This window comes from Bacteroidales bacterium (genome assembly GCA_031275285.1).
Classification (GTDB): Bacteria; Bacteroidota; Bacteroidia; order Bacteroidales; family UBA4181; genus JAIRLS01.
Window position 1 is genome coordinate 1 of sequence record JAISOY010000093.1, and the last position, 43932, is coordinate 43932.

Sequence of the window (43932 nt, forward strand, 5' to 3'; positions counted from 1 at the left end):
CAGCGTATTCGGCAAGTTCCTTTCAAACCTTTGATCATAGTCATCGATCAGGTCACCGTTCGAATCGACATGGCGCTTTCCGTTTTCATCGGCCCGGAAGCGGCTTCCAATGATCAGTCCGGGATGCATTGCCCTGAGTTCTTTTCCTAATTCATCCACCCATGCAGCTTCTTTCATCCATGCCCCATCCCATGAGCCATCAAACCAGAGTCCTTTGGCTTTAGGATAATCGGTCAGCAATTCGATCAACTGATTACGGGTAAATTCTTTGAATGTTTCATAACGGGCCTTTTGTTCATCGGTTTTCAATGCCACATAGCCGGCCCAGTTCAATCTGTCGTCGCTTGTAATGGAAGCCCCTGCCTGATACCCGGGATGATTCCAGTCAATAATGGAAAAATACAGGTAAACATCTATTCCTTCTGCATCATAAGCATCTACCAGTTCTTTTACGATATCGTTCTTGTAAGGAGTGTTGGCAATCGTATAATCAGTGTATTTACTCGGCCACATACAAAAGCCATCATGATGTTTTGTGGTGAATATCATGTATTTTGCACCCATCTGTTTTGCCTGCTTTGCCCATTTTTTCGCATCAAAGGCAACCGGATTGAATTGTTTGTACAAATTATCATATTCTTCCCTGCTGATGAGCCCGGATGAACGAAACCACTCCGCGGCATAGGTAGATATTTTTCCGTTCCATTGCCCTCCCGGAATGGCATATACACCCCAATGAATAAACTGTCCCAGACCATACTCACGCCAGCGTTGCATTTCCGGATCGGTACGTTTTCCTGTATGATGGGCACCATGTTTCAACGGAATGCGCCTGGGCGGATTATTTTGTGCCATAGCCTGAAAGGCGAATACCATGCAAATAAAAATAATAAATACACTTTTTTTCATGATTGATCTATTCTTTAGTATTTAATCGTTTTAAGTTCCTCTATTTTCACAATCCGGCATGTTCTTTCAAACGGACTTCAGGGGCGTTATTGTCCAAATCCTTATCTGCTTCGGAATAATTCCATACTATTTCATATTTATAAGAATTTCCGTCTCTTGTTACTTTTGCTTCAATCATGTTCTCCCCTTCTTTCAGGGTAACATCATCAAATATATAATGAACATACGTATATCCTTTTCTTCCTGACTTTATCTCCTCGCCATTAATGAATAACCGTGGAGTTCCCACATTCGAAAAGATGGTAACCGGTGTTACCTGATTACCTCTGTTCACCACCCTCCGCTGTGTAATATACAAAACAGGCTCTTTGCTCCAGTTGGCCTTGTACCAGTAGAACGGATCCTTTTTCGTCTTCCTGTCAAAGGTAACCAATCCTTTCATATTTCTCGATTCTACTTTTCCCTGAGATGACATTGGCGTTGCAAAATCATCAGATTTATAAAGGGATTACTCATTCATGTATCCGGAAAACTGATAACTGATTTTACTTACCTTATTTTTAATTCTTGATATATCTTATTCATATCGTCATAAAGAAAAATAATAGCCGTTCCGCAGCAACTGTTCGTATTTTTCTTTGTTAAACCTGTAATAAAACGCACCTCTTTTCGAACCCGATTTATCCTTGTCTTCCTGCTTTTCCAGAATATCCATTTCCAGAATTTTTTTCCTGAAATTCCGTTTATCCAGCGTTCGCTGGTAAATGGCCTCATAAAGTGATTGCAATTGCGGTAAGGTAAATTTTTCAGGCAAAAGATTGAAACCGATAGGTTTTGTCGCTGCCTTTTTCCTCAGAATTTCGATGGTATCGTTCAACATCTGATTGTGGTCGAAAATAAGTTTCCCTACTTTTCCAAGTGGTTCCCAACGGGCGTTATGTTTTTTACACAGGTTATCATCGAACAATTTCAGGTTGATCAACGCATAATAAGCAACTGATACAACACGTTCCCCGACATCACGTCCGAGTTCGCCATAAGTGCCGACCTGTTCCATAAAAACATCGCTGATGCCGGTATATTCGTACAGTACACGTGTCACGGTTTCCGAAAGACTTTCATCCGAACGTAAAAAACCTCCCATTAAAGTATCTTCTCCTTTCAATGGCTCAAATTTCCGTTTAGAAACGAGGAGATATAACCTGTCATCCTTGAATCCTAAAATAATACAATCTACTGCTACGAAAAACTTTTCCTGTTCCTGATAAAATGGACACATTAAATTACAAGTTTATGGAAGTGCTTACTTGTTAATCAATATTTTTTAAAGATCACAAAACAAATCACTTAACATCCGGTAAATTATTTTAAAATGATTTTGTAGATCCCAAACGACTGAGGTTCTGCTTTCACCGTTAAAATACTGTTATCCAGACTTGCCGTTGTTTCTTGCAGAACAATCCGGTTCGGATTTTCCAGCGAATTGATGGCTTTTAATTCGTTGTCCTGCATTTTAACACACTCACCAAGCATCAGCACTGTATTTTTCTTTATTCCCGAAAGGGTGATTTTAACCTCTTGCGCACCGGTACCTGTGTTTACTATTTTAACGATGTAACAGTTCGCATCTTTGTCTAATACTGCCGAAGCATACATACCGTTTTCACCTGTGACCGTGTTCCCGTTTTGCAATAATGATGCTGTATTGGTTCCTTTTTCTCTGGCATAAACCTGTTGCACATAATAGTTGGGTGTTTTTACGACCGAGAGGTTGTTGAACCAGATTAAATCCGGGTTCCACTGCCACGCGTCGTAATGGGCGAACAACGGTGCATAGGTGCACATGTGTACAATATCGGCATTACGTTCCAGCCCTGTCATGAAAGCGGCTTCATAAAGCGCCGAAAGGAAATTGTTCTGTTTTCCTGATGGATGGTCGTGGCACGCATATTCGCCCGCAAAAACGGCAGGACCTTTGCGGTCGTACTTGTCGTAACGGGCGGCACTGTTCAGAAACCACTGCGGGTCTTTGTAATAATGCTCGTCAACCAGATCGACTTTCAGGCGTTTCATCTCGGGCCACAGGTAGTCGAATTCTTTTCCGTCGGCCGAAGGTCCGGAACTTCCGATGATCTTGATACCGGGATATCTGGCACGGATGGCTTTGATGAACGGTTCCAGACGTTCGACATATTCATTGCCCCACTGTTCATTACCGATACCGATGTATTTCAGGTTGAAGGGCGCGGGATGTCCCATTTCAGCGCGTAGTTTTCCCCAGACAGTAGAAACATCGCCATTGGCAAATTCAATCAAATCCAAAGCATCCTGAATGTACCGGTCTAACTCGCCTACGGGTACGTGGGCTTCGCAACAACCGTTCTGGTACTGACAGGCCAGTCCGACATTGACAACGGGCAGCGGTTCGGCGCCGATGTCTTCCGACAAAAGGAAATATTCGAAAAAGCCCAATCCATAGCTTTGGAAATAATCGGGAAAGAAACGGTGCATAAACGTATAGTGCCAGCGGTTTTCGTTCAGAGGACGATTTTCGACGGGGCCTACGCTTTTTTTCCAGTCGTAGCGGGTTTCCAGATCGGTTCCTTCGACAATGCAGCCACCGGGGAAACGGAAAACTCCAGGGGTTAAATCTTCCAACGCCTGTGCCAGGTCTTTGCGCAATCCGTTTTCGCGTCCTTTATAGGTGTCGACGGGAAAAAGCGAAACATGTTCCAACGCAACGGAACCTTTTGATGTGAGGAAAATACGCAGCCGTCCTTTTTCTTCGGTCGAAGACGGAGTAAGGACAATCTGGTATTTTTCCCAATCATCGGATCTGATGATCAGATCTTTTCGGGCAATGATATTATTTTGCGCGTTTATCAGTTCGACGCGGATTTTTTGCTCACCGGGCGAGTTGACTTTTTTTGCCCAGACTGAAAAGCGGTAACCGGCATCTTTCCTGAATCCCATTCCACGGAAGCCTTCGTTTTCGATTCCCGTATGCTTATGTTCATGCCCGGGATATGAAAGCACTACGTAGTGGGGATTGCGTTCGAAGGGTGGATCGTCTTTTCTTAATGCTACTTTCCCGAAAGTATTCCATCCCATCAGATTTTGCGGAAATTCGAAAGAGCGGTTCTTGACCAGTTCGGCATACAAACCACCATCGGCAGCAAAATTAATGTCCTCAAAAAACAGTCCGTACATGGTAGGTTGGATCGGAGCGCTTTTCTTTCTGGTATCGAGGGTGAGATCGATGGTTTGGGCTTTTACCATAAAGGTAAAAGTCAGTAATACGATACCTGCTGATATTTTCAATATTTTTTTCCTGTTCATAACATCCTGGCTATTAAGTTAAGTTCATTTTACTTTATTAAATGTAACTTTATATTTTTTCATATAACGATTTCTTAATCATTTTTCACTTTCATCCGCAACACCGTGAATGAATATGCGGACAGTTCCATCTCTCCCGAAAAGGTTACCTGTGCGCTTACGGGCTCTGCGCGCCTGTCATCGGGTTTCCCTGTCAAAACTGTTTTAACGGCGGTATTTTCCACATTCAGATCATCAATGTTCAACATTGCTTTTGCCTCAACAGGCAGCAGGTTGAGCAGTTTTATAATGATATCGCCTGTTTTGCTGTCGCGGACAACCGAACAGGCAATCCGTTTACAGACACCGCTGTTCCCGTCGGAAACTTTAACAAGGCTTGTAAGGTATTCGTCGCCCGGATTTTGCCCGTACAACTTCTGCACATGGTAGCCGACGGTAGGCTTTACTTCAGTGTTGTTGAAATAAATGAGGTCGGGACTCCACTGTGTATGTTTTTCTTTTGCCAGAAGCGGCGCATAAGAGGTAAGGGCTACGATGTCGCCGTTCCGTTCAATATTTGCCAGATGCAGGGCCTCGGTCAATGCTGTTTCAATGTTGTTATGGCGTCCCGGAACATGCGCCGCATATTCGCCCAGATAAACCCTGGGCTTCGAGCGGTCGTAGCGGTCGTAATAATCCTGATTGTGGATGAACCATCCGGGCGGGACATAATAATGTTCGTCGATCATCTGAATGCCCGTTTCAGTGGCTACACGCCATCCTTCGGTGTAGTCGCTTCCTTCGTAAAATGGCCCCGCGGTTCCGACAATCATCATTTCAGGATATTTTTCCTTAATGGCACGGCATATCATCACGAAACGTTCTTCAAAAACATCGGAAATAAGGTCTTCGTTGCCTATTCCTATATATTTCAATCCGAAAGGTTCCGGATGCCCTGCATCGGCACGCATTTTCGCCCATTTGTTTTTCTTCGGGTCGCCATTGGCCCATTCAATCAGATCGAAGATCTCCTGAATGTAATCCTGCATTTCATCCAACGGGATACCACACTGCTGTCCGTGTCCGCCTGTTCCTGAGTTCTGACAGGGCACACCGGCAGCGAGGACAGGGAGCGGTTCGGCACCGATATCTTCGCAGAACAGGAAATATTCGTAATACCCCAATCCCATTGTCTGGTGATACCCCCACAGGTTGCGGTCGGGTTTGCGCGATTCAAGCGGTCCGATGGTATTTTTCCAACGATATATATTATCCATGCCATCGCCGTGTGCCACACAGCCGCCCGGAAAACGGACAAAACGGGGATGCATATCGGCGAGCGTTTGAGCAAGGTCGGCACGGAGACCATTCTTACGTCCCCTGAACGTTTTCTGCGGGAAAAGAGAAACCATGTCAAGGGCAATCTTCCCTTCTGCCTGCGGAATTATTTCGAGACGGGCATCGTTCACTGTTTCGTTTGCAGTAATCACTGCAAAATGTTTTTTCCATGACTGTGATATGTTTTTGATGGTGGATACACCATAAACTTCACCGTTTTTTCCGGTCAACCTTACGAGCAGGCTCTGCCCCCTGCCTTCAAGGCCACGTATAAAAACTGAAAAATCATATTTATCTCCCTTTTTCAGCGGGATGCCGTCGAAACCCTCGTTGATAAGTCCTGTTCCCGGTTTTCTGATATCGAGTACGGCGTAATGTTTGTTATTTTCATGAACAGGACCGGATGTTTCGATATGGAAACCTATATGTTCACCGTTCAGCGTCCACGCTGAACGGGCATTCCATTCACGGTGGTCGGCACCGGAAAATTCAAAATCCCGGTTACGGATCAATTCGGCATAAAGTCCGCCGTCGGCAGCATAATTGATGTCTTCGAAAAAAATACCGATGAGCATATTACTGATGGGTTTGCTCTTCGACGGATCGACCGTTACGGTTACTTCCACAGGTTTCAGCCCGGCAAAACGGACGGGGTCGTCCCGCATCAGTTCGTTGTGCAAGCCATTGCGGTATTCGGCAATCTGCCATGTCTTTATCAGATGGTCGATTTCCGTCCAGGCAATCTGATGGGTGGTTCCCGTCTGGCTTTCCCCATTGAGGATCATCACATCACGCTGGTTGATCCGTGCCGCTTCAGGAATTTTCCGTGCAGGTTCGAAATGTTTGAAATCTTTGGTAAATGTTCCGAACAGTTCTTTATCCTGTCCTTTGGTATTCACCCACGAAATAAAGTAACCGTCTTTGTCCGGATCGTAACCGATTTCGATCATCCGGCAATTACCTTGTCCTTCGAACAGATAGGGATAGGATTGCGGTTTCCAGTAGGTGAGGTTTCCGGAAGTGGTGTGGGCGATCACTCCCACATCATCATTCAGTGTCCACAGGCAATGCCAGAGTCCGTTGCCGGCACGGTACAATACGGGATCGTACATGCGCTTCTGGCTTCCCCAGCGTCCGAAATCACTTTTTACAAAAGGGTGACCGTTACCTATCGGATGCCAGTTCTCTTTATCAATACTCCATGCAAAGCGCAGGCCGTTTTCGCCATAAGCAAATATATACGCCGAATCGGGTTCATCGGCGTATATGTTGATATGTACGGTAAATAAAAAAAGTACGGACAAAAGATGTATGTATCTAAAAGGATGTAAAGGCATGTTTTATCTTCTATATAGTTTAAGAATTACGAATCAAAAACTCTGAACTTTTGATAAGGTATTTTATCTTTACTATTCTTTAGCTTGACAAACTCAAAGTTTGTTTCCTCAGTATAATACCCGGCCTTTGAGTACAACAAACTAATGCACTTTATTCTTTACAGGGTTCATGAGAAAGGTGAATTCATAATCTCCGTACGGCAAGCGGTATTGTTCCAGCGGCAATGCACCCCAACTGTTTATGCAACCCAGCCCCATCTGGATTTTATCGATACACAGGTTGGTATAGTCCACAGGTGTTACTTCAGATGAGTGTCCCTGTTTTTTACGTGTGCCTTCGTCCAACGATTCGATGCTGTAATTCAGTGCGGAAACTGAAAAGGGAGCATCAGCGGTGAATTGCAGTCCGTAACCTCCGGCATTGAGTTGATTCCACCAACGGATATCAGTTTTTGTTCCGGTTTCCTGCGGACGGATGTAAGGATAGAACTGTCCGGCTACGGTCTGGAGATAACGTCCCAGATCGGTCGAATGATGCCTGTCGGAATAATTTTCAATAGGTCCGCGGCCATAATAGTCGATCCGGTCAAATCCCTGTGGCATCTGCACTTGCATGCCGAAACGGAACATATCGGATACTTTTGCGGATTTATCTGCGGTCATTTTCTGGGTAACCATCACAGCGCCTTTATTGTTGACGATATACGTCAAAGCAAGTTTCGCGGAAATACCTGGCATATCGTATTCCGCGTCTATGATCACCATATCGTTCGTGATCTTATGTTTCAATGAAGTGAGTTTCATTTCAGGGTTCAGCCATACGCGGTACTTGTTCTGAAGGTCGGCACCGAAATCATTATCGGTCGGAGCACGCCAGAAATTGGGTTTCAATTGTCCACCGCCATTGATCAGTTCGCGACCTTCTACCTGGTATTTACACAAAAAGCCATCCCATTTACTGAAATTCAGAACAAATTCTTCTCCTTCGACAATCAGGAAATTATGGTCTTTATCTTTTACAGCCGGCACCACAACGGCAATATGACTATCTGTTATATTCTTCAGTTCCGGTCCAGACAATTTGTACGGACGAATAACCATCTGGTTTTTGGCGACGGAAAATCCTGCAGGAAGCAAGGTTTCTCCTTTTTTCAATTTATAGATCACATTCAGAAGCAATTCCTTGTCTTTGCAAATATTTTCGGTCTGAATGTCCAGTTTTATCCTGACTGTTTGTTGGGGATCGACTTTCAGCTCGTTTACGATACCGGTCTGCACTGCTTCACCGTTTGCCAGCAGCTGCCATTCCATATAATAGTCGGAAAGATCACGGAAGAAATTTTCATTATAGACATTGATTTCTCCATTTTGCAGATCGGCTGGTGTTGTCCAGATAGATTGATAGAAATAACCGACTTCGTACATGTGGGGGTTAGGCACACGGTCGGGACTGATCAGCCCGTTGTCACAGAAATTCAGGTCACTGGCATCGTAAGGGTTGAAATCGCCACCGTAACCATATATTTCAATGCCGTCCTTATTTTTCCAACGAATCGACTGATCGACAAAGTCCCAAATGAATCCTCCCTGATATTTCGGATATTTACGGACGAGGTCCCAGTATTCCTTAAATCCTCCCTGTGAATTACCCATAGCATGAGCGTATTCACACTGGATCAACGGTTTGGTAGCTTCACCTGACACATATTTCTCGCTTCTCTGGTAATCGAGATACATCGGGCAATACACATCGGTAAATTCATTCCCATGGGCTTGTTCGTATTGAACCGGCCGGGTCTTGTCTTCGTTTTTAACCCATTTGTAACAAGCCTCGAAACTGGGACCGAAGCCCGCCTCATTACCTAATGACCAGAAAATAACGGAGGGATGGTTATAGCTGCGTTGAACATTCCGCTGGTTACGCTCCATATGGGCTTTGGCATAGGAAGGATTTTTAGCGAGGGTGTGTTCACCGTACCCCATCCCATGGGACTCTACATTTGCTTCGGCCACGACATAAAGGCCATATTCATCACACAGGTCATACCAGAGATTATTATCAGGATAGTGGCAGGTGCGAACAGCATTGATGTTGAATTCTTTCATGATCTTGATATCCTGTATCATCCGTTCACGTGAAATCACGTACCCCTGGTCGGGATCCATCTCATGACGGTTGGCTCCTTTGAAAAGTACCGGCTGCCCATTAACCAGTATCTGGGCATTTTTCATTTCGACCTTGCGGAAGCCTACCTTGAGCGGAATAACTTCCAATACTTTATCACCGTTTTTTAATACTGCGGTCAGTGAGTAAAGATGGGGCGTTTCAGCAGTCCATCTGGCAGGATTACTTACTTTCATGTCTGCCGACAGTTTTCCGGAACCATTCATCCGGGCAGTGGCAACGCTGTTGCCTTTCGCATCTTTCAACTCAAGATCAACGGTTCCGCTGCCCTTCATCTGAACGGTGATATTCAGGGAACCATCACGGTATTGTGCATCCAAATCGGGTGTTATACGTATATCCTGAATATACTGTTTGTTACGGGTATAGAGATAACAATCGCGTCCTACACCCGATAGCCGGAAAAAGTCCTGGTCTTCCAGATAGGTTCCGTCACACCAGCGAAATACCTGAAAGGCGATGAGGTTTTTTCCGGGTTTCAGGTATTTTGTCAAGTCAAATTCAGCCTCCAGCTTGCTGTCTTCGCTGTATCCTACATATTTACCGTTCACCCACAGGTACATATTCGAAGTTACCGACCCGAAGTGTACAAAAATTTCCTTGTCGTTCCAGTCGGCAGGGATGATGATTTCTTTGCGGTAAGAACCTACATGGTTGTTTTCCACAGGTATTTCGGGAGGATTGTTCTTAAACTGGTTTCTCCATGCGTAACCGATATTTACATAAAGCGGATCGCCGTAACCGTTTAATTCCCAAATAGCGGGAACTTTCATATCATCCCAGCCTTTGTCGTTAAACTCTGTCCGGAAGAAATCCAGGGGGCGCTGGTCGGCGTTACGTACCCAGTTAAATTTCCAGATGCCATTCAGAGACATAAAATTTTTTGACGATGTTTTTTCTCCTTTATCAGCACTTTCAACTGATTCATAAGCAAAATAATTGGTATGCATTGGAGCGCGGTTCACTGCATTGATTTCCGGATCCTGCCATTCGTTTTTTTGTGCTGTTACCGTAAAGGCTAACATGACAAAGCAAACAATAGTAAGAAGGTGTTTTTTCATTGTTTTAATGGTTTAAAGATTATTTTTCAGTTGATTTATTCCAATATTTCTCCAATCGACCGGTTTCGTCTGCCGTGACCTGAATAACGGCTCCATGCTCGGACAAGTTAAAGTTAGTGGTTTTCATTACCCCTTCGTTAAATCGTCCCGGATTTCCAAAATAAATAAAGCCGGATGTTTCGCTGAAACCGAAATATGGCGGCTGATTGGCTGTGTATCTTGTTCGGGATACATGTTGACTTTTACTTTCTGTGAATGGGTCGTGAACGGTAAAAATGTGGCAATAAGGACCGGGCTCTTCATAATAAGTTATTAAGTGTCGATTTTACATTTATTTTAAAAATGCAATAATACAATTAATTGTTGGATCTTCAAGATTATATGCAAACCTATTTTCAAGATTATTTTATATTATTCTTTTTTTTTCTTTGTCCTGATGCAAAGAAGTAACTTAGTGAACTTAGGCGAAGCCGCTCTCACGAGCAAACGCGAGTAACAAAGCAGCCTCACGAACACCAAACCAATACTTATGGCGAGTAAATCAGGGCTGGCTTCCGGAAGCGGGAACCAAACGTATGATTCACTCTGCGATAGAGATATTCCGTTTCCCTTAATCTAAAGGCTTGGAATTGTTCTTTTGATACCCCCGTCTTCATTAAACTCTAATTTATCCATACATACTTCCCTGTATATTCCGGGATAAGGCATTCTTATTCCGTCCGGGCGCGAAATGCGGTGGTAAACAATGTACCACTCGTCCTTTCCGGGAACCTGCAATACCGAGTTATGCCCGGTTCCGTAAATTCCTCTCATTTCGTCTTTCATGATAACGATATTGTCCTGTGGAATATTTAATGGACCGAGCGGAGATTTTGCCGTTGCATAACGGACTTTGTAGTCCGGACTTCCGGTGTCGTCTTCCGACCAAAGGAAATAATACAGGCCTTTCCGGAAAAAAACATATATAGCTTCGCGGAAAGTTTTATCAGGTGTCATTACCCTGACCGTATTTTTTTTGATCGATACCATGTCTTTGTTCAATTCTGCTCCTGCCATGTAACCATTGCCCCAATAGATGTAATTCTTTTTGCTTACCGGATCATAGAACACGTCGGGATCGATTTGCTGACCACCTTTTACACCTTCGGGACGGAAATCAATGAGCGGTTGACCAGAATCGACAAACGGTCCGGCCGGATCATCAGCTACAGCGACACCTATCTTTTTAGGCTCCCGGTCTTTTCCCCCGCTGAAATAGTAGTAATATGCATATTTGTTTTTTCCTACTCTCTTTTCAATGACACATGGAGCCCAGGCATTTCCGTCGGCCCAGGAAACACCGGTTTTCAGGTCGAGAATTACCCCTTCGTCCGTCCAGTTTTCCAAATCAGATGAAGAGAAAGTTTTAAAATAGCTCCCACCCCAACCTTCAAACCCGTCGCTTGTCGGATAGATATAGTATTTTCCGGTTTTCTCAGAATAAAGAATTTCAGGATCAGCAAAATAACCGCTCAACACGGGATTTTTCTCTTCGGGAAGGACAGGAAATTCTTCGGGTATACCCCATTGGTCTGTCATGGTCTTCAGTTCTTTTCGTGTAACAGGGATCACAGTTCCATGACGCGGGTGAAAATCCATGTTTATCTGGTGGTCAATCACCTTGAAATTATCCAGGTCTACACTTTCGCAAAATTGGTATTTCCCCTTTCCATACACATCATACAATAAAATATATTTATTTTCATTGATCAGTTTAAAAACACACGAACCTTCCACCGCATCGCGGGTCTGTTGCTTATAATCAGGCTGTTCAAGCCAGCAGCCGGAAGTCAGGTTATCGGTCATGGCTTTTTTGATACCGTTCCCATGTCCTTCGGTTTTGTAAAACATATGGAAAATACCGTTCTTATAGATGATATCACCGTCAATACATGATTTACCGTTTTTGGAAAAAAACAGTTGCTTCGGCTCACCCTCCAGACCGGTAAAGTCTTTATTCGCATAAGCATAATAAATAATATCAGGATTTCCTTTTCCATGTTGCATCGACCAGTATACCATATATTTTCCGGCATGCGGGTCATAGATAGTTTGAGGCGCCCATACCCGAAGCAGGTTTTCCTGTCCGGGATAATTCTTCTGTATATTAATTTTAGAAAAAGCCCAATGAACAAGGTCACTGGATTTCATCAACACTATTCCCCGGTTCGAATCCCAACCTTTGGATGAAGTCATGTCGGTGGCAACCATATAAAATGTGTTACCATCTTCAGCACGCAAAATATGCGGATCGCGCACACCACCTGTTTCACTTATTTCTTTTGAATCGATCACCGGTTTATTTCCATTTAATGCAAAATAGCTGTATCCATCCAGGCTGATTGCAAAACATATTTGCTCCTGCTCTACTTTGTTACCCTGAAAATAAGCAAAGAGATAAGCAGTATAATCTTTTTCCACGACGTTTGAAGCGATCTTACCCTGTGCCTGCAACTGAATAGATAGACATGATATGAACGATAGAATAAATATTGTCAATTTTCTCATTTTTAAATAATCTTATTTTGTTTTATATGATTTGTTGATATCACATTATTCTACAAATAATATTAAGTGTTGTTTTTACATTTATTTTCAAATTGCAATACTACAACATAATTGCTATATATGCAATAATATTTATGATTATGCAGAAATGGAGAACAATTTAATGGCAGACTACCGGTAGATTACCGGAATATTCCATGTTATCTTCTTTTGTCTCTTTGAAATATAGAATTAAACCGTTTTGTAAAGGTGATTCTCCCACTTCCCGATAAAATACCGATTGCCTTATTTTCCGAAAATGAAGGAAACAGGATATTGGCCAGGTAAGAAAGATCCAATGACCATGAATGTTTGGCATATCCTGTTGATATACGCGGAAAAACAGTTGGGGATATTTCCGGTTTTTGTTTACCGAACCGGTTCAGCTTTTCACTTCCGAAGTGTATCCCAACGGTCGTCGACAAATTAATAAACCAATTAGTCCTGATTACCCATGTGTAGGCATATCCGGCACTGACCCCGAATTGAAAACTACGCACAAAATTCTTTTCCTGAACAATAAAGGAACTATCAGACTCAATGCTGGTAAAATAAATTCCTGCGCCAACCAGAAGTGATCCGGCCGATCTCAGTTGTTTTTCGCTCCGGTCAAAAGCCGCTTTGTAAGAAAACTTTTTATGGTTGAACACATATTGTGAAAAAAGCCCGTAATTATACATCTTTACGTCAGGACACACCCTGATCGTTTTATCATCCTCCTCCACGTAAAAGCCTTTATAATTCTGGATAAAGATGTCAAATGCGAACATTCTCCCATAATTATGAAATTGAAAATCAACGGATTTTGTCCGGCCTAATTTTTTGTCTCGCAGAAAATCAAATCCATAACCATAACTAAGGCTAAATGCTGCATTTTTCCATGAAAAACCCAGCCCGATGCTTGCCGGGGTATTAGGAATATAGGCAATATCACGATCCGGCTCGAATTCCTGAACCAGAAATGCAAAATCTTTCACAATATATGTGCTTATGGCCATTTTCCGGTCAAAACGGCCAACATACGAAGTATCCCTTTGTGCGTTGGATACAAACGACAAAAACAATAAAGGCAGGAAAAACAGGAATATGCGCACCTAAAATTGAACAAAATGTTTCGGCCGGCAAAAGTAATCTTTATTTCCGAATAAGGCTTATATCATTAACTTCCCGGATAATCAGCCGTAATAATGCAAACAAAACAGATCATCCTCTTTTCATCATCAATGCACTGTAAAAAGAATGTGCATACAATGCATCTCCCAATTGCCGGTGGTTCATACGTTGATTGATATATTTCATTTTTTCCACATCAATGTACGAAGGGAAAAGACCATCTTTTCCCGCATTACCCAATAGATGATCTATCCGGTCACTGTCCCTGGCAACACGTAATGAAACGGTTGGTATTGTATTACCCATTTTGGAAGTCCGCCAACGGATATCTTCGGGAACAACTCCTGCAATGGCCATCCGAAAAGGATACCTATGGTAACCGTTCTTTACCCTCAGGTGGATAGGTAGCGCCAATACATATTCCAGTAATCTTTTGTCAGCCAAAGGATTCCTATATTCTATATGGTAATAGGCAGCATGTGCCGCACATTGTTCGAGGCGATGGCACACAAAAGCTTCGGTAATACGGGCACGTTCAAGTTCCCTGACACCCCAGGAAACAGGATAAGTAGTCCTGTTGAACAATCTGTCCCGTAGATGCATCCTGTCCGCATACTCATTGGTAGCTACATGGCAATTAAAGCTGTTTTCCCTCCAGTTGACTGATTTACCCGGAACACCCTTGATCATACGATAAAATCCCGGTGCATAATGGGATATCATCTTCAAAGTAAAAGCATATCCTGTTTTGAATATGTCCCGATGTACTTTCCCATAGATAAGGCTCCATAAATAACGGTATTGATGATGGCGCAAAAAATCATTTTCTAATCTTCCTCCCAAGCTGGTAACCAGTTCGTCTCCCGGAAATCCGGAAAGCAATACACGAACACCTTCCTGATGTGCCTTTTCATACAATGCATCACAAAATACAGGAAAAGGATAACCGGTAGGATAATCAAACCGTTGGTTGCATAATTGAAATTCATCCAGAATACCTTTATCCTCTGCTGTAATAAAATGTTGCTGATCAATGTTGGCATATAATCCCAATGATTCAATAAAGATCCGTTCATCATCAAAAGGATAGGTTTTTCCCTTTGCCCATTCTGGAAGGACATGAGAATAAGTGCTGAGTGATTTGTTTTGCTGTCTCAACGCCTGGTTAGCGAATGCTGCTATCCCGGAAGAATCCAGCCCACCGCTCAATTCCGCCCCGACCGGAAAAGCAGAACGGACACAGGAACTTATACTCTCTTCAAACAATGCCCTCAATTCATCATAATAATCCTGTTCCCTCTTGTAATGAATTTCCCGGGAAATATCCAGTTCCCAGTATTGTTCCAGTGTTAGTTTATCAGGAGTCACTTTCAGATAATGAGCCGGAGGTAATTTCATCACTTGTGCGAAAGGCGATGCGTTTTTTTCCGGAGTTACACCAATCAAAATATCTGCGATCCAGTCATCACTGAGCACATGTGGAATGTCCCCGGAAGCAATGATTCCTTTCGGTTCGGTCGCAAAAATAAATTTTCCGGTATTAAAATAATAGAAAAAACCGCGGGCGCCAATATGATCCCTGGCACAAAACAACTCCCGTTCAGCACAATTCCAGATAGCAAAAGCATAATCGCCTGACAAATACCTGCAACAATCACTACCCCATTTCTGGTATGCTTTCAATATGTAAATACTATCCGCATTACTGGCATCATTCTTTAAGTCCAGTATGGGTGACAACTCCGGACGGTTATCGATCCGGGCATCTGCAGTAATGATCAATTTCGATTCCTGATCCTGATAAGGAAGTATCTCGGATAAAGATTCTTTCGTAGTATGCATCAACAAGCATCCCAGAAACCCGTCAGGATTTATATGAACGGAAGACTTGTCCGGTGACCATGATGATAAGGATTGCATCATATCATCGGACAAACCGTCGCGAAGTGGTTGGTTTTTAAGAGAGATATATCCGAAAATATGGGACATAACAACTGTTTATGATGCAACCATAATTCCTATTCTGGTTCCGGATAGGACCAGACGTAATAAAAGACTCCCTGTTAATAAGCAAACAGCGGATAATCCTTCATGGTTTTGTTGACCTTATCCTTTACCTTGTTCAGGACTGCATCGTTGTCTACATTAGAAAGCACAGTGTCGATCATTTCAACAATTTCTGTCATCAGACCTTCTTTCGCACCTCTGGTGGTGATGGCAGGAGTACCTAAACGTATTCCTGACGTGAGGAAAGGAGAACGCGAATCGAAAGGAACCATATTTTTATTGGTCGTGATGTCCGCTTTTACCAAAGCATTTTCAGCTATTTTCCCGGTCAGGTCAGAGAATTTTGACCGTAAATCGATCAGCATACTATGGTTATCTGTTCCGTTTGAAATCACTTTATAGCCTTTATCCATCATTGCCTGAGCCATGGCAGATGCGTTTTTCATCACCTGTATGACATATTCCTGATAACTGTTGGTAAGTGCCTCTCCAAAAGCTACTGCCTTGGATGCGATTACATGTTCCAGCGGTCCGCCCTGTATCCCCGGAAAGACAGCTGAGTCCAGCAATTGTGACATCATCTTGATTTCTCCTTTGGGCGTGGTCAGTCCCCATGGATTTTCAAAATCTTTTCCGATCATGATCATACCTCCGCGGGGTCCCCGTAAGGTTTTATGTGTGGTAGTAGTAACAATATGACAATGAGGAAACGGGTGATTTAATTGTCCTTTCGCAATCAATCCTGCAGGATGGGCAATATCCGCCATCAGTAAAGCACCGATTTTATCGGCAATAGCCCGCATACGGGCATAATCCCAGTCACGTGAATAAGCCGATGCACCGGCAATGATCATTTTTGGCTTTTCTTTCAACGCCGTAGCTTCCATCTGGTCATAATCGATCCTTCCGGTCTCTTCCGTTACTTTGTAAGCGACAGGACGGTACAATATACCGGATGAATTAACCGGGGAACCATGGGAAAGATGTCCACCATGGGAAAGATCGAATCCCATAAAAGTATCACCGGGTTTCAGACAGGCCAACATCACGGCCGCATTGGCCTGTGCGCCCGAATGAGGTTGTACATTGGCCCATTCCGCACCAAAAAGTTCCTTGGCCCGGTCGATAGCTGTCTGTTCTATCTGGTCGATAATCTGGCATCCTCCGTAATAACGTTTTCCAGGGTAACCTTCTGCATATTTATTGGTCAGACAGGTGCCCATGGCTTGCATTACCTGGTCACTGACAAAATTTTCGGAAGCAATCAGTTCAATACCTGATAACTGACGTTCGCGTTCCTGGTCAATCAAGTTAAAAATGTGTGTATCCCTGTTCATTACGATAAGATTATAGATTTTCGATGTTATTTTAAAGCCATCAAAGATACCAATAAAATAGTATTCTCCTTTCAGTCGACGGGATAAATTTGATCTGAAAAAGCGGCTCCTAACTCTGGAAAGTAGTCGAATTAACCCATTCAGGGGCTATAAGTTCCATTCCTTTATATCTAAGTAATAACTGGGCAACAGCCAGTACATCTTTTTCACAATAGCGCACAATCCGTAATAAATCATTCTCCCGCCAGTACACTCCGGCTACCTGGCTTCCATCGATATCATCCTTGGGAGAAGGAATACCAAAAATATGGGTCAATGTCTTCAAAGAAGTGTAACTTTTGTAATCCCCAAAACGCCATAGCTCCATGGTATCTAAAAAAGAAACTTCCCATGGTTTTTTTCCGGCAATATCCAGGATAGAAGGCAGCCGGATAGTGTTCACCAGCATGCGCCTGGCAATATACGGAAAATCAAATTCTTTCCCGTTATGGGCACATAATTGTACTTTATGCTGTGATGAGAAACGGGACACCAGATCCGAAAACTCTTTCAACAGGGTTGATTCATCGTCATTATAACAGGATTTTATCCGGAAGGCCAGTCCCCCATCGGTATGTTTATGGATGAATCCGGCCGAGATACAGATGATTTTTCCAAATTCTGCATATATACCGGCTCTTTCGTACACATCACCGGCAGTTTGCCCTTCTTTGCAAAATGATGCCGATTTCAGCTCCCAGAGATACTGTGAAGTTTCATCCAGTCCTGAATAATCAGGAGATTGGGGAACCGTTTCAATATCCAGAAAAAGAATATCTTCAAGATAAATATGATCCAGCATTTGATGTTTTTAAAGTTAGTCGTATAAAAGTTGTTGGCCCGAATTCATTTCGGGCCAACAGGATTGTCTTGAATATTAGTGGCAACTTCCGTCACAGGAGCCACAATCATCAGGAGAACAACCTCCACCGTGAATATGACCATGTGCCAGTTCTTCGGCAGTAGCGTCACGGACATCCACTACTGTTCCGGTGAAGTATAGGTCATCTCCGGCCAAAGGGTGGTTGAAATCCATGACTACAGTATCTTGTTTTACTTCGGCAACAATGCCGTTCAGGTGATTTCCCTGCGAGTCAGTCATAGGAATAGCATTTCCTTCGAACAACAAGTCTTGGTCAATTTCCCCATCTACCATAAAAGCTGTTTTGGGTATTTCCACCAATGCTTCTTCCACTGCCGGACCATATGCATTTTCACTGGTCAACAGAAAAGCAAAATCATCACCTGTTTTCAGGTTTTCGATATTACGTTCGAATTCAGGCAAAAGGTTACCTGTTCCGTATATAAATACCAAAGGGCGGTCAGCATTTACAGTTTCTATGATTTCACCGTCCTTTTTTTCGAGACGAAGCTCGTAGGACAATGACACTACTTTGTTTTTCGAAATGTTCATTAGATTGATTGGTTAAATATGATATGAAACGACAAAGTAATCCGAATATCTTGAACTTTCAAAATTTTTTAAGGACGGATCGATACTTTGTTTTGATGTTTTTGTATTTTTTTCTCTAAATTTTCTTTTTCCCTGAGTCGCGGAATTTCCTTAGAAAGAGCCATTTTCCAATAAGAGACAGCCTGATCCGGTTCTTCCCGGGATTCGTACCAGTCTCCCAGCAAATGATATACATCATACATTTCCGGATTACTGGATATAAAGCGATCCCTGAATGATTCATCAACCGTTATCTCATTTTTCTTACTTATACCGGCTTTTAAAGAATCACGCATCTGCCTGTACTGTAAAAAATGGGCATAATCAATGGAATATAAGAGGGTGTCGGCTGGTATATTTTCCGCAGCATAAGACAAATCTTTAGCTTGAAGAAGACGGTCAGCGGTCATGGTGAAAATGCTGTCCATCCGGTAAGCTTTCATTTCCCCCAGCTGATATGGATGGGTAGACACTATAAATTTCTTTTCAGAAGGATGGAATATTACAGAATGATGTGCGATCAACTGATTGATGGATTTTTCATTTCCGTATCCGATATGCTTATCATTCAGACCTCTTGTTTCCCGAAGTATTGACGCTGTTAAATGTTCGTCCACCCCACTTTTTCCTTCCAATAATTCACGGACCCGTGCATAACGGTATGGACTGTCGCTTTCCCTGATATTTTCGATATTCATTGCATCATCAGCAAAAGCTTTGCCCTGAAAATGGTTGGTACACACGATCTGGTTCCCTGATGAAGTATACAATGCAGTTTTCTCCGGTGTTTTTTCAATGACAGCTGCTTTATTGTCTGAAAGAGAGCCGATCAAAAAGGACTCGGAAACAAAAACCTGTCGTTTCCCTGCAATTCGTTGCGCTTCTTGTATTGTGGATGCATATTGCAGGATTTCCCGTGCCAGCAAAGAAACAGGCATGGCAGAACTGGTCGGGATACCGGATTTGGCGGCATTGATCGTTACCGTCAATCCTTTTTCGTTCATGCCCGACAATACACCGCACATCCCTGCCCAACCAATCATTACAAACGGATAACCCGTGTCCGGATTAACAAAACACAACAATTTGTTCTCAGCAAAACGTTCACCGGCATGAAAATCGAAATTACGGCCTATGAGCAGCTGATTGTCTTGTGTCCGGTTGTCCCATAGGGCAAATGAAGTACAACCCACCAGATTCATGTTCTGTAGGGCATGTCCGATATCGTGTGCTGCATGATAGTTGAGTTGCCGCAAATAGGCAGGAGCAATAAAATCAAAACGGGAAGAGGTCGATAAAGAAACGCCATAAATTTCCTGTTGGTATTCTTCCGGAATATATTCGGGTAAATTCCGGTTGAAAAAAGCAACAAAATAACGCAAAAAATTGAGGTAAGAAGGAGACGGGACATATTGATTGATCATCTCAACAAAAGCATCCTCCTGGTATTCGAGCAATTCCCTGGTCAGTTTTCCGAAAGCTACACCACGTTCAAAAGCGTTTCCTTCCAGATAGACTTCCCACAATCCGCCGGGACTCCGATGTAACCAGTTATTACCGACAAAATATAAACTATCATTTACCTGTGTTCGCTGCCATTGTATACAAGTCGTATCTTTGATGTCTGGCGGAGGAATATGAATGTTCCGTATATAAACGACAGCCACTATGATTAAGATCATGAAAACAGCCAGTATCACTAATAATATATGCCGGAATTTTATCTTCATCTTACTGTTTGAATCTGTGAAAAAAATCAGAGAACGCCCTGCATCAGGTTGTCTTTTACCTTTTCAAAAAACTTTTCCGGAAAAATAACTGGTGCCAGCTTTCCGACCGGTTCGTATAGATACGTTCTTTCCAGTTGTTCTTCGGATATGAAATGTTTCTGGTCATTGATCTTATTGAGCAATACAATGATCAGACTTAATATAATGGCGTTGGCAAATATTCCGAATGTAGCGCCGGCTAAGCGGTTAATCAGCCCAAGTGTTGCTACATTAGCCAGTTTGGTGACAATATATCCGGTCAGGTACACCAATATCAACACAATTAAAAAGACAATCACAAAAGAGACAATGGAACATGCCAGTTCGCCGATATTAAAATGTTGCATCAATAAAGGAGATACCTTTCCCGAGAGAGTGAATCCACCCCAGATACCAAGGATCAGTGCGATAATAGCAAAACTTTGAATGATAAATCCCTTTTTGAATCCCTTATACGCACCCCATCCCAGACACACCAGAATAATGATGTCGATTACATAATTCATGATATGGAAAGGGTTAATGGTAATAGAACAGGATAGTATACATCCAAAGAAAGGGTACTAGGGCATAATTTTTTCATAAAAGGCCCCGTAATCCTGGATATAAGTATCGTTATGATGTTGAATGACCGGTTTTTTAGTAGAATCGAGATATTCCAGTACTTCAGGATGGACAGAATCGCCTACGGTTATAAAGCCATCCGAAAAGTTGATTGCCAGCTTACTTAAAGCCACATAGTCGGCATCGTTCAAGACGGCTACATCTTTTTTAGACACGCCGTCGGTAATTGCTTTTGTTTTGAAATCCGGGGCAAAGGAACCGTCAAAAGCATCACCGTATAAAGAATATACAACTTTAGCCTTGGAAAACAGAGGATCTTCTCGGAAAGCCTTTTTCACATAGAGGGGTACTAATCCTGTGAACCACCCATGGCAATGCACTACATTCGGAACCCAGCGTAATTTACGAACTGTTTCCAAAACGCCACGTGCAAAGAAAATAGCCCGCTCATCATTATCCGGGAAATATCCATCCTTATCATCAGATAAAATGTTTTTCCTTCCGAAATAATCATCATTATCAATGAAATAAACCTGCATCCTTGCCGATTGGATGGAAGCTACTTTGATGATCAACGGGTGATCAGTGTCATTAATGATCAGGTTCATCCCCGATAACCGAATTACCTCATGCAATTGGTTTCTTCGCTCATTAATACAACCATACCTAGGCATAAATGTCCGGATTTCTTTCCCTTGTTCCTGGATTCCCTGCGGTAAATTTCGACAGATAACCGACATTTCTGTTTCGGGAAGGTATGGTGTAATTTCTTGAGCTATAAATAATACCTTCATGCTTCTTTTGTAAAAATACTAATAAAAATAATTGTGCAAAGATAATAAAAAAAAATCGAATATAAACAATACCCCAAGTGTAGAAAAAAGCAAAATTCCTCTATTGATCTGATATTATGCTAATTGGAAAAATAGCCCATGAGTTTTAGGAAAAGTGAATAGCATTTTACGGTCTGGTAACCGGTTCTTCAAATTAATGATTACATTTGTTGCTTATCCGGCATGCCGCAACGTTAGATTTTGCTTATGACAAAATTGGTTTTTATTATTGAACTGGTATATATTGTAATGGTCCTTGTGGTTTCTATTAAGGCCATTTATGATACGCACGATTCCGTAAAAGCACTGGGTTATGTACTGATCATTATCTTTATTCCCGTCGTAGGTATCCTGTTTTATGTCTCATTCGGGCTTAATTACCGCAAACGTAAGTTATACAGTAAAAAGATCATTTATAATGACGCCCTGTTCGAGCAGGTCAAACAGTATACCCTACTTTCTTCGCACCAGGAAATGGAGAAACACAAAGATTTACTGGGAGATAAGGTTGGAATTGCGGAAATGATGCTTTCCAAGTCCCGGCTTCCTCTTTTCCCGGTGGAAGATGTAAAACTGCTGGTCAATGGTGAAGAAAAATTCCCTGAAGTATTTGAAGTACTTGAAAAAGCAAAACATCACATTCATATCGAGTATTATATCTATGCCAATGATGAAATCGGAAATAAAGTAAAGGACATTTTGATAAGAAAAGCCAAGGAAGGTGTAGAGGTCAGATTTATTTATGATGATTTCGGATCAAGGCGACTGGGAAAAATGGAAAAAGAACTTCGTGCGGCAGGGGCAGAAGTATATCCGTTCTATAAAATTATTATCCCGATGCTGGCCAGTAGGATGAACTACCGGAATCACCGTAAAATTATTGTAGTAGACGGAAAATATGGCTTTGTCGGAGGAATCAACATAGATGACCGTTATATCAACAATGGAAAAAACCGGCTTTTCTGGCGGGATACTCATCTGATGGTGAAAGGACAGGCTATTTTCGGGTTACAATATACTTTTATCGGGGACTGGAACTTTTGTGCCGGACAACAGCTGGAATTATCCGAAGCATATTTTCCTATTCATACTATGACCCCGGATTCATTACGTCCAAATTCGTTAGTACAAATGGTTGACAGCGGTCCCGATTCGGAACTGGCCAATATCATGCTGACTTTTATGGGCGCTATTGCTATTGCCAAGAACCGGGTGTATATCACTACGCCATATTTCATTCCGAACGGGACCATCATGAATGCCATCAAATTTGCTGCATTGAAAGGAGTAGATGTACGTTTGCTCGTACCCGGCATATCCGACTCCCGATTCGTTAATGCCGCATCCTGCTCCAACTATCGTGAATTACTGGATGTAGGGGTCAGGATTTACCGCTACCAGAAAGGATTCGTACATTCCAAAACCATGGTAGTAGACGATAATCTATCCATTATCGGTTCGGCCAATATGGATATACGAAGTTATGATCTGGATTTTGAAATCAATGCTTCAGTTTTCGACAAAAAATTGAACAAAGAGCTGGCAGATGTTTTTATGGACGATATCAGTGAAAGCATCGAACTGGACCTGATGATATGGAAACGACGCAGTCGGCTGGTCAAGCTGGGTGAACGGATCGCCAGATTACTTTCTCCATTATTGTAGTTGATACCCGGATGATCTTTCATTCATAAAATAACGGTTTTTTACAGAATTCATTCATAAAATAACGGTTTTTTCGACTTCACACCCAGTTATTGCTTACAAATTGTAAGCCACCACACCACAAGTACAGGAAGGTTTTTACCCGAAGAACCTATTTACAACACATATTTTTGAATGATTACATAACAATTTGATAAAAATCATACCCAACAAAAAACATTTTTTATACTTTTGGGTATATATTATATTGTCACACCTTATAAATACCAATATCATGAATGTCGATCGGATTTTAATTGATTTGGAAAAACGGAACCCCGGTGAATATGAATACCATCAGGCAGTCCGGGAAGTACTGGAATCTATTGAAGATGTCTGTAATGAAAATCCGCAGTTCGAATCTGCGGGTATCATCGAACGATTGATCGAACCGGACAGGGTATTGACATTTAAGGTACCCTGGATGGACGATGAAGGGAAAGTACATGTGAACAGGGGTTTCCGCATTCAGTTCAACAATGCCATAGGGCCTTATAAAGGTGGATTACGTTTTCATCCGAGTGTTAACCTCAGCATTCTTAAATTCCTCGGCTTTGAACAGATCTTTAAAAACAGTCTTACTTCTTTGCCCATGGGAGGAGCCAAAGGAGGCTCTGATTTTGATCCTAAAGGCAAATCTTCCAACGAGATCATGCGTTTCTGCCAGAGTTTTATGCTGGAAATGTGGAAGATCATCGGCCCGGAAGTGGATGTTCCTGCCGGAGACATTGGCGTTGCCGGCCGTGAAATAGGCTATTTATACGGAATGTACAAAAAGCTCTCCGGAGAGCACAACGGCGTCCTCACCGGAAAAGGGATCAATTGGGGTGGAAGTCTGATACGGCCTGAAGCTACCGGTTACGGGGTCGTTTATTTTGTCAACGAAATGCTGGCAACAATTGGAGAAACAATTGAAGGAAAGACCATTGCATTGTCCGGTTTTGGAAATGTTGCCTGGGGTGTCGCGAAAAAGGCTGCCGAACTAGGTGCAAAAGTAGTCACCATATCAGGTCCGGACGGATATATCTATGACAAAAACGGAATAAGTGATGAGAAAATAGAATATATGCAGGAATTGCGCGCCAGTAATGATGATATTGTCAAACCTTACTCTTACGAATTCGAAGATGCGGAATACCATCCGGATATTCATCCGTGGGAAGTTAAATGCGATATTGCTATCCCTTGTGCTACCCAGCACGAACTAAATGAAACAGATGCGCAAAACCTGATCGACAACGGATGTATATGCGTTTGCGAAGGTGCAAACATGCCCTGTACACGGGGAGCTGTGGACCTGATTCAAAAAAACCGGATTTTATTTGCCCCGGGAAAGGCTGCCAATGCAGGAGGTGTTGCCACTTCCGGATTAGAAATGAGTCAGAATGCAATGAAATTCAACTGGTCACTGGAAGAAGTGGATATGCGCCTGCACCAGATCATGCAAAATATTCATGCTTCGTGCCTTAAATATGGTGAAACCGATAATGATGATTACATCGACTATGTAAAAGGAGCTAACATAGCAGGTTTCCTGAAAGTAGCCAACGCTATGATCGACCAGGGGATTATTTAAAATGCTCCTGATCGACTGAAACTCCTTAATACTACATTTTATTTTAAAAATTGTAAATGCCACCGGTAAAAACCGGTATTAAATTTTGTGTGTCCCATAAATATAGGGTTTATTTGGAGAAAAAATCACACATACATTTTACTTCCTTAAACCTGATAAACAGCTATATGCCTTCACACAAAATAAAAAAGATATTGAAATCCAGATATCTGCTTATCTCCCTCTGGTATTGACAGGAAATACCCGGAAAATATTGATCATTTTGTCTGTTTTACCCTCCCCCACTAATACCGTTTTCTCAATCTACATTCGAACATTTTAAAGAAAGATATATATCCTTACCAAAGAGTATTTTTCCACTTTTAAACACCCTTATATGTTTAAAAAATATCTATCTTTGATCAGAATATTTCGATTTATTTCGATTTATATTTTGATCGGGTTTTGATTTAACAATTGATCGTACGGTAATTTGTATAAAGAAAAGTATCAATTCATTGAATATTATGCGGGATTTTTCAGTTATTGCATTAATTTTCATATGTTGTATGACAGCATGTCACACCAAAAGACAAGGAAAGTTCCAATTTCATAAAAATCCGGTGATCGCTCACCGGGGAGCCTGGAAAAACACCGGACATCCTCAAAATTCAATTGCTTCGCTTCGGGCTACGATAGCATTGAATTGTCATGGATCGGAACTGGATGTTCATCTCACGGCTGATGACTCATTGGTTGTATACCATGATCTGACACATCATGGTATGGTAATAGATTCGACCAGATATAGCGACCTGATAAAAATACCCTTAAAAAACGGAGAGAAAATACCGACTTTACATGAGTACCTTTCAGAAGGAATGAAACAAGCACAAACGAAACTGATCATTGATATCAAAACGCCTAAATATACACCACGTGCCCTTGAAAATGCAAAAGCGATATTAGCAAAAGTAAAAGAAATGAAAGCCGAACCCTGGGTTGAATTCCTTGTAGGAGATCTGGATGCCCTTGACATGTTACTGGCTAATACTACCCTTCCTGTTGCTTATCTGGGACGCTGGAAGAATGAATTGAAAGAAATGTATCCTGAAGAGATACTAAAGAGAAGAGTTAAATATCTGGATTATCAGGATGTTCATTATAAAGAACATCCTGATTGGATAGATGTATTCAAAAAGAACGGGATACATCTGAATGCCTGGACTGTGAACAAGGAAGAAGATATGATGTGGTTCATTGAACAAAACTTCGATTATATCACCACCGATGAACCGGAAAAACTACTTGACATCTGGAATCAATCAGACAAAAACAAACAATAAATAAGATCATGAAGAAGTGGCGGTTTCTCTTTTTTTTTTACCATGGATAATTTTCGTTAAAGATATCACGGCTCAGGAAGCCCAACGTTTTTTCAAGACCGAAGACCTGATGACTTTCGGCACCTATTATTATCCGGAACAATGGAATGAAAGTCAATGGGAACGTGACATCAAAAAAATGGCTGAAATGGGTTTCTGTTTCACTCATTACGGTGAGTTTGCCTGGTCATCCATGGAACCCGAAGAAGGAAAATATGACTTTACATGGTTGGATAAATCGGTCGAACTAGCAAAAAAATATGGACTTAAAGTGATCATGTGCACCCCGTCGGCCACACCTCCTACTATATGGAAATGAGTAATGAGAATCTACCAGTTCAACGTTTAACGTTCTTTAACATATATCATTCCGGGGTCCGGCCAACATCAGTTATAACCTTGAATTCTTTCACTTTATTCAAGTCATATGATCGCGAGTTAGTCATACTTAATTGAACGGTGGTATCCGGAAACGGATCATCATTTTTTTTCAACCGCTTTTTTTCTAAATTGCATTTTTATTTTTACACCAATGATCATGAAAAAACTTTTCCTGTGTTTCTTTCTTGTAGTATGGGTGATTTTTCCGAATCATGCTGTACAATATCCTAAAACAGACAATACCGTAAGGATCATGAGTTATAATATCCGTAATGCCCGGGGGCTGGATAATGTAACCGATTATAACCGGATAGCAGATATCATCAATAAGGTATCGCCGGATGTGGTAGCCTTGCAGGAACTGGACAGTGTGACCAACCGGAGTAAACAGGTAGATGTACTTTCACAACTGGGTGACCTGACAAAAATGTATACTGTTTATGGCGCTTCCATCCCTTATGATGGCGGTAAATACGGAATTGGTATCTTATCCAAAGAAAAACCGTTATCATGGAAACGCATTTCCCTTCCCGGAAGAGAGGAAGCCAGATCATTGTTAATTGCCGAATTTGAGCAGTATATTGTTTGTTGTACGCATTTTTCATTAAAAGCTGAAGACAGGCGGACATCCGTAGAGATGATCCGTCATGCAGTCTCTTCGTATGACAAACCGGTATTTCTCGCAGGAGACATGAATGCAACACCTGAATCAGATGTTTTTACTTCCTTATCTGAGGACTGGATAGCACTTAATAATCTAAAACAGTTCACCATCCCGGCCAATGAGCCGAGAGAAACCATTGATTACATATTTGGCTATAAACAGAAGGGACAGGTATATTCGGTGCATCAGGCAAGAGTATTGAAAGAACCGGTAGCCTCAGACCATTTACCGCTTTTTGTGGATGTAAGGTTGGCCGCAGAAAAGGATAAAATATTCCGGACACCTGCTTATCTTCAGAACATGTCGAATGATGGAGTGAGTGTAATGTGGCTGACCCATGTTCCCTGCCATAGCTGGGTGGAATATGGCACTGACAGTACCGACATGCGACCGGTACAGTCCTGGGAGGAAGGTATTGCCATGGCCAACAATACATTGAACCGGATCCATCTATCCGGATTGAAGCCGGGAACACGTTATTATTACAGGATTTACTCCCGTGAAATAACCCTTTACCAACCGTATAAGAAAGAATTCGGAAATACGGTAGCAAGCAAAGTGGCCAGTTTTAAAACATGGGATGATCAAAACACCGATTTTACAGCCGTTATTTTTAACGATCTGCATGATAGGTATGCCTTATTTGACAAATTATACGAACAGGTCAAAAATGTCCCTTATGATGTGGTCTTTTTTAATGGCGACTGTATTGCCGACGTACAGAGTGAAGAAGCTGCCGTACGGAGTATTTCCCATTACAGCAAAGGTATCGGTTCCCAATATATACCGAGCATTTACCTGAGAGGTAACCACGAAAACCGGGGAGGATACTCCATGTTTCTCTGGAATTTACTGGGAAAAGTAAGTGAACACTCCTATGGTTCATTTAATATCGGTGATACCCGTTTTGTTCTGCTTGATTGTGGTGAAGATAAACCGGACGATCATTGGGTGTATTATGGCTTGAACGATTTTACACAATACCGGAAAGACCAGGCTGATTTTCTTCGTAAAGAAGTGGGATCAAAAGAATTTAAAAAGGCATCAAAACGGGTATTATTGCATCATATTCCCATATACGGTATGGGAGAGAAATCTTTCAATCCATGTCTGGAATACTGGGGAGGAATTTTGTCGAAAACACCTTTTAATATTTGCCTGAACGCTCATATGCACCGGTATAGATACATGCCTAAAGGAGAAGCAGGTAATAATTTTCCGGTAATCATTGGTGGCGGAAACCAGGAAAAAGATGCCACTGTAATGATCCTGCAGAAAAAGGATAAAAAAATGACACTGAAAGTTTTGAATGCCAATGGTGAAGAGATCTTGAACCTGGACCTATAAAATCAAGAAAATAATCGATTCGTCATTTTGTGATTATTCCATTGATTGGTGGGATGACATTTTTTACTTTTTACATTTTCGCCGATAAATCGACATCGTTAATTTGATGGATATTCTTTTATTATATCAGGGCGATTAGTGCTGATCAATCAGTAAAATACTAGTTTTGTAAGAAATCATCGTTCAACAAAATATCCTTCCCATGAATAAATATATCGTATTGGGATTTTTGATTTATAGTCTGGTTGGTTGCCGCACGGCAAAATGGGAGCCTTTATTTCCGGGTGATGGAAAACCGGAAGAATGGTTTACGGGACATTGGGCAGATGTAGCTGATCCGGCTCCGGAAGGAACTGACTGGCAGGTTAAAAACGGCATACTCACCAATGAAGGAGTAAGAGGCGGATGGATATTGAGCAAAAAAGAATACTGTAATTTTGAATTGGAATTTGAATTTCTTCTCGGGGAAAAAGGAAACAGCGGATGTGCCTTGAGGGTTCCTGCCAAAGGTGATCCGGCTTTTGATGGCATAGAATTGCAGATGGCCGATCTGAGATACAACCGGGATGCTGCCGATTCGGAGCTAACAGGGGGAATATACAGGGCTTTAGCGCCACTACAACAGGTATATAAGCCTTTGGAATGGAATAAATACCGTATCTTCTGCAATGGTTCTCATATCAAAGTGAAATTGAATGATATACTGATTCAGGATTTCAATATGAAAGATTATGACATGACAGTCATGAGACACAATGGAAAGGAAGCTGTGCCCCTTAACAAGCGGCCACTCTGCGGACATATCGGATTTCAGGAATTAAGCAGGGATTCCAAAGCACAGGTCAGGAATATACGGATCAAAGAATTCAGGTAAAACGATGCAGTATATTGAAGCCAAAAGCATATTATCCAGATTAAAGGAAAAGGATACATTTTTCGGGATCAGGTACAACATGAACCTGTACCGGGGATGTCAGCACGGTTGTATCTATTGCGATACACGTAGCGAATGTTACGGAGTGGGTGACATATCCCTGATCCGTGTAAAGAAAAATGCGATCGAACTACTTTCAAAGGAACTATCCAACAAGAAAAAGATCAGGGATACCATCGGTACCGGTTCCATGAATGACCCGTATATGCCCCTGGAAAAAGAACTGGGAATGGTGCGTAAAGCATTACAGGTTATAGCAGAGAATAAATACCCGACACATATCATCACCAAAAGCCGACTGGTGGTCCGTGATACGGACCTATTGCAGGAAATTTCCCAGAAATATGCTGCAGTAAGTTTTTCCATTACAACGGCAGATGACCATCTTTCGAAAAAATTGGAGCCTGGTGCACCAAAAACATCAGAACGGTTTACTGCCCTGGAAAATTTAGCGAAAAAAGGTATTTATACCGGAGTAACACTGATGCCCATACTGCCGTTTATTAATGATACCAAAGACAACTTACAGTCCTTACTTCAAATGGCTAAAGATTCCGGAGCTTCTTATGTATTCCCGATGTTTGGCGTTACTCTACGAAAAGGATCAAGGGATTTCTTTTACCAGATGCTGGATACAAACTTTCCAGGTATAAAGAGTAAATATGAGTCTCATTTTAAAGAACAGTATATTTGTGACAGCCCGAACTACCGGATACTATACAATACTTTCGCTGAGCTATCCGACAAGCTGAATCTGAATACACGGATCAATTTTTACACTCCACCACCCGACACACAATTATCATTATTTTAATTATATTGTTACTTATTGGTCTGTTCCACATTGAATAAATCCCACAAATATCTATACATATCTCGTTCACATAACTCACAATATAAGTGACTTAAAAATACACAATCATCAATTACCAATTATCAATTATATAATGCCTTCTCTTACAGATACTAAAAAAGCTACCCAAAACGGATAGCTTTTGATAAATCTATTTATTTTTCAATAGTTTACAGTTCGCGGATTTTAATGTTCCTGAACCAGCAATCATAGCCATGGTCCTGTAATCCTATGTATCCTTCTTTAGCAGGACCGTTTTTAAAGCCTGCCCAATCTTTAAATTTGCTTTTAGCAACCAACTCTTTCCATTCAGGAGTCCACAACTCATACTCCACCACTTTAACCCCATTCTGGGTATGTGTTACTTTACCATCTTTCACACGTATCACGATATTGTTCCATTCACCGGCAGGTTTGGCATTTTGAGGCAACGCCGGGATCATATCATAAAGCGAACCGGCAAGATGATTGGCTAATTTGTTATCAGATGCATTCCAGTTGTCCAGTACCTGAATCTCAGGAGCAGCAGAATAAATCGGTTTTCCGGGTTCTTCCACTACATAATAGAAAATACCGGAATTACCTTCTTTTTCTATTTTCCAGTCAATGGACAATTCGAAATTTTTGTATTTCTTATTTCCAAACAATATATCTCCTCCCTGGCCATATCCTTTTCTCTCGCCTCTGAGTACCTTCATCGATTCATCATCAATGACCCAATTGGAAGCCATTTCCGTTGAATTACATTTACGCCAGCCATCAAAATTTATACCATCAAATAAAAGTACCCATCCTCCTTTTTTTTCCTTGGATGTCAATACATTATTTTTTTGTGCCCAAACGGATGTGAAACACATCACCACCAAAAGCATTGAAAATGTTATCTTTTTCATTGGTTTTATTGTTTTATTGTTTTAAAGAATAAGAAGCTGTGAAGGTAGGGATATTTTTTATTCAATAATTCTTTGAATACAGAATCAATTTTTTTTTAACATTATTTCACTTTTACTTAAACGGATAATAAGATCTTTCTATATCATAAAACAGTTATCAAACCTTTTTTGAGAGATTTTAAACTTGCAATGAAAAATAAACTTATAATATTGTACCATAAAAACATCCCTGATCATAAAAAAAATAATATCATGAGAAATAACAATTTACGAATCGGTATTTTCACTTTCATTCTTTCGGTATTTGCTTCTGTTTCTTTACTTCAGGCACAGTATCCGGCGCAATATGCTTCCGGGCCGCGCTTCAAAGCATTGGTATACCACACCAAACATGCAGAAGGAGCTCATGTGGAGTTTGCCGAACAAGGCGTTGAGTTTTTTAAAAAGCTGAACTACGGCAATGGATTTATCCTGCATACGACCATGGATTTGTCCGAATATCCCTATGAAAAACTGAAAGAGTACGACATTGTAGTGATGCTGAACGGTTATCCCACCAACAAAGCGCAACGCGAAGCATTCCAGCAGTATATGGAAAACGGCGGCGGATGGATGGGCTTCCATGTGGCGGCATATAATGACAAGAACACCAACTGGCCATGGTTGCTCGATTTTCTGGGAGGAGGTGTTTTCTATTGTAATAACTGGCCGCCGCAACCGGTCAAGGTAGTGGTGGACAATCCCAATCACCCCATCACCAAAAATCTGCCGGCATCTTTTATTGTTCCCGAAAGCGAATGGTATCAGTGGAACCCAAGCCCCCGGGAAAATAAAGATATAGAAGTGCTGGTTTCTATTTCTCCCGATAATTATCCTTTAGGAATAAAAGACGTAGTGAACTTCGGCGATTTCCCGATCGTGTGGACCAACAAGAAATACCGCATGATTTACCTGAATATGGGACATGGCGACGATGAATTTTCCGATGCCACGCAAAAATTGTTGTTCATCAATGCTTTTCGTTGGGTACTTTCCACTGATAAAAAGGGAGACCCGTTCAAAGAGCAGAGGAATCTTAAGAAATAATGATGAATGATGAACTATAAACGATGAATAGCTTCATGCAATGTTTATCATTCATAGTTTATCATTCATAGTTTAATTTCACTTTTTAATTATAAAAATAACTGTAATCAAACCTTTTTTGAAAGAGATCAAACCACTGTTTAGGTAATCGAATGTAACATTGCAATCCGATAATTGAATTATTAGATATGAGATATTTTTTGTTGGCCATCATCTTAATGACATCCTGCCTTACTAAGGCACAGGAGCAAAGTATGCTGGATGAAAAACTTCCGGTACGTGGATTGGCTATAGCGGCACCTTCTCCCTCCGGTTTGGAACTGTTTCTGAAATTCATTGAAACGGAACTGGCCCCGGCACAGTTTAACCTGTTAATATTACGTGTCGATTTTAACTATGCCTATGAAACCCATCCCGAGCTTCGTGATCCTGTTACATTATCAAAAGCGGATGTGAAACGCATAGTGAATATATGCAGTAAGTATAACATACAAATCGCACCGCAGGTGAATCTTTTGGGACACCAGTCATGGGCGGGACAAATTGGCAATTTATTAAAAGTGTACCCCGAATTCGACGAAACGCCCCATGTGAAAATGCCGGAAAAATATGAGTGGCCTAATCCTGATGGCCTGTATTGTAAAAGCTATTGTCCGTTGCATCCGGATGTACATAAAATTGTTTTCGAGCTGGTAGATGAATTACTGGATGCTTTCGAGACGAATCTGTTTCATGCAGGAATGGATGAAGTATTCTACATAGGTGACGACAAATGTCCCCGTTGTTCCGGACGGGACAAAGCCGAACTATTTGCCGGGGAAGTGACCCGGATACACCAGCATTTACAGCAGCGGAACGGACGCTTATATATATGGGGCGACAGGTTGATCGACGGAAAAACCACAGGAATAGGCATGTGGGAAGGAAGCATGAACCAGACCCATCGTGCTATAGACATGATCCCAAAGGATGTTTTTATCTGCGACTGGCATTATGAAAGAGCCGATCTGACTCCCGTTTATTTTGCCATGAAAGGTTTTGATGTAGCTACCTGTCCCTGGAGAAAACCACAACTGGCCACCGTTCAGTTGAACGATATGTTGCGTTTCCGGCAGCAATCGGTAAAAGAAACAGCCCGGCATTTCCGGGGGATGATACAGACCGTGTGGTCCGGCGCAGATTCTTTCCTGAAATCATACTATGATAAAGAGACCTATAAAAAAGAAGAATCGGATGCCACCTGTTTGAAGCAACTGATTGCAGAATTTAAGAATTTGAATCAATAGAAATAAGAACATGAATAAACTCATCACTCTTGGTCTTTTACTGGCCTTTTTGATTCCCGCTACATCTGTCCGGGCGCAGGGAACATCTGTATACCAGCAAAAACCGGACGATAAAGAGGCTTACTATTTTCCTGTATCAGACGGGAAAAAAGACGTAAGTAAAGAATTACAGGATGCCATTAACCTGGTAAAAAAAGAATACGGTTTTGGCATTGTGTTTATTCCCGAAGGAACTTACCGGATATCCAAAACCATCTATGTCCCGAGAGCTATCCGGTTGATCGGTTATGGAAAGAAACGTCCTTTGATCGTGCTTTCGAAAAACTCACCCGGATTCCAGCAGGAAATACCCAATGACAAAGGAAAAGCCAGTTACATGTTCTGGTTCACCAATAATGTAGTGGAAGAAGGCGGACAGGTTCATGATGCAGGTGCCAGTACTTTTTACAGCGCCATGTCCAACATCAACCTGAAAATAGAAGACGGCAACCCCCATGCCGTGGCATTGCGGACACATTTCGCACAACATAGTTTTGTGTCACACATCGATATTCAGATAGGAAACGGGAAAGCCGGCCTGTTCGAAGTGGGGAACGAGATGCATAACGTCCGTTTTTTCGGCGGTGATTATGGGATTTATACGACCAAGTCCTCTCCCGGATGGCCCATGATGATGGTTGATACCTATTTCGAAAAACAGAAGAAAGCGGCCATTAAAACTCAGGAAGGAGGATTGGCAATTGTTCGTATGCAGGTAAGGAATGTTCCTTCTGTACTGGATATCGATCCGAACTATTCAGATAAACTGTTTTTGGAAAACTGCCTGTTCGATAATGTTACCGGACCTGCTATCATTATCAGTAACGAAAACAATGCTGGCAACCAGATCAGCCTGAGGAATGTGGATTGCCAAAAAGTGCCTGTACTCGTAAAATACAGACGCAGTGAAACCACCGTTCCGGGAAAAGGAAAAATATACCGTGTGAAAAATTACACACATGGTCTGCACGTCGATCACCTTGCTGCAGAACCGGAAATGCGCACCGATGTGGAGCTGGAAGAACTGGACAAACTACCCGCCCCTGCAAAAAACGATATCCCGGCATTGCCGGATGTGTCCACCTGGGTCAACATTCGTGACCTGGGCGCTAAAGGTGATAATGAAACCGACGATACCCGTGTATTTCAGGAAGCCATCAAAAAATACCCCAATATTTATATACCGCAGGGATGGTATATCATTTCGGAACCATTGGTATTGCAACCCAATACCAACCTGATCGGGCTTAATCCCATTTCCACCCAGCTGATACTGAAAGAAAGCACGCCCGCATTCAGTGGTTTCGGCGGACCTGTACCTCTGGTAGAAACACCCAAAGGTGGGACCAATATCATCAATAGTATCGGGATCAATACCGGAGGATATAATTACCGTGCTGTCGGCTGTAAATGGATGGCAGGAGCCGATTCCTACATGAACGACGTTAAATTCGTGGGTGGACACGGAGGGATGAACAAAGGTCCGCAACAGTCGGGGCGCGGGCAATCCGGACAGGCTCCCGGAAATATCACATCCGGAACCAACGCATGGGACTGCCAGTACTGGAGTCTCTGGATCACCGATGGCGGAGGCGGTACATTCAAAGATATCTGGACAGCCAGTACTTTTGCCACAAGCGGTATTTATGTCAACAGTACATCCACCGAAGGACGTATCTATGCCATGTCTGTGGAACATCACACGCGTAATGAAGCCCGGTTCAGCCATGTTTCCAACTGGAAAGTATATGCCCTTCAACTGGAGGAAGAAAGCCGGGAAAGCCGTTATTGCCAACCATTGGAACTCGATAATTGTTCCGATATGCTGTTCACCAACCTGTATATGTTTCAGGTAATACGCGTTAATACACCTTATCCGTACTCTATCCGGACATGGAACTGCCGCAATATCGAATTCCTGAACCTGCACAACTATGCGCAGACCAAATATACGGCTGTTTTACCCTTGTATGATATGAACACCGGTATAGAAGTACGTCCCTGGGAAATGACCCGTTTGTTCATTTCGGGTGATGAAGCAAAGACAACGCCTCTGAATATCAATGCTACGGGTCAGGTGCAAAAGCATGTGACCGGATTTGAATTTGCACAGGGAACTACCGCCGACAGTAAAGGAAATATCTATTTCTGCGAACAACGTATGCGTCGCTTATATAAATGGTCTGTGGAAACCAACACGGTAACCCCGTTGGCCGATTTTCCGTGGGAACCGCTATCATTGGGTTGCGACAGCAAGGATAATCTTCTGGTCATTTTCAGGTATGCACCGCAACCGGGACACTTGGTAGATGGAAAACAGGAGTCAGTACAACAATTGCCGGATACCGGAGGAACTTCATTCAGTGGCTGGGGTAACTCCGGATTCAGTGTATGGGCTTATTCCATCAACCCTGATAATCCGGAGGAAACCATTCAGCTATTACCCAAAGCGCCAATGGGAAGTATCAATAACATACACAAAGCCCTGTATCCTGCCAACAGATGGCGTGATTTCCATGACTTCAATACAGTGGTTACGTTCAGACCGGAAGAATGCTTCGTAGCCCCCGACGGACTCACCATTATACCCCGCCAGTACGATCTGGCACGTGCATGTGCCGTGCTGGAAGCCTTCCCGGGTAAACCCTTCTATTCTTCCGACGAATACGACAAAAGAATGGTAAAAATGGATGTCGCTTCCGACGGGACACTTTCCAATATGAGTTACTTCGTGGAAACAGGTGAATTCGGATCGGCAGTTGATAAACAGGGAAACCTGTATGTCACTGATGGACAAATTTACATTTTCAATAAAGATGGAAAAAGTACCGGACAAATCAAGGTTCCCGAAAGGCCGTTGACCATGTCGTTCGGAGGGAAGAACAAAGATATCCTGTTCATCAATTCACATCAGTCGTTGTATTCGGTAAAGCCTGGTAATTAATTGTTTTTTTATATTAATAAGTAAACGTTTTGATTTCGGTATATCATAACAACAGCAGATCCGGACGAAGTCCGTTTAACAGGCAACGCCTGCCAAATTCGACAATTTTACTTGCTTCGCTGCGTGAGATCGCAGATGCTAAGTTCTGTCTGAACGAAGTCGTTAGACGGAGTGAGTTAAAACTTAGCGAAGCGTTCTCACGACCAAGAGGGAGTAATTGTCAAGCTGTTTTTGGTTCTTTTTGCAGCGTCAAAAAGAACAAGAAATCAATGAAAATACAAGCCTTTTCTTTACCCTTAGATCACACATGTTAATTATTCATCACTATTAAAATGAAACTGTTCATTTATCTTATCTCACTCGTTTGCCTCTTTGCTTCCTGCGGGAGCGCTCAGCTGGAGAAATCCGACAGGTTTATACGTATACAGGGTCCCGACCTGATCACACCCGACGGTAATAAATTCCTGATACAAGGCATTAATCTCGGGAACTGGCTTAATCCGGAAGGATATATGTTCTTTTTCTCCAATGTTAATTCCTACCGTACCATTAACGATGCATTCTGTGAAATGGTTGGCCCTGATTTTACCGCATGGTTCTGGCGTGAGTTCAAGAAGAACTACATCACAAAAGATGATATTGCCTATATCAGGCAGACTGGTATGAATTCCATACGTATCCCTTTTCACTATAAACTGTTTACCAATGAGGATTATATGGGATTGACGCATGATCAGGACGGCTTTGAAATTATTGACCAGTTGTTGGACTGGTGCAGGAAAGAAGGGTTGTATGTTATTTTCGATATGCATGATGCTCCCGGCGGACAAACTGGGGATAATATCGATGACAGTTACGGGTATCCTTGGTTGTTCGAAAGTGAAGAAAGCCAGCAGTTATGTTGTGATATCTGGAAAAATATAGCAAAGAGGTATGCCAACGATACGATCGTATTGGGTTACGACCTGTTGAACGAACCCATTGCTCATTATTTCAAGGATGATTATCCGCATCTGAATGCCGCTTTGGAACCTTTTTACAAGAGATGTACCGCCGCTATCCGTGAAGTGGACAAAAACCACATCGTATTGCTTGCCGGAGCCCAGTGGAACGCTAATTTCAGTGTTTTCTCCGACTGGAAATTCGATGATAAGATCATGTATACCTGCCATCGTTACTGGTGCGATACACTCCAAAACAATATCCAGGATTTTGTCGATTTCAGGGATAAAGTGAACCTGCCGATGTACATGGGCGAAACAGGGGAAAATTCTGATGAATGGATCGCTGCATGGACACGCCTGATGGAACGCAATAATATAGGATGGCATTACTGGCCCTATAAAAAGATGGCACACCGTGCCTGTATGATGATTATAACCCCGCCCGAAAACTGGGATGTCATAGTGGAATACACCAAGAAAGATCGCAGCAGTTTTGCCAAAATAAGGGAAGCCAGACCCGATCAGGCATTGGTAAGAAAAGCGCTGACCGATTTGCTTGAAAATATGAAATTCACCAATAGCACCAGGTATGAACCCTATACAAAAGCGTTGGGCATGAAGCCATAAATATTTTAAATTCAAAATTTAAGATTCAAAATTCAACGTTAAATCCGGAATCTTGAATCTTGAACTTTAAATCCCGAACTTCCAAATCTTATAAACCTTCATATTTTTAAACATACATGAAAAAGATTTTATTCCTGATGCTTCTCTTCCCTCTGGGAATAATGGCACAACCTTCCGATGCGGAAATCAGCCGTAAGGTAAATGCCCTACTGAAAAAAATGACCCTCGAAGAAAAGGTCGGACAGATGGCGCAGATTACCCTTGATGTCGTTTGTAAAGGCAAAGACCGTTATTCGAGTTATGAACCGGTCGAACTGGATATGGATATCCTTCGTGATGCCCTTGTAAAGTACCATGTCGGTTCCATCCTGAACACGGCCAATAACCGTGCCCGTAAACCTGAATTCTGGGCCAAGACCATCGGTCAGATACAGGATGTAGCCATGAAAGAAACCCGTATGGGGATACCTGTTATTTACGGAATAGATGCTATCCACGGTGTTACCTATACCGACGGCGCCACCATCTTTCCTCATGAACTGGGACTGGCTGCCACATGGAATCTGGAACATGCCCGTAAACTTGGAGAAGTGACCGCTTACGAAACAAGGGCCAGCAGCATTCCATGGAATTTCTCCCCGGTACTCGACTTAGGTGCTGATCCCCGTTATTCCCGTATGGGAGAAGGAATGGGTGAAGATCCTTATCTGATATCCCAGTTCGGACGGGAGATCATTAAAGGATACGAAGGTGATAACAACGATATAAGTAATCCTTTCAAAGTGGCCTCATGTGCCAAACATTTCCTTGGCTATGCCGTACCTATTTCCGGTAAGGACAGGACTCCGGCCTACATTCCCGATAATGTATTGCGCGAATACCATCTTCCTCCATTTGCTGAAGCCATTAAAGCGGGCACCCACACTTTCATGATCAATTCCGGGCACATCAATGGTGTACCCGTACACGCCAGCTATGAACTGATGACCAAGCTCCTGCGTGAAGAACTGGGATTTCAGGGATTGATCGTTACCGACTGGGGCGATATTGAAAACCTATACAAACGCGACCGTGTAGCCGCCGATAATAAGGAAGCCCTGAAACTGGCCATCAATGCCGGAATCGATATGTCGATGATCTCCTATAATTACGAAGGCTTTTGTAATGACCTGGTAGCTGTCGTAAAAGAAGGCGGTGTAAGCATGAAACGCATTGACGATGCGGTAAGACGTATCCTTACACTCAAATACAAACTGAATATTTTCGAAAAACCTGTCAGTGATCCTAAAGATTACCCTGATTTTGGTTCGGAAAAGTTTGAAAAATATGCTTATGATGCCGCTTCAGAAGCCATCACTTTACTGAAAAACGATAAGAACATTTTACCATTACCCAGAGACGCCAAAGTATTGGTAACAGGTCCGACATCCAACAGCATGCGTCCGTTGAACGGCTGCTGGACATATTCATGGCAGGGCGAACTGAGCGATGAATTTGCCGACAGTTATAACACTGTTTTTGAGGCCATCCAGAAGAAGATCGGTAAACAGGCCAAATGGATACCCGGTATATCTTTCGGTAAAGTAATGGATTACAGGGTTGAGAACTTCGATAAATATGAAGAAGCCATTGCTGCAGCCAGGGATGTGGATTATATCATCCTTTGCCTCGGTGAAAATTCCTATGCCGAAAAACCCGGTGATCTGGTCGACCTGACACTGAGCCGTAAGCAACTGAACTTTGCCAAAGAAATGCTGGCAACCGGAAAACCGGTAATACTGGTACTAGCCGAAGGACGTCCCCGTGTGATCCGTGAAATTGCATCGTCTGTGCGCGGAATCCTAATGGCATACTGGCCGGGGAATTTTGGAGGCGACGCATTGGCAGACATCATTTTCGGCGATGTGAACCCTTCGGGTAAACTCCCCATCACCTATCCGAGTGCTGTGAATTCTTTAGTAACCTATATACATAAACATTCCGAAGAACAGGTAAAATCTGCCGGTATGTACAATTATGAAGGTGATTTTTCTCCTGAATTTGAATTCGGATATGGCCTGAGTTACACTACGTTTTCATACGGCAACCTGCAATTAAGCACCAAAGAACTGAAAGGCAGCAATCATCTGACCATTACTGTGGATGTAAGCAATACCGGACAAAAGGCAGGTAAAGAAGTCGTACAGTTATATACCAGTGACCTGATAGCTAGTATCACCCCTGATGTAAAACGTTTGCGCAGGTTTGAGAAAATCCTTTTACAACCCGGCGAAACCAAAAAGGTGACATTCACGATCAATGCAACCGATCTCGCTTTTGTCAATGCTCAAAACAAATGGATCACCGAACCCGGCGAGTTTGAAGTAATGATAGGCAATCAAAAAGCTAAATTTAATTATAAACGCTGAGACGTTGGAAAGTCAAAAAGTTATAAAGTTAAAACGTAAGAAAGTTATAAAGTTCATAATGTCTCAACTTTCAAATATTTGTACTTTACAAACTTTCAGACTTTAAAAACATTCAAACTTTAAGAACTTTAAAAACTCAAAAAAACAACAATAATGAAAAAACACACAAGTAAAAATGTAAAATCCTTACTCCTTGCGGGTTTCTTATGTATTGCCGTCGCTCTTTCCGCGCAAGAACCACAGACAAGAGAGATAGAAGCCTGGGTAACCCAACCCGACCGATCCGTCCTATTTGGTAAACAGGAAAGGAAAATCGCGTTCTCCAACGATAACCGCTGGGGAACTCCCATTGTGATCGATGATCAGCATACCATGCAATCCGTGGATGGTTTCGGGTTCGCCCTTACCGGAGGAAGCGCCGAGCTGATGATGAAAATGAGCAAGGCGGAACGTACCAAACTATTGAAAGAACTTTTCTCCACCGATGGAGACGCAATCGGTGTCAGCTATATCAGGCTTACCGTAGGTGCATCCGACCTGAACAGTTTTGTATTCTCATATAACGACCTTAAAGAAGGAGAAACCGATTACGAATTGAAGAAATTCGATCTGGGGCAGGATAAAAAAGATGTTATTCCGGTAATGAAAGAGATACTGTCCATCGTCCCTGATATCAAAATTATGGCATCACCATGGTCGGCTCCGGTATGGATGAAAACCAACGGAAAAGTGAAGGCCGGCTCACTCAAGGAAGAATGCTACGATGTGTATGCTCGTTACCTGGTGAAATATATTCAGGAAATGAAGAAGCAAGGTATCATCATCGATGCCCTGACTATCCAGAACGAACCCATTAATGCCAACAATACACCCAGTATGCGGATGAATGCAGCGGAACAGACTACATTCATCAAAAACAACCTCGGACCGGCTTTAAAGAATGCCAACCTCAAAACCAAAATCGTTCTTTTCGACCACAATCTCGATCGTCCGGATTATCCGCTTACCGTATTGCGTGACCCGGAAGCAGCCCAATACGTCGACGGTTCAGGTTTCCATCATTATGGTGGCGACCTGACAGCTATGACAATGGTACATAACGCGCGTCCCGACAAACACCTCTATTTCACGGAACAGATGGTAGTGGAAAGGCCAGGAGGTAATACGATAGCCATTGCATCACAGGTAAAAAGAATGATCATCGGTGTGATGGAGAATTGGAGCCGTAACGTGATCCTTTGGAATTTTGCCGCCGACCCGAGTAACGATCCGCATACCGATGACGGCGGTTGTTCTATGTGTCAGGGTGCTATAACCCTTGACGGAGATCAGGTAGGTCGTAACATCGCTTATTATGTGATCGCACATGCATCCAAATTTGTTCGTCCCGGTTCGGTACGTATCCAATCCACCAACAAAGGCGACCAGTCTGTGCTGCTGACCAGCGACGAGGAACAACGTTCGGTAATACGCGTGGCCACCATCGAAAACAAAGATGCCCTGTCCAATATCGCGTTCAAAACACCTGACGGTAAAATTGTCCTGATTGTAGCCAACGATACCTACTCTGCAGGCTCTTTCAAAGTACAGTATAAGGGGCAGTATGCCAATATCAGGCTTCAACCGGGTGCCGTGGGCACTTATGTGTGGGAGCAATAAACCAGGTTTATCATTAAAAAACGATATGAATCAGCAAAACGATACCTATCTCGGTCTTGATTTCGGAGGCACCAAGTTGCTCGTCGGCGAAGTAGACTCCAACGGACAGGTACTTAAATACAAACGGTACGATACCGGCTATATCAACCAGCATTGCGCTCTGGATATCATGAAGAGCTCCGTTGATGATTACATCGGAACGGTAGGATGGGCCAATGGCAAAAAGCCCGTAGCTATGGGCGTAGGTCTGATAGGCCGTGTGGATAATGCCGGTGGAATCTGGTTACAGATGGACCCGAAAAGAACCGATCCTGTGCCGCTTGCAGCGAATCTATCCACCATCTACGAAATGCCGTGTTATATCGATAACGATGTGAAAAGCGCCACCCGTGCCGAAAAAATGTTCGGACATGGAAAGGTGTCCAATGATTTTATTTACATCAATGTCGGGACAGGTATTGCTGCCGGATGTGTTATCAACGGGAACCTTGTCAGAGGAAGCCATTTCAATGCAGGGGAAGTCGGACATACCCATTCCGGGCTGGATGTCGGCATCCGTTGTGGTTGCGGAAGAGAGAACTGTGTCGAGGTCATTGCCTCGGGATTAGGAATGGACAGGTGTGCGCGTTTTCTTTTTCCTCAATACCGGACCAACCTCAATATTTCTCCCGATGAAGGACAGAGGGTCGATACGCGTGAAGTATTCGAACTGAGTATGAAAGGCGACAGGCTTTGCGTACAATTAGTGGTGAATGCGACAAAAGCATTGGCCAATCTGATCATGAACATGGTAAGGATGAGCGATCCGGACACGATTGTGCTTGGTGGCGGTATCCTTTCCGATGGATATATTTACTCGAGGGTATTGGAAAAGTTGAATCCGACAACTGTCCGTTTTGTTAAGAACGGTATAGTGCTGACCAAACTGGATCCGGATTTTATCGGTCTGATCGGTGCCGGAGCTGTTGCCATGAATATGTAAATAATTGAAAATGGAGAATGGAGAATTGAAAATTAAGGTAATCTGCAATTATTTGCGTGAGGAATGCGTCATTCCACTTGAAAATGGCAAATTCCACTGTATAGCTCATTATCAATAAAATAATCAATTATATTTTCCAGTATTCTTCTTAATGTTATTTCTACATTAAGCATCGCTAAAAAGCCGCAAATGCACGTTTGTAATATATGTAAATAAAATATCAAGATGAGAATGAGTATCACCATTGCGAAAGATGAAGTTGAGTTCGACCGTATTGCGGCTTGGCGGATAATCAGGGAAATACTTTCGGATCCGAAAAGTGTGATTGGATTATCTACGGGAAAAACTACCAAAAATATCCACATGCTGGTCGGCAGTATCTATGAACAAAA

At 42.4% G+C, this 43932-nt stretch carries 31 protein-coding genes and 1 pseudogene; 15 read left to right on the forward strand and 17 right to left on the reverse strand.

What is annotated here, in order from left to right; translation table 11 throughout:
• From LBQ60_09960 to LBQ60_10035, 16 genes are all read right to left on the reverse strand, one after another.
• Positions 1-909: alpha-L-fucosidase (locus LBQ60_09960; GenBank protein MDR2038237.1), on the reverse strand; the 909-nt coding region annotated here is incomplete at its 3' end.
• A gap of 46 nt (positions 910-955) precedes the next feature.
• Entirely contained in the window at positions 956-1384 is a 429-nt protein-coding gene (locus LBQ60_09965) for a DUF4982 domain-containing protein (GenBank protein MDR2038238.1), read from the reverse strand.
• 114 nt (positions 1385-1498) lie between these two features.
• On the reverse strand, positions 1499-2188 hold the full coding sequence (locus LBQ60_09970) for an NUDIX domain-containing protein (GenBank protein MDR2038239.1): 690 nt from the start codon (positions 2186-2188) through the stop codon (positions 1499-1501).
• Between the two features lie 83 nt (positions 2189-2271).
• Entirely contained in the window at positions 2272-4188 is a 1917-nt protein-coding gene (locus LBQ60_09975) for a carbohydrate binding domain-containing protein (GenBank protein ID MDR2038240.1), read from the reverse strand.
• A 134-nt stretch (positions 4189-4322) separates the two neighbouring features.
• Entirely contained in the window at positions 4323-6902 is a 2580-nt protein-coding gene (locus tag LBQ60_09980) for a carbohydrate binding domain-containing protein (protein ID MDR2038241.1), read from the reverse strand.
• Between the two features lie 141 nt (positions 6903-7043).
• Positions 7044-10148, reverse strand: coding sequence for a DUF4981 domain-containing protein (locus tag LBQ60_09985; GenBank protein MDR2038242.1), 3105 nt, complete (start codon positions 10146-10148; stop codon positions 7044-7046).
• Positions 10149-10274: 126 nt separating this feature from the next.
• Positions 10275-10451, reverse strand: a complete 177-nt coding sequence (locus tag LBQ60_09990; GenBank protein ID MDR2038243.1) for a hypothetical protein — start codon at positions 10449-10451, stop codon at positions 10275-10277.
• 312 nt (positions 10452-10763) lie between these two features.
• A complete protein-coding gene (locus LBQ60_09995; protein MDR2038244.1) occupies positions 10764-12695 on the reverse strand; it encodes a family 43 glycosylhydrolase in 1932 nt (643 codons plus the stop codon).
• A gap of 200 nt (positions 12696-12895) precedes the next feature.
• Positions 12896-13828 (reverse strand): DUF4421 domain-containing protein, encoded by a 933-nt coding sequence (locus LBQ60_10000; protein ID MDR2038245.1) that lies wholly within the window; start codon positions 13826-13828, stop codon positions 12896-12898.
• Positions 13829-13937: 109 nt separating this feature from the next.
• On the reverse strand, positions 13938-15836 hold the full coding sequence (locus tag LBQ60_10005; protein ID MDR2038246.1) for a hypothetical protein: 1899 nt from the start codon (positions 15834-15836) through the stop codon (positions 13938-13940).
• Between the two features lie 74 nt (positions 15837-15910).
• The gene (locus LBQ60_10010) at positions 15911-17191 is read right to left on the reverse strand and encodes a serine hydroxymethyltransferase (protein ID MDR2038247.1); all 1281 of its coding nucleotides are present in this window, start codon (positions 17189-17191) and stop codon (positions 15911-15913) included.
• A 109-nt stretch (positions 17192-17300) separates the two neighbouring features.
• Entirely contained in the window at positions 17301-18032 is a 732-nt protein-coding gene (locus LBQ60_10015; protein ID MDR2038248.1) for a 3'-5' exonuclease, read from the reverse strand.
• Between the two features lie 75 nt (positions 18033-18107).
• Entirely contained in the window at positions 18108-18644 is a 537-nt protein-coding gene (locus tag LBQ60_10020; protein MDR2038249.1) for a peptidylprolyl isomerase, read from the reverse strand.
• A 68-nt stretch (positions 18645-18712) separates the two neighbouring features.
• Positions 18713-20413, reverse strand: coding sequence for a C45 family peptidase (locus LBQ60_10025; protein MDR2038250.1), 1701 nt, complete (start codon positions 20411-20413; stop codon positions 18713-18715).
• A 26-nt stretch (positions 20414-20439) separates the two neighbouring features.
• A complete protein-coding gene (locus LBQ60_10030; GenBank protein ID MDR2038251.1) occupies positions 20440-20958 on the reverse strand; it encodes a CvpA family protein in 519 nt (172 codons plus the stop codon).
• Positions 20959-21015: 57 nt separating this feature from the next.
• Positions 21016-21810 carry a glycogen/starch synthase gene (locus LBQ60_10035; protein MDR2038252.1) on the reverse strand — a complete coding sequence of 265 codons (795 nt, stop codon included), beginning with the start codon at positions 21808-21810 and terminating at the stop codon, positions 21016-21018.
• Between the two features lie 246 nt (positions 21811-22056).
• On the opposite strand from LBQ60_10035, the gene cls reads away from it, so the two are divergent.
• The 7 genes and pseudogenes from cls (at position 22057) to LBQ60_10070 (ending at position 30633) form a co-directional block, all read left to right on the forward strand.
• Positions 22057-23514, forward strand: a complete 1458-nt coding sequence (gene cls, locus LBQ60_10040) for a cardiolipin synthase (GenBank protein ID MDR2038253.1) — start codon at positions 22057-22059, stop codon at positions 23512-23514.
• Between the two features lie 274 nt (positions 23515-23788).
• Complete coding sequence (gene gdhA / locus LBQ60_10045) at positions 23789-25129, forward strand: NADP-specific glutamate dehydrogenase (protein MDR2038254.1); 1341 nt, start codon at positions 23789-23791, stop codon at positions 25127-25129.
• A gap of 548 nt (positions 25130-25677) precedes the next feature.
• Positions 25678-26454: a hypothetical protein gene (locus LBQ60_10050; protein ID MDR2038255.1), complete on the forward strand. Its 777-nt coding sequence runs from the start codon at positions 25678-25680 to the stop codon at positions 26452-26454.
• 46 nt (positions 26455-26500) lie between these two features.
• Positions 26501-26797, forward strand: a pseudogene (locus tag LBQ60_10055) (beta-galactosidase).
• A 234-nt stretch (positions 26798-27031) separates the two neighbouring features.
• Positions 27032-28885, forward strand: a complete 1854-nt coding sequence (locus LBQ60_10060) for an endonuclease/exonuclease/phosphatase family protein (GenBank protein ID MDR2038256.1) — start codon at positions 27032-27034, stop codon at positions 28883-28885.
• Between the two features lie 202 nt (positions 28886-29087).
• Positions 29088-29759: a DUF1080 domain-containing protein gene (locus LBQ60_10065; GenBank protein MDR2038257.1), complete on the forward strand. Its 672-nt coding sequence runs from the start codon at positions 29088-29090 to the stop codon at positions 29757-29759.
• 4 nt (positions 29760-29763) lie between these two features.
• A complete protein-coding gene (locus LBQ60_10070; protein ID MDR2038258.1) occupies positions 29764-30633 on the forward strand; it encodes a radical SAM protein in 870 nt (289 codons plus the stop codon).
• A 209-nt stretch (positions 30634-30842) separates the two neighbouring features.
• On the opposite strand, the gene LBQ60_10075 is transcribed toward LBQ60_10070, so the two are convergent.
• Positions 30843-31565 carry a DUF1080 domain-containing protein gene (locus tag LBQ60_10075; protein MDR2038259.1) on the reverse strand — a complete coding sequence of 241 codons (723 nt, stop codon included), beginning with the start codon at positions 31563-31565 and terminating at the stop codon, positions 30843-30845.
• A gap of 279 nt (positions 31566-31844) precedes the next feature.
• Between LBQ60_10075 and LBQ60_10080 the strand changes: the two genes are divergently transcribed.
• From LBQ60_10080 to LBQ60_10115, 8 genes are all read left to right on the forward strand, one after another.
• Complete coding sequence (locus tag LBQ60_10080) at positions 31845-32651, forward strand: ThuA domain-containing protein (GenBank protein ID MDR2038260.1); 807 nt, start codon at positions 31845-31847, stop codon at positions 32649-32651.
• Between the two features lie 188 nt (positions 32652-32839).
• The gene (locus LBQ60_10085; GenBank protein ID MDR2038261.1) at positions 32840-33937 is read left to right on the forward strand and encodes a family 20 glycosylhydrolase; all 1098 of its coding nucleotides are present in this window, start codon (positions 32840-32842) and stop codon (positions 33935-33937) included.
• 10 nt (positions 33938-33947) lie between these two features.
• Complete coding sequence (locus LBQ60_10090) at positions 33948-36920, forward strand: SMP-30/gluconolactonase/LRE family protein (GenBank protein MDR2038262.1); 2973 nt, start codon at positions 33948-33950, stop codon at positions 36918-36920.
• A gap of 332 nt (positions 36921-37252) precedes the next feature.
• Positions 37253-38491, forward strand: coding sequence for a glycoside hydrolase family 5 protein (locus LBQ60_10095; GenBank protein ID MDR2038263.1), 1239 nt, complete (start codon positions 37253-37255; stop codon positions 38489-38491).
• A 116-nt stretch (positions 38492-38607) separates the two neighbouring features.
• Positions 38608-40899 carry a glycoside hydrolase family 3 C-terminal domain-containing protein gene (locus LBQ60_10100; protein ID MDR2038264.1) on the forward strand — a complete coding sequence of 764 codons (2292 nt, stop codon included), beginning with the start codon at positions 38608-38610 and terminating at the stop codon, positions 40897-40899.
• Between the two features lie 153 nt (positions 40900-41052).
• Positions 41053-42558, forward strand: coding sequence for a glucosylceramidase (locus LBQ60_10105; protein ID MDR2038265.1), 1506 nt, complete (start codon positions 41053-41055; stop codon positions 42556-42558).
• A gap of 25 nt (positions 42559-42583) precedes the next feature.
• The gene (locus tag LBQ60_10110) at positions 42584-43540 is read left to right on the forward strand and encodes an ROK family protein (GenBank protein ID MDR2038266.1); all 957 of its coding nucleotides are present in this window, start codon (positions 42584-42586) and stop codon (positions 43538-43540) included.
• 231 nt (positions 43541-43771) lie between these two features.
• Positions 43772-43932 (forward strand): glucosamine-6-phosphate deaminase (locus LBQ60_10115; GenBank protein ID MDR2038267.1); only part of this gene is annotated, 161 nt, incomplete at its 3' end.

Coding starts and splice junctions, on each gene's coding strand:
- LBQ60_09965 (MDR2038238.1), bottom strand. CDS start 1,384: ATGTCATCTCAGGGAAAAGTAGAATCGAGAAATATGAAAGGATTGGTT.
- LBQ60_09970 (MDR2038239.1), bottom strand. CDS start 2,188: ATGTGTCCATTTTATCAGGAACAGGAAAAGTTTTTCGTAGCAGTAGAT.
- LBQ60_09975 (MDR2038240.1), bottom strand. CDS start 4,188: ATGGTAAAAGCCCAAACCATCGATCTCACCCTCGATACCAGAAAGAAA.
- LBQ60_09980 (MDR2038241.1), bottom strand. CDS start 6,902: ATGCCTTTACATCCTTTTAGATACATACATCTTTTGTCCGTACTTTTT.
- LBQ60_09985 (MDR2038242.1), bottom strand. CDS start 10,148: ATGAAAAAACACCTTCTTACTATTGTTTGCTTTGTCATGTTAGCCTTT.
- LBQ60_09990 (MDR2038243.1), bottom strand. CDS start 10,451: ATGAAGAGCCCGGTCCTTATTGCCACATTTTTACCGTTCACGACCCAT.
- LBQ60_09995 (MDR2038244.1), bottom strand. CDS start 12,695: ATGAGAAAATTGACAATATTTATTCTATCGTTCATATCATGTCTATCT.
- LBQ60_10005 (MDR2038246.1), bottom strand. CDS start 15,836: ATGTCCCATATTTTCGGATATATCTCTCTTAAAAACCAACCACTTCGC.
- LBQ60_10010 (MDR2038247.1), bottom strand. CDS start 17,191: ATGAACAGGGATACACACATTTTTAACTTGATTGACCAGGAACGCGAA.
- LBQ60_10015 (MDR2038248.1), bottom strand. CDS start 18,032: ATGCTGGATCATATTTATCTTGAAGATATTCTTTTTCTGGATATTGAA.
- LBQ60_10020 (MDR2038249.1), bottom strand. CDS start 18,644: ATGAACATTTCGAAAAACAAAGTAGTGTCATTGTCCTACGAGCTTCGT.
- LBQ60_10025 (MDR2038250.1), bottom strand. CDS start 20,413: ATGAAGATAAAATTCCGGCATATATTATTAGTGATACTGGCTGTTTTC.
- LBQ60_10030 (MDR2038251.1), bottom strand. CDS start 20,958: ATGAATTATGTAATCGACATCATTATTCTGGTGTGTCTGGGATGGGGT.
- LBQ60_10035 (MDR2038252.1), bottom strand. CDS start 21,810: ATGAAGGTATTATTTATAGCTCAAGAAATTACACCATACCTTCCCGAA.
- cls (MDR2038253.1), top strand. CDS start 22,057: ATGACAAAATTGGTTTTTATTATTGAACTGGTATATATTGTAATGGTC.
- gdhA (MDR2038254.1), top strand. CDS start 23,789: ATGAATGTCGATCGGATTTTAATTGATTTGGAAAAACGGAACCCCGGT.
- LBQ60_10050 (MDR2038255.1), top strand. CDS start 25,678: ATGACAGCATGTCACACCAAAAGACAAGGAAAGTTCCAATTTCATAAA.
- LBQ60_10060 (MDR2038256.1), top strand. CDS start 27,032: ATGAAAAAACTTTTCCTGTGTTTCTTTCTTGTAGTATGGGTGATTTTT.
- LBQ60_10065 (MDR2038257.1), top strand. CDS start 29,088: ATGAATAAATATATCGTATTGGGATTTTTGATTTATAGTCTGGTTGGT.
- LBQ60_10070 (MDR2038258.1), top strand. CDS start 29,764: ATGCAGTATATTGAAGCCAAAAGCATATTATCCAGATTAAAGGAAAAG.
- LBQ60_10075 (MDR2038259.1), bottom strand. CDS start 31,565: ATGAAAAAGATAACATTTTCAATGCTTTTGGTGGTGATGTGTTTCACA.
- LBQ60_10085 (MDR2038261.1), top strand. CDS start 32,840: ATGAGATATTTTTTGTTGGCCATCATCTTAATGACATCCTGCCTTACT.
- LBQ60_10090 (MDR2038262.1), top strand. CDS start 33,948: ATGAATAAACTCATCACTCTTGGTCTTTTACTGGCCTTTTTGATTCCC.
- LBQ60_10095 (MDR2038263.1), top strand. CDS start 37,253: ATGAAACTGTTCATTTATCTTATCTCACTCGTTTGCCTCTTTGCTTCC.
- LBQ60_10100 (MDR2038264.1), top strand. CDS start 38,608: ATGAAAAAGATTTTATTCCTGATGCTTCTCTTCCCTCTGGGAATAATG.
- LBQ60_10105 (MDR2038265.1), top strand. CDS start 41,053: ATGAAAAAACACACAAGTAAAAATGTAAAATCCTTACTCCTTGCGGGT.
- LBQ60_10110 (MDR2038266.1), top strand. CDS start 42,584: ATGAATCAGCAAAACGATACCTATCTCGGTCTTGATTTCGGAGGCACC.